The organism is Paenibacillus sp. NPDC058898, from assembly GCF_049316025.1.
Classification (GTDB): Bacteria; Bacillota; Bacilli; order Paenibacillales; family Paenibacillaceae; genus Paenibacillus_AQ.
Window position 1 is genome coordinate 1 of the sequence record NZ_JBMOSM010000025.1, and the last position, 56,174, is coordinate 56,174.

The following is a 56,174-nucleotide window of genomic DNA, read 5'->3' on the forward strand; positions in this document are numbered from 1 at the left end:
ACGCCGCCAGCGTTCGTCCTGAGCCAGGATCAAACTCTCCAATAAAGTGTTTGACTTGCTCATTTCTTAACTGACGAGAATTTGTTCAATTCTCTTTATGCTCCATCATCCAACAAACCAGGGCTTGCACATGATGATTTCGCAATGGATTTCACTAGTGAAATCCTTACTCACTCGTTGTTCAGTTTTCAAAGATCAATCATTTTTTTGTTTGTCATCCGCATCTCAGCGGCGACTTTTATAATATATCATACTAACTTGCTGTTGGTCAAGAAGTTTTTTTGATTATTTTTTCAACCAATTGTCTACCTGGCCGGTGAATCTCTATCACCCAGAATCAAACGGGCGAACATTAATGTATCATAGAATATAAGGCTGCGTCAACTACCTAATATCGTTATTTTTAATCCAACAAGAAGGGCCACGCCCGGCATGCCCAGAACCATGACGGTTCCTATGGTCATCGGGTTCAGTGGAATATACGTTTCGGCCGCCAATCCCGAGAAATTCACAACATAGATAGCCACTGCCGAGAGAGCAAGATGGGCACCGAATACGGTTAACCATCCCAGCCCGAGCTTATTTCTAAACACAACATAGATAAGCAGTAAGAGCGATATGCAAAGCGTGCCCAGAACAATCAATTTCATAGTTACCCTCCTTTAAGTCATTATGGATTCTCTCATCTTTCGGTTAGCCATTCTCTCTTTTTTGCTCGATATATTGCATCCTCGCTCCATCCAGATTGAGCTGCTTGGCCTGTTTGAGATTCATCTGGTATTTGCGCTCCGCTGCCTCCAGCATATAAATCGCATAATCAATCTGATCCTGCCCCGTAGCCTCTTGAAACAGCAAGTGCGCCCGCTCCCACTCCATCTGGGACCTCTGGACATCCAGGAATACGTGCCACATCCGTTCCTGATCCTCTGCCGTGATATACGTTTCCTCCTCTTGCTTCTTCGACTGCTTCCACCATATCTTCATCACGTTCACTCCCTATGAATATGAATGATTAACACTGCCCTTAATAAGACCGTCTGTAACATTCATATCGAGAGAGGGACAAACTTAGAACCAAAAGAACTCTTCCACCCTCTACTTTTGCACAATGTAATAAATAAAAAAACGAGCCATCAGAATCTCTTCCGATGCTCGTTCGCGTATATATGCTTTCAAATCTCAAATAGATGTTGCAGAAATCACAAAAAATCAGTTCAGTTCTCTTCGGCCCTCGAGTGCCTTGGATAAAGTCACTTCATCTGCATACTCCAAGTCACCCCCAACAGGCAGTCCATGGGCAATTCGGGTCACCTTAATGTCAAAAGGACGGACCAGACGCGATATGTACATCGCCGTTGCCTCTCCTTCGATATTGGCATTCGTGGCCAGAATCAGCTCTTTCACTCTCTCATCGCTAAGACGTGTCAGCAGCTCCTTCAGACGGATTTCATCCGGTCCGATCCCTTCCATCGGAGATATGGCTCCGTGGAGGACATGATAGTAACCATCGAATTCCTTCGTACGCTCCATCGCCACAAGATCCTTGGCATCCTGTACAACACAGATGGTCGAAGCATCCCGGGTCTTGTCCTGACATACCCGGCATGGATCCGTATCGGTGATGTTGCAGCAGACGGAGCAGTAGTGCAGATTCCTTTTGACACTGACTAGCGCTTTGGCAAAATCAATAACGTCATCTTCCTTCATGTTCAGAACATGAAAAGCCAGGCGGGCGGCCGTCTTCGGCCCCACACCCGGCAGTCGCGTAAAGGCGTCGATGAGCTTCGCGATCGGTTCAGGATAGTACAAATGTAACTACTCCTTCTAGGTTAGATTAGAACAAGCCCGGAATCTTCATGCCGCCTGTGAATTTGCCCATATCAGCATTTGCGATTTCTTCAGCCTTGGCAAGTGCATCGTTAACCGCAGTCAGTACCAGATCCTGCAGCATTTCCACATCATCCGGGTCAACTGCCTCAGGCTTGATGTTGATGGACAAAATTTGTTTATGTCCATTCGCTTCCACGGTAACCACGCCACCGCCGGAAGTTCCTTCAACGGTTTTCGTAGCGAGCTCTTCCTGAGCCTTCAGCATTTGCTCCTGCATCTTTTTCACTTGCTTCATCATTTGGTTCATATTATTCATGATTCATCTCTCCTTATAATAGGGTGCACGTAGGGACGTGCTAGTCTTTTATGACAACGAGGTCTTCTCCAAACAACTGGATCGCCTCATCAATCCATGGTTTCTCCCCACCGGCCTCCGCTTCTTCATGCTCAAGCTTAAGCTCCTCTGCCTGAGGCTTGCCCACTCCTTCTACCGCGTCACTCCAATCACGAAGCATCATGGTAACCAGATGATACGGCTTGCCAAGCGTGGACTCAAGAACCCCTTCAATCACCTGTTTGTTGGCAGGTTTCTCCGTGGTTTCGCGGTGGATGTTGTTTTTAAAAGCGACAAGGACCTTGTCTTCCCATACGGACACAGGTTCTCCATCCATCAGCCAAGCGTGGACCGTCACCTTCTCCTCTTTCACATTCTGCAGAATTTGGGCCCACTGTCGATGAACAGAAGTATAATCCTCCCCCGTTCGGCAAGATATATACTGATCCATATGCTGCGGGATCTTGGCTGATGAAGCTGCTTTCGGTGCCGGTGTACGGGTGGACTTGGCCGGTTCACGTTGACCAGATGCAGGAACACCGTTTTGTATCAGTCGCTCCAGCTTTTTCTCAAGTGAGGCTACATGCTGCTTCAGCTGAGCGAGCTCCCCCGCATCGGCTGTATTCTGAGCTCTGACCCCACCCGCTGATTGAGTTATACCGGAAAGCTTGAGCAATGCCACCTCAAACAGAGTCTGCGGCTGCGAAGCGTATTTCATCTCACTCTGATACCGGTTCAGCGTATCGATCATTTGAAATAGTTCGTCTCGGCTGAAGGCATTCGCCATCTCCTGAAACTCTGCCAGATTCAAAACCCGGTCGGTCAGCTTATCGGCGCTAGGAACCATCTTGATCATCAGCAAATCGCGGAAATAATACAGGAGATTCTCCATGCATTTATCTGCACTTTTTCCCTCCTGCATGAATTGCTCCACGATCTGCAGCACAAGTCCGGCATCCCCCTGTTTCACAGCACTGGCCAGACGGCCAAACTGCTCCGAGGCAATCCCGCCCGTCATGTCCATGACCTGCTGGTAAGATACCGTGCCTCCTGTGAAGGAGGCAATCTGATCCAGAATGCTCAGTGCATCCCGCATACCGCCATCCGATAGACGTGCGATATACTGCAGTGCTTCAGGCTCTGCCGTAATGCCTTCTTCTCCGCAAATCTGCTCCAGACGCCCGGTCTGTTCGTCCAAGGAAACCCTTCGGAAGTCAAACCGTTGACAGCGTGAGATGATCGTTGCCGGAAGCCTGTGGGGCTCTGTTGTCGCTAGTATAAACATCACGTGTGCCGGCGGTTCCTCCAGCGTTTTCAATAAGGCATTGAACGCTTCCGTCGTCAGCATGTGTACTTCATCGATAATATAAACCTTACGCCGCACCTCGGTCGGTGCGTATTTGACTTTCTCCCGCAAATCACGGATTTCTTCGACACCGCGGTTGGATGCAGCATCGATCTCCTGAACATCCATGACGGCTCCGGACGTTATACGCCGGCAGGCCTCGCATTCATTGCAGGGTTCCTCAGCCGGACCATGCTCGCAGTTCACGGCTTTGGCCAAAATTTTAGCGGCACTGGTCTTGCCCGTACCCCGTGGACCGCTGAACAGGTAGGCATGGGAAACCCGCTGCTCGCGAATGGCATTCTGCAGGGTCTGGATAATATGCTGCTGGCCCACCATGTCGCCGAACGACTGTGGTCGCCAAGCACGATATAACGCGATATGTTCCACTGTGCTTTACCCTCTTTCAACTTCCACTTCACGAGATCGAGAAAACCTTAAGTTTATACTAAACCCGATCCTCGCGTGCTTTACTGTTGCATTCATGGTCATTCCCAGCCAAAAAGGCGTGAGTTTAACGGTTATATTATACTACATTCTATACTACTTTCCCCTGCCTTAGCAAAACGTTTACTTGGAAAACTTTATCCAAAGTGCACATGAAGGATCAGCTTGAATGGATAGCCGTTTCGACAAAAAACACCCTTGCCAATATGGCAAAGGTGTTATGTGCAGATATGTATACCGTGCACCTGTTATTGATAATTGCGATCCGAGCGGCAATCCTGAGCAACAACTCGGGCTAGGCACCCCTCCGGCACAAAAGCGATCTTGCTTATGGCTGCTTCCTTCCGGACCTGACCAGGTTCACAAGTGCTCATTGCGGAGGACCCAACCGTCAACGTTGAGCGCAGGGACCAGCCTCACATCGACAATACCTCTAACAGGAATTCAACCTCGCTACAGCGGATTGCGAGTTACAGGGCACCGCTACCTCCCCGTCTAGCACGGCGAACTTTAGTATATCGCATGGCTATCAAAAAAGCAACCGACGGAAGAAGTTGCATACTCCACCAGCCCTGTAAACAGACAAAAACCCTTCGACCACAAGGGCGAAGGGTTTGTTTTATTAGATACCGTATTTCTTCTTGAATCTATCAACACGACCGCCAGCATCCAGGAATTTCTGTTTACCTGTGAAGAACGGATGACAGTTCGAGCAAATCTCTACACGAAGATCTGGTTTTACAGAACCTGTTTCAAACGTATTACCGCAAGCACAAGTAACTGTAGTAACGTGATATTTCGGTTGAATATCTTGTTTCATTGTAGCTTTCACCTCTTTCCGCCCTGAGCCTCATGCGGACCCAGAGTTATATGGACACATAAATGGAGTATATCACGTGCAAAATGAATGCGCAATAGCTCATACACAAATCATCAGACAAGTCCACAATTGGAATTTCAACCTGTTTTTAACACATCCGATGTTCAGTCCGGTTCTGTTAAATAATCGATGGTCTCTTCTTCGGTCTTGCCTGTCCTGCAGGCGGCACATGCGTATAGGAGCCAATCACCACATCTGGCAGCTCCTCCTGCATAATCTCAATCGCCTGCTTCATCCCCAGAATCTCGCCTTGTGCAGGCGGAATAAGCTCGAGATAGCTCTCAGGGTCAATGTTGAGATTGCGGAGCTGAATCAATTTGAGACCCGTGCGGCGGGCAAACTCAATCATGGCTTCCAGCTCTTCCTCGCGATCAGTTACGCCCGGGAAGATCAGATAGTTAATGGAAGTATATACACCTTGATCGGTTGCATAACGAAGAGATTTCTCCACATTGGCCAGCGTATAGCCCCTTGGCTTGTAGTATGCGTTATAATGATCATCCAATGCACTGATCGTGCTGACCCTCATCAGATCAAGACCCGCATCCACGATACCACGGATAAAATCAGTTAGTCCCGCATTGGTATTAATATTGATGTATCCCATATCCGTCTGTGCCCGAACTTCTCTCATGGCTTCTATAATGATCTTCGCCTGCGTGGAGGGTTCTCCCTCACAACCTTGGCCAAAGCTGATGATCGACTCCGGTGTCTTCAGATGCTCCAGCATGACCTGCACCAACTCATCCACTCTCGGACGGAAATTCATACGGGTCTGTGGCGAGACAAAGCCGCTGTCATCCGGCTGTTCCGAAATACAACCGAAGCAACCGGCATTGCAAGAGTACGATACAGGAACAGCGCCTTCCCAGCGATTCAGGAACGTATTGGAAGCCGTCAGACATTCATAACCTAATGCACAGTTAGACAGATGCTCATAGAGCCGATTCTCCGGATATTTCTCCTTCAGCGTCTTAACCCCAAGCTCAAGATCGTTCAGATCGCAGTTCACCGGGTTCCACTTCTCCGGGTCATCGGATAAACGCGCTGTTGTATAGAAAGCGCCATCCTTCCATACCACCGCCGAGTAACCAAATAGCGGCAGCTTATATTCCTTGTCCGACTTCACGTATCCTGGCAAGCACAACCGGGTATAGCCTTGCGGCAACAGCGCTCCGACAGCAGTGTACCCGTCCTCAAGCGGCATCATATCACCAGTCTCTGGATCCATTCCGATCGCTCGGGTGCTCGGTAGTCCGACCAATGTAGCCCCCTCTGGCAAAGGGATTAATTCATCATCCAATATCTCAACGATCATATCTCCGCTGCGGGCAAGCCCAAACAGATCAGAATGATCATATACATTCCCTTGCTCATCTGCATAAACCAAATACATGTTGATCTCCTATTCTCCGGTTGATTCAGGACTTAGCTCTGAGGGGCCGTCGCAGCCGATGCGCGCGATGGGCGTCTAGCTGTCTGGCTCTGAGTCCCGGTTCCGCTCCCGTTATTGGCATTCACATCAAATGATGCCAAGAACTCCGCGTTATTCTTGCTGTCACGCATTTTTTTGAGGAATCCTTCCACAAAGTCAGCAGAGTCGTTCATATTTTTACGGATCGCCCAAATGGTATCCAATTCATCCTTGTTCAGCAGCACCTCTTCACGCCGGGTACCGGAGCGACGAATGTCGATCGCCGGAAAAATACGGCGTTCCGCAAAGCGGCGGTCCAGATGCAGCTCCATGTTGCCTGTACCTTTAAATTCCTCATAAATAATATCATCCATCCGCGATCCGGTTTCAACCAAGGCTGTAGCCAGAATCGTCAAACTTCCGCCTTCCTCCACGTTACGCGCCGAACCGAAGAAACGTTTCGGACGATGGAATGCCGCAGGATCAATACCGCCGCTCAGCGTTCTGCCGGACGGAGGAATGACCAGGTTGTACGCACGGGCAAGACGGGTGATGCTGTCCAGCAATATAACAACGTCCTTCTTATGCTCCACCAACCGCAAGGCACGGGACAATACCAGTTCCGCCACTTTAATATGGTTCTCCGGAAGCTCGTCAAAAGTAGAAGCAACCACCTCGCCCTTAACGGAACGCTGCATATCCGTCACTTCTTCAGGCCGTTCATCGATGAGTAAAACAAACAGTTCAATCTCTGGATTGTTGGTTGAGATGCTGTTGGCGATTTCTTTTAAGAGGAGCGTTTTCCCTGCTTTTGGCGGTGCTACGATTAAACCGCGTTGTCCTAAACCTACAGGTGCAAGCAGATCCATAATTCGGGTTGACAACTGATTAGGGGATGTTTCAAGAACAAGCTTTTCTTGCGGATATAGAGGAGTCAAAGCTGGGAAGTGCAATCGTTCCGCTGCGACGGCAGGATTCTCACCATTCACGGCGTTGACCTGCAGCAGCCCGAAGTAACGTTCGTTCTCTTTAGGTGTCCGGCATTTGCCCGAAACCAAATCTCCGGTCCTTAAATCAAATTTACGAATCTGGGAGGCCGAAATGTAGATGTCCTCCGTGCTCGGCAAATAGTTGATCGGTCTAAGAAAACCGTAACCTTCCGGCAAAATCTCAAGTACGCCCTCCATGAACATCAAGCCGCTCTGTTCGGCCTGCGCCCGGAGAATGGCAAATATCAATTCTTTTTTCTTCAACTGGCCATAATAAGGGATCTGATACTTTTTGGCCAGCTTATACAGATCCGTCAGCTTCATGCCTTCCAAATCGGCTATTTGTAAATCCATTCAATAACCACCTATTCAATTATTTGTTTCTGTCACAGCAAGTCCTGCTGCATGTAGTCTATTATTCTATGAGAGCTTTACTAGGAGCATTACCCAAATCAGAGGGAGATATGCAGTTTTAACCACACATTCCCCTCGTTTTGGTAAAAAAATCATTCTTCCTCAGTCTCACGCCATACGTCGGCACCCAGCATACGCAGATTGGATACCAGATGGTCATAGCCGCGGTCAATGAATTCTACACCACTTACCTCCGTTACCCCTTCGGGTACGGTTAGTCCAGCAATGACAAGAGCCGCGCCTGCGCGCAGGTCGGTCGCCTTGACTTTGGCTGCGTTCAGCGGACCGCCTTCTATAATAGCAGAGCGTCCCTCCACGCGGATCTTGGCGCCCATGCGAACTAACTCCGGAACATGTTTAAATCGGTTACTATATACAAAATCACTAAGGACACTGACGCCTTCCGCTTGCGTAAGCAGGCTGGTCATCGGTGATTGCAAATCCGTTGCAAATCCAGGATATATAAGCGCTTTAACGTCCACATGCTGGTATCGATCCTTACCGATCACGCGAATGCTTTCGTCCAGCTCCTCAATACCAACACCCATCTCGATCAGCTTGGCCGTAAGGGCTTCAAGATGTTTCGGGATGACATTGTCAATCAGAACATCGCCGCGTGTAGCTGCGGCAGCAATCATATATGTACCGGCCTGAATCCGGTCTGGAATAATGGAATGTCGGCAGCCATGCATCTCGGTTACGCCTTCAATCCGTATCGTTTCCGTTCCGGCGCCCTTAATGACAGCTCCCATGGAATTCAAAAGTGTTGCAACATCTATAATTTCAGGCTCTTTCGCCGCATTTTCAATAATTGTGGAGCCTTTGGCCTTAGCAGCCGCCAGCATAATATTAATCGTTGCACCAACACTGCTCACATCCAGATAGATCTTCGCGCCCCGCAGCTCTTTGGCATGCAGATGAATCGAACCGTGTTCATTGGTGACGGTTGCGCCAAGCGCTTCAAAACCCTTGATGTGCTGATCGATGGGACGAGGTTCAAAATTACAGCCGCCCGGCAGGCCGATCACGGCTTCTTTAAATCTTCCAAGCATGGCGCCCATCATATAGTAGGACGCGCGCAGTTTCTTAACGGGTCCGTTAGGCATCGGAATAGATTTGATATCAGAAGGGTCAATTCTCATCTGATTGCCTTCCCATGAAACTTGCCCGCCCAATTCTTCCAAAATCTCAGCATATACAGCCACATCGCTGAGAAGCGGCAAATTATCAAGTACGACTTCCGATTCCGCCAGGATTGCGGCGGGAATTAACGCAATAGCACTGTTTTTGGCACCACTGATTGTTACAGTACCTCGCAGTGGGCGTCCACCGCTGATCATCAATTTTTCCATAAGCTTTCGGGTCCCCCTACATCACTTCGCAGCCGGAAATGGTTCTGATGGCCGTCATACAAGAAAAACATCTTATCGACGTTCCTAAAGGATGACAGACCGCATTTTGCGTTCTTTTTGTTCTCGATTATCCGGTTGTGAAGCTCACAACCCGCTGATACTTAATAAATGAAATGGAAAAACACCGGCTATGCGGTGTGCTCTCCATTTCATTGTATACTACAGCATAAGACAGCCTAAATATCTTAGGTGCTTCCAATCATCATGTTGTGGCCACTAGGACTACAAGCGACTTTATTAGGCTTGATTGTTGGAACCAAACTCACGGATTTTGCCAACCACAGTTTCCTTGATTGCCTCACGGCCTGGTTTCAGGAATGTGCGTGGATCGTAAGCTTCTGGTTTAGCAGCAAGCACTTCACGAACAACTTTAGAGAACGAAATTTGGTTCTCGGTGTTCACGTTGATTTTGGAAGTACCCAAGGAGATAGCTTTCTTGATGTCATGCGTCGGGATGCCTGTACCACCATGAAGCACCAACGGAAGTTTCACAGCATTGCGAATCTCTTCCATCTCTTTGAAACCAAGGTTTGGTTCGCCTTTGTAAGGACCATGAACAGAACCAAGCGCAGGTGCCAAAGTGTCGATGCCTGTTTCGTTCACGATGCGAACGCAATCGTCAAGCTTCGCGTACATTACATCACCGATGACGTCATCTTCTTGTCCACCGACCATGCCGACTTCAGCTTCAACGGAAACGCCTTTGGCATGAGCATACTCAACGACTTGTTTCGTTGTTGCAATATTCGTCTCAATCGGGCTGTGGGAATCATCGATCATAACCGAAGTGAATCCTGCATCGATTGCTTCTTTACATTTCTCAACACTTGAACCGTGGTCAAGGTGAATGGCAACAGGAACTGTCACTTTCAGGTCCTCCATCAAACCTTTTACCATGTGTACGACGGTGCTGAATCCACCCATATAACGAGCTGCGCCTTCGGAAACACCAAGAATTACTGGTGATTTCTCTTGCTCAGCCGCTTCAAGAATCGCATATGTCCACTCCAGGTTATTGATGTTGTATTGACCAACAGCATATTTACCTTCAAGTGCTTTGTTCAGCATGTCTGTCATTGATACTAATGGCATGGTTTCATCCTCCTATAGATGCTTAGTTTGTCTATGGTTTTTAGCCGATATAACACACGGACTTATTATACCACATCGCGTCATAAATACTAAACAAGCATTTCCTAAAATGCTGCGAAGGACCTCACATTCTGACAAAAAAAAGAATTCCGCCCTTTGAGCAGAATTCATCATTCAACCGATATTATTGGCGGTCCCTTTCAGCTGCATATTGACGGCTTGCCGCATCTCATCAATATCAAAGGGTTTGGTAAAATGCATCAACGCACCAAGATCGGTTGCTTCCTTGATCATGTCAAGCTCTCCATAGGCAGTCATCATGATCACCTTAATGTCCGGATTCATCTGTTTAATATGCTTCAAAATCTCAAGCCCGTCCATTCCAGGAATTTTCATATCCAGCAGCACCAAATCCGGGGCATGCATCTTCACAATTTCAAGTGCAGCCTTGCCATTCGCCGCTTGAAACGTCTCATATCCTTCACTGCTGAACACTTCTACAAGCAAGATGCGGATACCATTCTGGTCATCCACAATCAGCACTTTGTGTTTGCTTTCTTTGCTCATCCCTTCAACCTCCCCGATACTTAAATCGTACAATGAGTATATGCAAACTCGAAAGTTCCTAACTTTCCCATAAACCGACCATTATTTGTATTCGCTTGTAGATGTCGAATTCCTTCCTGTCCTAAAAAAACTAAGAAAAAAAGATGTATGAATTTGTTGTATCCAAAAGCGACAGCTCTGGACATCCGATCTGAACGTCAGCTTACCCTGTCCACAGTTATGACAACGGCTTTATACGCAAAAAAGAGCCTCTGCAAAAGAGGCTCTTCCCATTATGCCTGATGCTGGATCGAGGCTTTTACAAATTCACGGAACAGCGGCTGCGGACGGTTCGGACGGGACGTGAATTCCGGATGGAATTGCACAGCAAGGAACCAAGGGTGTCCTGGCAGCTCTACAATTTCTACCAGACGTCCATCCGGAGAAGTACCGGATATACGCAGGCCTGCTTTTTCAATATCTTCGCGGTATTGGTTGTTGAACTCATACCGGTGGCGATGTCTTTCATAAACCAGCTCGTCCTGGTAGCAGGACTCTGCAAGCGATCCTGGAACCAGCTTACATGGATACAGACCCAGGCGCATCGTTCCGCCAAGATCCTCAATATCCTTCTGCTCCGGCAGCAGGTCGATGACTGGATATTCGGTAGCCGGATCAATTTCCGAGCTGTTCGCGCCGTTCAGGCCGACAATCGAACGGGCATATTCAATAACGGACACTTGCATCCCAAGACAAATGCCGAAGAATGGAATATTGCGTTCGCGAGCATAACGAATCGCGCTGATCTTGCCTTCGATACCCCGATCTCCAAATCCACCCGGTACAAGAATACCGCCAATGCCACTCAACGCCTCTTCCACGTTGTCTGCCGTAATTTCTTCGGCATTCACCCAGCGGATCTTCACGTCGGCATTAGCATCAAAGCCTGCATGAGACAGGGATTCAACAACACTGAGGTAGGCATCGTGCAGTGCGACATACTTACCGACAATCGCAATCTCAACGGTCTTCTCCAGCTTGGATACACGCTCCACCAGATCCTCCCACTCGCTCATATCCGGCGCAGGGGTGGTCAATTTCAAATGATTGACAACAATTTCATCAAGGCCTTCTTCACGCAGATTCAGCGGTACCTCATACAGTGAGGAGGCATCGCGACATTCTACAACCGCGTTAGGGTCGATGTCGCAGAAGAGCGCGATTTTTGCTTTCATCTCGGTTGAAAGCTCATGCTCCGTACGGCACACGATAACATTCGGCTGAATGCCGATACTGCGGAGTTCTTTTACACTGTGCTGGGTCGGCTTCGTTTTCACTTCACCGGCTGCCTTAATATATGGAATGAGGGTTACATGAATATACATCACATTCTCACGGCCAACGTCACTCTTAATCTGACGAATAGCCTCAAGGAAAGGAAGGCTTTCGATATCGCCAACCGTACCGCCGATTTCGGTAATAACCACATCCGAACCCGCTTCACGGCCTGCACGGAACACACGCTCCTTGATTTCGTTCGTAATATGAGGGATTACCTGCACGGTACCGCCCAAATATTCTCCCCGACGTTCCTTGCTTATAACAGAAGAGTATACTTTCCCTGTTGTCACATTGCTGTTCTTCGACAGGTTAATATCGATGAAGCGCTCATAGTGTCCCAGGTCCAGGTCGGTTTCCGCGCCGTCGTCCGTAACGAATACTTCGCCATGCTGGTAAGGACTCATGGTGCCTGGATCTATATTAATGTACGGATCGAATTTCTGAATCGTTACCTTGAGCCCTCTGTTCTTAAGCAATCTACCGAGCGAAGCGGCGGTAATTCCCTTACCAAGAGATGACACGACCCCGCCTGTTACAAAAATATACTTTGTCACTGTTAAAAACCCTCCTATATAATCTCCATAACTTCAGGCGACATATGATGTTTATCCTAACCCGTTTTCCCCTGATTCATCAGAGGGACCAACAAAAAGCATCGCTCGCTTCCAAAAATGGTGAGCGAGCTGACCTCCGACCTATTACAAACCGCATATATTGACGCTTAAATGATCCTCATATCGAGCCGCTTAACCCGGCATACGTTATGAGGCTTCAAGACGAGCGGTTTCCATACCTCATCTTAAACAACTTGGAATATTCACTGCAAGAAACCATGAAAGTCCAGTCCACACAGGAAGGATGCTTCCACAGCCCAAAGAAAAAATGTCTATCGACAAACTTCCAGAAGACAGACCGCTTTTGATAAGGTAGTTCTCTAGCGTTATTAGGTCCAGAAGCTAGCGTCATTTACACTTTCTGAGCCTTAAAAACAAAAAAAGTGACCCCGAAAAAATAACGGGGCACTTTTATATTAAACATATTTAATCCACAATCATAAGCCCAAGCAATAGTTTACTCTGTGCCTTGTCTGCTTGTCAAGAGAAGAAGCAACCTCAAAATTGCCCAATTGGCTGACACTGTAAAACACAGTCATTATCAGCGCAGACAAGTCCTAAAGACCCTGCTGTATGACGGATTAATCCTTATCGTCTTCCTCAAAGGCTTCCTCTTCCAGATCATCTTCCTCTTCGGATTCCGAATCCTCGTCATCCAATTCGTCATCATCCAGAACAACCTCTTCGTCTACATCGTCCTCGGCATCGTCATCATCCGGGAAGAGATCATCGTGATCATCATCTTCGTCATCGATGCTGTCGAAATCCTCCTCGGCATCGTCACCGCTGTAAGTCTCCTCTTCATCGGTGAAGTCATCGTCATCATCATCTTCATCATTGATGATCCGCGGACGCTTGGCGTTCGCAATCGGATCTTCGGACTTCTCCAGCGGATACCAGCGCTTTAGTCCCCACAGATTCGTTCCTACACAAGCGAAACGTCCGTCTATATTGATCTCGGTATATAACTGGGCAATCGTTTCGTTAATTTCCTTTTCCGTAAAGCCACGAAGCTTGGCCACCTCATTCATAAGGTCACGGTAATAATACGGCGTATTCGCCGCCTTCAGAACCATAAAAGCCAGGTCAACCATTGGGATTTCCTGAATCTTCTCCGGATCGATCTTTAAATTGAGCGGATTACTCACTAACGCACACTTCCTCTCACACAATCTTCACGTTATACCCTCAACATATCCATTATCAAAACTAAGTAAAACCTATTTGGAAATAAAAATCAAGTTTTTATGCACCATTACCCATCAGATACCAAAAAGGAAAAAGACGGAGACAATTGTCCCCGTCTTCTGACTGTACCCGCCCCAAGGATCGACTCCTTACGGGATTAGATAAGAGAACCTTGATGTTCCCCTCATGTATCTTATGTTAGCCCTGCTGCTTTGACACGGTAAACAGGGCCTATTTCCCGGAAAAAGGGCAACATCCCATTCGGGCACTCTCCCCGGTTCATACAATACTGAAGCAACGGTTCATCGAGAAGGGAGATTGCCACATATGGATTACACCCGGATCATGCAATCACTACTTACAGAGACGAACCCTATGCGGAACGTCCGGGAAATGAACCGGCGGCTCCTTACGTTTCATGACCCTCAGCTGTACCAAGAATGTATCCGAGAATGGAATCGACTTGTCGGGAAAAGGCGTTTTCCGAGTTCAGTCAGCTGTTCGCCGGTTACCCAAACCATCATCGCTCCAGCTCCCCAAACCGCGAAGTTTGAAGCGGAGTTTCAGAATGAACTGATGGTTGAAGAGGATGACCGGGTTCATATCCAAGCCACACAAGGGACAATTGGAACGCTAACCGGAATCCCATGGGGTATCAAGCAAATTAAAGCCCCTCAAGCCTGGTCTATCTCGACAGGACACCGCGTGAAGATTGCCGTTATCGACACGGGGGTGGATTTCGCTCACCCCGATCTGAAGTATTCGCTGACTCGAGGGGTTAACCTCGTCCACCGAAACATACCGCCATATGATGACAATGGGCACGGAACACATATTTCGGGTACCATCGCTGCTGCGAACAGCACACAGGGAATGATTGGCGTTGCTCCAAGATCTGTAGTGTATCCAGTCAAAGCCTTTGATTATAACGGATCCGCCTTTGTGTCGGATATCATTCTGGCCATCGACTGGTGTGTACGAGCCGAGATCGATATCATTAATATGAGTTTCGGTATGCAGACCCGAAGCCGTACGTTGCTGGATATTGTAGGCAAGGCCAACCAAGCAGGCGTCATTATTGTTGCCTCCTCCGGCAATGACGGTAAACGCCGTACCGCGGACTATCCTGCCCGTTATCCTCAAACCATATCTGTCGGAGCTACCGACCGCAACCGGAAAATCCCTTCCTTTAGCAATCGTGGACAATTTGTCGATATTTATGCACCTGGAGATAAAATCGTGTCCGCGTGGCTGCAAGGAAAATACCACGAGATGAGTGGCACCTCCATGGCGACTTCACACGTCAGCGGAGCGATTGCCCTACTGCTTGCGCAAAAGCCTGACCTGAAAAAAACGGCTACCCTTAAGGCCCTGCTGCGACGCACCTCCTCTCCCCTAAAGCTCAAAAAAGGACACAGCGCCTCTGATGGAGAGGTAAATGCCTTGAAATTTTTGCGTGAGGGCATGAAATTATAAACTGATTCTTCAACAACTATAAAAGAATGTCCGTTTATAAATTAAAAACAGCCGTCTTTCCTCGGAAAGACGGCTGTTTTCACATATTAAAGCAAAAATCCATTACATCCGTTCCGGCGCCGATACGCCCATCAAGCGAAGCACGTTAGCGATGACCCTACGAACAGCTCGAAGCAAAGCCAGGCGAGCCTGCGTTTGATCCGCATCCTCCGTAATCACGCGCTCGGCTCGATAGTAGCTGTGGAACAAGGAAGCCAGCTCATACACATACCGAATGAGTCGGTGCGGAGCATAGTTCTCAGCAGCAAGCGACACTTCCTGCGGGAGCTCTCCTATTTTGCGCAAAATGTCGTACTCATGCTCGGTTGTAAGAACGCTCAGGTTCACTTCGGATAGCGGCAGGAGATTAACGCCTTGCTCCTCCGCTTGGCGGAATACGCTGCAAATACGTGCGTGGGCATACTGAACATAGAAGACCGGATTCTCATTGGACGTAGACACCGCCAGATCCATATCGAAATCCAGGTGCGAGTCCATGCTGCGCATGGTGAAGAAATAGCGGATTGCGTCCACGCCGACTTCATCCATCAGATCTTCCATCGTGACCGCTTTACCGGTACGCTTGGACATCTTCACTTTCTCGCCATCCTGGAACAGACTGACCATCTGGGCGATCAATACAATCAGTTTGTCTGGATCATTGCCGAGTGCCTCCATAGCAGCCCTCATCCGTGGAATATAACCATGGTGATCGGCTCCCCAAATATTAAGAATCTTGTCATAGCCGCGCTCGTATTTATTGCGGTGGTATGCAATATCCGGCGTCAGGTAAGTATAGGTTCCGTCATTCTTCACGAGGACGCGGTCTTTGTCGTCCCCATAGTCAGTTGTACGAAGCCAGGTTGCCCCATCCTTCTCATACGCTTCGCCCTTTGATTTCAGCTCTTCCAGGGATTTCTCCACAAGTCCATTCTCGTACAGGGATGTCTCACTAAACCATTCGTCAAAATGAACGCGGAATCGATTCAAATCGCGTTTGATTTTATCCAGTTCCTTCTCAAGTCCGAACTGACGAAGGAATGCCGTTCTCTCGCCTGGATCCATGGACAGCAAAGATTCGCCCTTCTCAGCTACAAGCTCTTTGGCAAACCCTTTGATATCTTCGCCGTGGTATCCATCTTCCGGCATTTCGGCATCCTGGCCGAGCTCCTGCAAATAACGGGCTTCGAGGGATTTAATCAGGTTCACCACTTGGTTGCCAGCATCATTGATATAGTATTCGCGTGTAACCTCGTATCCTGCAAAATCAAGCACATTGCATAGGGCATCGCCTACCGCTGCTCCGCGGGCATGTCCCAGGTGCAGACTTCCGGTGGGATTGGCGCTGACAAACTCCATCTGAACCTTTTGCCCCTCGCCCGTAGCAATCCGTCCGTAGTTGTCACCCTGTTCTTCTACCAATGCAACGATCGGATAGAGGTATCCCTTGTCCAAGGTAAAGTTAATGAATCCAGGTCCGGCTATTTCCGCTTTTTCAATCGAAGCTTTCTCCATGTCCAAATGTTCCAAGATAGCCTCCGCAATTTGCCGCGGGTTCTTCTTGGCGATTCGTGTCAACTGCATCGCTACGTTCGTAGCCAAGTCGCCATGCGACTTATCCTTGGGAACTTCCAGCGTTATGCCCGGCAATTCCTCACGGGAAACCAGTCCTGCAGCAACGGCAGCGTCAGCCACCGCTTCTGCAACCAGCCCGTTAATGTGATCTAATGGATTCATTGTCATGATTCATGTGCCTCCTGAATAGTCAAACTAATAGAAAAGTGTCCCGATAACTCGCCCGACACATATAAATCGTACGCCCAAGCCGCTTGTCCGGACACGCCTTCAAGCGCTAGCTCCAGACGCTGCGTGTACGTAGAGAGATTAAATGAAGTGAACGGGGAGCGGTAATACCCCGGCAATCGCTGGCCTAACCGAAACGACTGCTCGGACTCCACCTCGCCGTGACGAATCAATTTCAGCTCGTCCTCCGTCAGCTTAAGCATCGCCCGGGTCTCCCCTTGATGCGGTCCAAGCACTGGTTCTGTATAGCGAACATACAGGACATTCCCTTTAATAAACGCCTCCGCCGGAAGCTCCTGTATCGTATTCTCCCCTTCGTGAAGGCTTTGAAGACGGATGCTCACTTGTTTTCGGTCGTTCATGTACGTTCCTCTTTTCCTTACCTATTGTATTACTATATCCAGTATAGCCTTGCAATTCAAATGAGGATTTTAGCAAATGTGAAGAAAAAGTCTATCCACGTGCTTACACGGAAGACCGACCTCATCTTCAATCCCCGTATTTCTCGGCCCATTGCTTGTGCCATTCACTATAACTTACTTCTGTGATTACCTTGCCAAAATAAGCTGATGGATCATGGCTCTGCACACTCCATGTTTGAATATAAGGGTCATTCTACGATCAGAATATCAAAATATCACATGCTGTGGGCGTAACCCGACAAGAATATGCCTGATTCGTAACGAATCAGGCATGCGCTATCGTATAAGTTACAGCGGGAGCAGGGATACCTTCTCCTGCGTTTCCAGCTTGGCCACCATGTCGTTCCAGGCCTGTGGTTTCTCAGGCAGCACCGAATAGTAACGTTTCAGGAAGTTCACGATCAGCTCTGCAGGCAATTCATTGACAGTATCATCACCCGGCATGAAGCAGAAGTCGAGCCCGCTCACCGCTTCGCCATCATTATTCCAGGATGGGTGAACGTAGGCGATATCCGTGCGTTTGTAGCCAAGATGCGACAGCACCTCGCGGCGAACGAACGGATCCATCGGTTTTACCCCGCCGAATGCATAGTCCTGTACCCGATATGGATCGTAGATCTCGGCAAACATGCCGAACAACGCTTTGCCGTTTGCGGCCGCCAGCTCATTCAGATCCTTCAAGCGATGCTGTGCCAGGAATCGGCCAATACCAAGCCCTTCGCGCCCGATAATGGTAAAATCGGTCATCGCTACATTCCAATCCTCGTAATAGCGGTATTCCGTCGTACCCACCACTTCGTCCTCATGCAGGGCAACAAACACCCGAATACCCGGATCCTCCAGCGGTTCTTTCCATAGGCTGAATTCCAGCACCTCTTCCGGAGGGAACACGTCCTTCATCAGATTGTGCATTTTGCGGAACAAAGGATCGTCGATGCTTGTAATACGGATATATTCCATCAAATAAAAGCCTCCTTATATATGTAATAAAAAAATCCATCTTTATATATGAAGTCCATTCATTATCGTTCAAGCGAAACTTCTTCATCCTCTAAACGGATTCTTCCATTCCATCAGAGCCCCATAATTGCAGGATTCCTCATCCTCCAAATACTCCGCTGCCACCCCGACGGGCGTCCGGCCGCAACGCAGCAGGAAGGTAATCACCGGATCCTTGAGATCTCCTCGGACAACAGCGTCCAGATACTCCACAGCCGACATTTCATGGGCATGCCGATGATAGCCGGGCATCCGTCCGCCGCCAAGCAGTCGGTCCAGTCCCCGATTCACCGTCACATGATACAGCGACTGAATCAGCCATTTGCCGAGTCCAAGCTTACGGAAGCGCGGCCTGACACAAATGTCGGCAATGTATAGCGTATTCCCGTCCGGCTTATGGGTCCGGATATACCCGTTATCCGTGGTCTCCGCCCAGGAGTGCGCAGGCTCCCATGGATCGTAATCCACAATGAGCGAGGTAATCGACCCAGCGAGCATCCCGCCCACTTCAACGCACAGAGCGCCCTCAGGGAATAAGGTGACGTGCTGATTCAGCTGCTCCTTGTTCCACCACTGCTCCGGCGGATATGGGGGCGGGAACGTCTCGGATTGAATGAAGATCAGCTCGTCAAAATCCGCTTCCGTGTAGCTTCGAATGACAACCGGCACCGGCCGAGCGTCGTCAAATACATAAAACTGTTGATGAAACCCGGCCATTTCCTCTGCACCGCCTTTGTCCTATTTTCCTCACGTGCTGATAAACGGGCTTATTCCCAATCCGGATACAAATCCGTGCGGCGATCGCGCCATGTCGTGACGGATCCCTTCTCGCGCACTTGATACAATAAATCCAGATCAAGATCGGCGGTAATGATCATGTCGTTGTTCAGCTCTCCCTCGGCCAGCAGGCCCTGCGGAGGAAACGGGATATCGTTCGGGGTAATGATGGCCGCCTGTCCGAAGTTGGCACGCATCAGATCCACGGTTGGTAGCGAGCCAACGGTACCGGTCAGCACCACATAGATTTGATTCTCAATGGCGCGTGCATGGCTGGTGTAACGCACGCGGTGGAATCCGTGACGATCATCCGTACAGGACGGACAGAAAATGACGTCAGCCCCTCTAGCCTTGGCCATGCGCACAATCTCAGGGAATTCGATGTCATAGCAGGTCAGCATCGCAATGGTGCCTTTTTCCGTCTCGAACACTTCGAGTCCTTCACCCGCTCCCATATTCCATCCGCTAATCTCCGAAGGCGTGATATGGATCTTGGCTTGCTCCGCAATGCGGCCGTCCGGATAGAACAGATGCGCTACATTGTACAGCTTCCCTTCCCGGCGAATGACGTGCGTCCCGCCAATGATATGCATGTTATATAGCTTCGCAAAGCCTTGAAACAGCTCGCGGTAACGGTCTGTGAAATCCGGAAGATCATTGATCGTCAATGCCTTGCCCTGATCATCCCCGATGGACATCAGTTGGGTTGTGAAAAATTCCGGAAACAGCACAAAATCGACTTCAAATTCCTCCGCCGTCCGGATATAATGCTCCGACTGACGGGCAAAATCGTCAAAGGATTGAATGGTGTGCAGATGATATTGCACGGCAGAAACGCGAAATTTCATGCTTCTCCTCCTTAGGCATGGTTAGATGCTTTCATTATATCGGATTCCGGGCTTCGAGAACATGGGGACATGAAGTCATCATCCCTGGGAAACCATAATCTTGTGAAGCGTGCTTACAACACACACGGCTATCATCAAACCCACCTGCGACAAAGAAAGTTCAATTTATGAAAAAATACATGTCATTCATACCCACGCTTAACAATTCTCCTGTATACTGTCGTATGTAAGCCTCTTGTCTACACTATGAATCTCGGCCCTTACAAGCATATATTGCAGCCTATTTAACTTTGGGCTGACTGCTTACAAAATTATAATGTGAGGTGTTCTGTTCACAATGATTACTCGTTCGATGGATTGGCTTCAGCAACATGACCACCTTATCTTCCGCTGGTTAAACCGCAAGATCAGCAACAAAACGGTGGATTCGATGCTCGCGCTGGTCACCCATATGGGGGGTGCTATCTTTACCATTGTGCTGACACTTTCGATAGCGTTTTTTGCACCTGAGCCATGGAATACGATGGGGTGGCAGAGTTTTATTGCACTTTCCCTCAGCTTCCTGATTACGGCCCTCATCAAAAGGAAGATGCGGCGCATCCGACCCTATCTGGCACTTGAAAAGGTACGGTTCGAAAAAAAACCGATGAAGGACCATTCGTTTCCTTCCGGACACTCGACGGCCATCTTTTCCATTATCACGCCTTTTCTGTTTATAACACCCTGGCTGTCATTGCTCTTGATCCTGCTGGCCCTTACGGTTAGCCTGTCACGCATTTATCTTGGCTTCCATTACCCTTCGGATTGTTTGGCAGGCTGTTTCGTCGGAACCACCTCGGCACTGCTTATCGTGCTCAGTTAAAAAACAGGTATCCCCACATGGCTTTACGGCTTTGGATGGGATGCCTGTTTTTTTGTTCCTCCCCGCACTTGTAAATTTTCCGAAAAAAGATTGAACCATTCGGGCTGGTAAATCGTACTAACTAAGTACATTCATAATAAGGAGGTATTTATTCATTGAAGAAAAGACTATCACGGATGCTCGTAACCCTTCTCGCAGTCACACTGGTTCTTCCTGCTGGGGTAATGGCAGCAGATAACAGCCAAGTTGCCGCTGGAGGAGGCCTTCAGAAAACCGCCGCAGAGAAAGCCAAGCTGCTCACCGAGACTTATGGTACGACAAGTGTTCAATATGCCCTTATCGACAACGGAGTGATTACCGTGTCCGGTCAAGCGGGCGTCAATGATATCCAAGGAAAGAAACCGCTGACCAAGGATACGATGTATGGCATCGGCTCCACGAGTAAAGTGTTCACCGCCGCTGCGGTCATGAAATTGGTGGATGAGGGGAAAATCAACCTGGATACGCCTCTGGTTCAGTACATACCCGAATTCACGATGAAAGACGAACGCTACAAAAAAATTACGCCGCGCATGCTGATCAACCATTCCTCCGGACTGCAGGGTTCCAGCCTGAACAATGCATTTTTGTTCGAAGATAATGACCCTCATGCACATGACACGCTGCTCAAGCAGCTGTCTACCCAAAACCTAAAAGCGGACCCGGGTGCGTTCTCCGTTTATTGTAATGATGGATTCACGCTGGCCGAGATACTGGTAGAGAAAGTGAGCGGCAAGGAGTTTACCGCATTCATTCATCAATCTTTTACCGAGCCGTTAGATTTGGACCACACGAAGACATCCCAAGATACGTTGGAGTTAAGCCAAATGGCAGGTCTGTATTATCCTACTCACCAAGGACAGCTTCCTAACGAGACGGTCAATGTGATCGGAACCGGCGGCATCTATTCTACGGCTGAAGACTTGGTGCAGTTTGCGCAGATCTTCACCGGGGAAGCCGAAGGCATTCTTTCCGACAAATCCGTCAAAGCCATGGAGCAGGAAGAATATAAAAAGGGTCTGTGGCCCGAAGATGCTGATAACTCGTTCGATTACGGGCTTGGCTGGGACAGCGTAAGACTATTCCCGTTCAATCAATATGACATGAAGGCCGTAACCAAAGGTGGAGACACCATCCTGTATCACGCTTCGCTCGTTGTTCTTCCGGAGCAGAATATGGCTGCCGCTGTATTATCTTCCGGTGGTTCCAGCTCAACCAACCAATTGTTGGCTAATGAGATTTTGCTGAATGCTCTTAAGGAGAAAGGCACGATCAAGGAACTCAAGCCGGAAAAATCCTTCGGCAAACCGGTAAAGGCTGATATGCCAAGCGACATCACCAAATATGCCGGTTATTATGGCGTGACGAATCAGCAAATGAAAGTCGACCTCAAGGACGGCGAACTGTCCATTACCGTTCCCATGATTCCGGATTATCCTGCGGAGAAATATGTGTACACCGCGGATGGAACATTTGTCAGCGCGGATGGCAGCACGAAGGTCAGCTTTGTCAAAGAAAAGAATGACCGCATCTACCTATGGGTAAGACAATATGTTTCGATCCCTGGACTTGGACAAATGGCCTTATCGCATTATTCCGCCGAGAAACTGGAAGCAAACCCCTTGTCCAAGGAGACCGCTGCCGCTTGGGCCAAGCGCGAAGGTGAAACGTTCTATCCGTTGAACGAGAAATTCACATCGCTGATGTACTTCATCACGAAACCGACGGTAGAGATTAACAGCAAGAGCGGTCTGGAAGGCTATATGATCGACAAAAAGATCATCGACTCGGACACCGCGGTAAGCCAGCATCAGATTCCGGCTATGGGTGGCCGGGATACGTCCGAATTCCGCTTCTATAAGGAAAAAGGCGTAGAATATCTCGAAGGGGCAGGAGCCCTGTTTGTGAGTGGTAAGGACGTTAAGCCGCTTTATAAAGGAAAAAAATCAACCGTCACCCTGCAAGCCGATGGTTATGCCAAATGGTACACCGTCCCTAAACAAGCTGCAGGCAAAACCATGACCGTCACCCTGCCAGCACAAGGCGCATTCGCCGTGTATGACGAAAAAGGCGCCGTTGTGAACTACAGCATCGTCAGCGGCAGTAATGAAGTGAAGCTCCCAGCCAATGGAGCTGTCGTATTTGCCGGTGCCCCAAGCTCCGCATTCGGTATCACCCTGAAATAACACGAAAGCAAGCAACCCGATTAGCCGCTAGGCTTACGTAGGGTTGCTTGCTTTTTTTACTGCCAAGGGACGTTGTGAGGCGCGGCAGCCTGTCCGCTATCATTCAGTAAAGACCGCGAGATTCTCAAGCGTAGAATTCAAGCCCTCTTCGTGATCTTCCTGACGTATGCCCTCAGGAACGTCCTCGCAAACAATCGTCACATCCGTGCCTTCCGCAAGTGCTGTCAACGTCCATGTCATGGTCATCAGGCCCCCGTAAGCGGGGTCTTCCGACTCGAATTCAAAGCACTGCACGATTTTCTTGTTTGGCACCAACGCCAGGAATTTACCTTGGACGATATCCGTACCTTCCGATGATTTACCGAGGTTGACTTGGTCCGTTCCATTATAGGTGAGTACCATTCGATAAGTCCCGCCTTCACAGGCATCAAAGGTGTCGATCTGACCTGACATCCCCTCTGGCGGAAGCCACGATACCCAGGCCTTGGGGTCAGTAAATGCCTGATATATGGTTTGTGGCGATGCCTTAATCATTCTCGAGGCAGAGTCAATCCTCTTCTTATTGGACCAATCTCCCATTTATGTTAACCTCCTTATTGGCGTCATCAAAATCCGGGTCAAGCTTTCTTAAGCTTATAACATATGACCACCCATAATTTCTTCTCAATTGCTCAGTTGAAAAAGCAAGCCGACCCCGATAGCCGTAGGCTTAGATAGGGAAGGCTTGCTTTTTCTTCATCAGCCGAGGGGCAAAGCCTCGGCTGCTCATGCACGCAATGCAGGCCCTCGAGCGACCCGCCAGGGAAGCCGTCGAGGGAGCCGCGACCACGCGAAAAAGCAAGCCGACCCCGATAGCCGTAGGCTTAGATAGGGAAGGCTTGCTTTTTCTTCATCAGCCGAGGAGCGAAGCCTCGGCTGAAATATGGACGCTATAGAGGCCACGAGGACGTCCCCGCCAGGGGAGACCGAGCGGTGGCCGGGCACAAGCACAAGCCCCACTCAGATCCTCGTACCAACTCCGAACACCAAAGTTCCGGGTGTCCAGAGGGCAGCGCCCTTGGGGCCCTCCCTGGCAGGGAGGGTTTGGGCGGGTGGACTACTTAACGAATCCCAACAACATCTCACGAATCAACTTCGCAGCTACGATCTGGGTCTGCTCCGAAGGATCATAGATCGGCGCCACTTCCACGAGATCGCAGCCGACCACGTTCACGTCGGAGCCCGCAATGAGGTGCACGGCTTCCAGCAGTTCCTTCGATGTGATGCCGCCTGCTTCTGCAGTACCGGTGCCCGGTGCGGCAGATGGATCAAGCACATCGATATCGATAGTCACGTAGACCGGACGGTTGCCCATGGAAGGCAAGGCTTCCTTAAGAGGGGCCGCCACTTCGAACGGATAAAAGTTAATGTTCTCCCGTCCATATTGGAACTCCTCGCGGGAGCCGGAACGGATACCGAACTGATAAATATTCTTGCCGCCCATAATACCCGCCGCCTTGCGGACCGGTGTGGAGTGGGACAACGGCTCTCCCTCATAATGCTCGCGCAGGTCAGCATGGGCATCGATATGGATCAGAATAAGATCCGGATACTTCTCATACACCTTCTGAATGATCGGCCAGGATACGAGGTGCTCGCCGCCAAGTCCGATCGGGAATTTCCCGTCATCCAGCAGTTTGTATACATAATCGCCAATCACTTCGAGACTGCGGCCCGCATTGCCGAAAGGCAGCATGAGGTCGCCTGCATCGAAATACGTTATGTCTTCAATGCTTTTGTCTAAGTATGGGCTGTACTCCTCCAAGCCTACGGAAGCCTGGCGAATACGAGCTGGGCCAAAACGGGAGCCGGGACGGTAGCTAACCGTGAAATCCATCGGCATACCGTAAATGACAGCTTTGGACCCCTCATAATCCTCAGAACTCAAAATAAATACGTTGCCGGAGTAACCTTGATCCAGTTTCATCAGTTTATCGCTCCTCCTTATTTCACCAGGTCTTCAACAAATTTAGGCAGCACGAATGCGGCTTTGTGCAGGCGAGGCGAATAGTATTTCGTATCCATCTCATCAATCGTGGACTCGTCCACTTCAAGCGGATCATACGTTTTGCTGCCCATGGTGAAGGTCCACAGACCGCTTGGGTAGGTTGGAATGTTCGCTCCATACACTCGGACGATCGGGAAGATTTCCTTCACGTCTTTGTTGACCTGCTGAATCAGGTCCGCTTTAAACCACGGGTTGTCCGTTTGCGCCACGAAAATACCGTCTTCCTTCAGCGCTTCGTAGATCCCTTGGTAGAATCCGCGCTCAAACAATGGAGCGGCCGGGCCCACAGGCTCGGTGGAGTCTACCATAATGACGTCGTATTCGTTCTTATTCTCTATGATGTGCATATATCCATCGTTAACCAGTACTTCGACCTTCGGATCATCCAGCTTGCCGGCGATCTCAGGCAAATACTGCTTCGAATATTCAATAACTTTTCCATCAATTTCAACGAGTACTGCTTTCTCTACGCCCGGATGCTTGATCACTTCGCGAATGACGCCACCGTCTCCTCCGCCGACAACAAGAACCTTCTTCGGATTTGGATGCGTGTTCAGCGCGGGGTGAGCGACCATCTCATGATAGACGAATTCATCCTTAATTGTAGTCATAACCATACCGTCCAGAACGAGCATGCGCCCGAATTCCTCAGTATCGATCATGTCCAGTTGTTGAAACTCCGTCTTCTCATGTACAAAAGTCTCCCGGATTTTAGCCGTGATGCCAAAAGTCGGGGTTTGCTTCTCTGTGTACCATAATTCCATCGTCGTCACTACCTTCTTTCCGCTAGAATAATGTTCAGCCGTCCAGATCCAAGCCGCAAAACTTTATTCGGGGCAGATGCCTTTAGCTTACAGTTTCACACTTTTCCTATTGTACCAAACAAATTAGATTATATTAAATCAAGCCCAAATTGCAACCAAAACTTCCGGCACAAACGAATGGAAGCAGAAACATCATCGCTTTCGATGAATATCCTGCCCTCAGCAGCCCCATACTATATAGAAAAAGAAGGAAACCAAGGGGATTTGAGCATATCTCCATATTTGGCAGCGCAAAAGCCTCGACTCTACAAAAAGGACTGGAAGGAGAACCACTGATGCCGGGACAAAAAAAATCACCCAAGCGCAAACGTCGTTTCGTCCGGCTTGCTACATTTCTGTTCGTACTCCTTGGCATTTCGATCATCGCCGGCGGCATTCTGCTCGCCTATTTATTTATAACGCCACTGCCCGTCGCGGAAACATCCCGCTACTCCCGTCTGCTTGACAGCCAAGGAGATTTAATCGCCACTTTCTCGACCACGGGGCATACATCCGAGCAAGTGAGCTTGAACGATATATCTCCTCATCTGATCCAGGCTACCTTGGCGGTGGAGGACCGGAAATTTTATGATCATCCAGGGTTTGATATGAAGGGCATGGCCCGAGCCGTATTGGTCAACCTGCAGCATATGGATCGCAAACAGGGCGCCAGCACATTAACCCAGCAGCTTGCACGAAACTTATACCTGTCTCATGAAAAAACATGGACTCGCAAACTCAAGGAGGCCAAATTCACCGCCCAGCTTGAGATGAAATATACGAAAGATCAAATACTTGAAATGTACCTCAACGAAATTTATTACGGCCACGGGGCTTACGGTATCGAATCGGCGTCCCTGCTCTACTTCGGCAAACCGGCAAAAAAACTGACTTTGGCCGAAAGCGCGATGCTGGCCGGCATTCCAAAGGGTCCGACGTATTACTCGCCCTACAATCATATGGACAACGCGCTCAAAAGACAGCAGATTGTCCTCAATGCCATGGCGGAGACTGGATTCATTACCGAGACCGAGGCCGATAAAGCCGCCTCGGCCAAGCTCGCCCTGCTTCCTCAGGACCGTCAGGAGAATAAAGTGATTGCCTCCTATTTCCGGGATTATGTCCGGAGCCTCGTCACCAAACAGCTGAACATTACGGATCAGCAGCTCGAACAGGGCGGCCTCAACATCTATACGACCCTGGACCCGCGGGCCCAAAAGGCAGCAGAAGAGGCTGTATCCGAAGGTATGGACAACAAGAGCGAGCTGGAAACGGCGCTCGTGTCCGTCGACCCGCGTAACGGGCACATCAAAGCCATGGTTGGCGGTAAGAACTACCGGGAGAATCAGTACAACCACGCGTTGGCCAAAACAAGGCAGCCCGGGTCGTCATTTAAGCCGATTATGTACTTAACAGCCATTGCATCCAAGGAAATGACGAGCACCAGCGTGTTCAACAGCCAGCCCACTCTGTTTCATTACGATAACAACCGCAAAACGTATCAGCCCAGCAACTTCGGCGATAAATATTTAGGGGAAATTCCCATGCGGGAAGCCATCGCCGCTTCGGATAATATTTATGCCGTGAATACCATCATGAAGATAGGCCCGGATAAAGTAGCCGACATGGCGAAAAAGATGGGCATCACAAGTCCGCTTGCGCCTGTCCCCTCGCTGGCCCTGGGAACCTCACCCGTCAGCCCGCTGGAGATGGCCTCCGCTTATGCTGTTATGGCTAACAACGGCAAACGGGTATCACCTGTCGCCGTACTGAACATCACCGATGCCGCTGGCCGCAGCTTGTATACAGCGCCGGAAGAGTCGGGTGAACAAGTGGTTGAACCTGCTGCAGCTTACGTGATGACTCGCATGATGGAGGGGGTATTCGAGACAGGTGGCACGGGCAACCGCGTCTCTACCCTAATGAAACGGCCGGTTGCCGGGAAGACAGGCACCACCGACTCCGACGCTTGGCTTGTGGGCTATACACCGGAGCTGGCAACGGCGGTTTGGGTTGGATATGATAAAGGGCGGGAAATCAGCAAAGTCGACGGACGGCGGGCAGCGCCGATTTTCGCTCAGTATACGGAGAAAGCGCTGGAGAATGTACCGCCCAAGATTTTTCCGATCCCGGATGAAGTCATCAGCGCTTATGTGGATCCCAAGACCGGGAAGCTCGCAGGCACCGACTGTCCTGGCAAAATTCTGGAGGTCTTCGTTAAGGGTACGGAGCCTACCGAATATTGTGATGAACACGGAAACGGAGAGCCTGCGAAGAAGGCGGACCCTGCAGATGCGGCCGAGAAACAGGAAGAACGTTCCTGGTGGAAAGATTTCAAACGATGGTGGGTTGAGTAACTCGGATCGCGAACCGTCACATCAAAAAAACAGCAAGCTCCTATTACGGGACTTCCCCGCAAGAGGACCTGCTGTTTTTCTCTTTTTCACGATAGGTTATGTAGATGGCTTCATTATAAAACGGTTATATATTCGATCATGGAACTACCCAGAATCACGATCACGAGCATCAGTGCAACATAAACCAGCAGGATCGCATACAACGGATCCAAGCCACCGCCAACCATTCTTCTCTTGTAGCTGGTCATGACGAATAACGGCACGGTCATCACGGTGCTGATGAACGAGAGAAGGATGATAACCTTGGATATATCACCATTCAGGAACAGGAACAGAAAACTAACCACATACAATACGAGGAATATGGGCAGCAAAGCTCCGAATCTTGCCATCACTTCTTTTAGCTTAGCAGTCGGGTTGAAGGACAGCTTGACCGCAGCGAAGGTAAAGGCGTTCAACAAGAATAAGAAAATCGCAGTCCAAATGATAGGCTTTAGGACAAGATCTGCAAATGCCCCCTCAGGCAGCCCTTGCAGTTCATGATGAAGCGCTGCATACAGCGCAAGTGGAAAAAGAACAACATAGAGCACCATGGACACGATCGCATTGAAGAACTGACCGCTCTCCGTTCCGGCAGCTGCGCCAAAGGGATGTCTGAGTCCCTTCAGAAAATAATCCCCGTAGAGCTGCCCGTACAATTTTAAGCTGGTCCAATAAGGATTAGGTTCCTCTTCTTCTTCGGCATGCTGCCGGCCTGCCGCTCGGAACGGAATATCCGGCGGGGTATACACCGGCAGAGCAGATTCGATCTGGCGTGCATGAGGTATCTCCCCTTTACTGCTGGCACTTCGTCTATTCACACTATAGACCTCCGACGTTGCTGCTTGCTCTTTCATGGCGGCAAATACGGGTGAATCCTCGATAATCAGCCTTGCCCCGCATTTCTTGCAATACTTCCCATCTCCCGTTTCATATCGACATATTGGACAAGTCATACTCTGGCCTCCCCTATTATACACATCCGCAAATCGAAGGATAGGTATTAGATAATGTACACATTCGAATCGAAACGTTTGGCCCGTGCAAAGATGTTATGCAGCGCATGAGGTGTCCTGAACCCAGGTATGCTTCTTATGCGAATTTACATCTTTTTGCTAATAGTATAAGTTGGCGTGATATGAAATGGAAGGATTTTCTGAGAAGCGACGTTGCACCTAACCGTTGGTATTGGTTAATACTATAGGACTTGTCGATTCATTCTTGGACTGTGAAATACTTGTGAACAATCAAATATCCGTTTGAATATTGTGTGTAAATCGGGTATATTATGACTAACAATCAAATCAACGTTTGAATATAAAGAATAAAGAGCACTTATTGCTCCTAATCCAAGGAGGTTGTTCCTATGAATGCCCGGACGATGAACGAAGAAGTCTCCCTTGAGCTGTGTGAAACGGAATGTCCTTCAACCGAAAGGGTTGCTTTGTTAAAAGAAACGATCTCCGATGATGATATGATCGGCATGGCAGAAATCTTCAAGGCTTTGGCCGATCCGACGCGGGTCAAGGTAGCCTATATGCTGGACCGTGGCGGCGAGCTATGTGTTTGTGATGTAGCCGAAGTACTCGGAAGTTCAACGGCAACAGCCTCCCATCATCTGCGTACGCTGAAGAACAAAGATATCGCCAAATCGCGGAAAGCCGGAAAGAATGTATACTATTCGCTCAAAGATGACCATATCCGGACACTGCTTCACATGACGCTGGAGCACCAGAAGGAGAAGATGTAGATGAGCACAGACAACCATCAACGTTCCAAATCATCTCCGGAGGCAAGCGGAGAACTTATTGAATACCGGGTACAGGGCCTCTCATGCCCTAACTGTACACGCGAAATGCAGGAAGAGATCCAGAAGCTGGATCATGGAAACAATGCCCGACTTAGTTACAACAGCGGGAAATTGACCCTCTCTCCCCATGTGAATCTAAGCCGGGTAGAGACCATTCTGAAAAGTGACGGTGCGCGCATCGTTCATGCTCCGCAGACAGCCTTATCGGCCGCCGGCGGCGCTGAAGCACAGCCTGCCCATTCATCGCATTCTCACGGATCGGCACAAGGTCATGATCACGAACATAGCCATGGTCATGCTCATGAACACAGTCATGGCGGCGAAGGGAACATGAAATGGCTGCTGTCGATCTCCGCTGTTTTCTATCTCTTAACCTTTCTATTAGAAGGAAAAGTCCCTGAACCGATTGTGATCGCATTATATGCAGGGGCTATGATTTTGAGCGGATATACGACATTTTTGCGCGGACTGCGCAATCTGACCCGCTTCAAATTCAATATGGATACTCTGATGACCGTTGCGCTCGTGGGCGCCGTCATCATCGGGGAATGGCGGGAAGCCACGCTGGTTGCCATTCTATTTGGTCTTAACGAGCTGCTGGAAGGTTACGGCATGAATCGGGCCCGACAATCGATGGAAGCCCTGCTGGCTGCTGCACCGAAAGAAGCCGATCTATGGAAAGATGGTCAAACCCAGCGCGTACCGATCGAGAGTCTCTCTCCCGGAGACGTTGTCCGGGTAAGACCCGGGGAGAAGATTCCTTCGGATGGGGCCATAACCCAAGGAACCGGGGCAGTGAACGAAGCCGCCATTACCGGGGAATCGGTACCTGTTACGAAACGGGAGGGCGATGCTGTATTTGGCGGCAGTGTAAGTACCGATGGCGTTCTCTATATCGCCATATCGAAGGCCTATGAGGATTCCTCCCTGGCCAAGATCATGCATCTTGTACAGGAAGCACAGGACAGTAAGACGCCGACAGAGCTCTTCATCGATAAGTTTGCTAAATACTATACTCCGGCGATTATGATCATCGCGCTGGCGGTTACGCTAATTCCTCCACTGCTGCTGAATCAGCCCTGGATGACCTGGATCTATCAGGGGCTGTCCATCCTCATTGTCGGGTGCCCTTGCTCGCTCGTGCTTTCTTCTCCGATTGCACTGGTCAGCGGGATGACCCGCGCGGCACGCAACGGGATTCTGATCAAAGGCGGGGTCCATCTGGAGCAGCTTGGCCGGCTGGAAGCCATCGCTTTTGACAAGACGGGAACCTTGACCAAAGGCGAGCCTGCCGTGTATGCGGAGACGGTATATGATGAAACCAAATTTTATGCCGTTGTAGGCGCACTTGAGCAATCTTCTCTTCATCCGTTGGCTAAAGCCGTCATGAAGCATCTGGAGATCAAGAATCCGCAGTGCATGTTTAATGAACCTCAACAGATAACGGTATTGCCAGGTGAAGGCATTCGAGCTGAAATTGGTGGGAAACTGTTCTGGGTCGGAAGCGAGGAAGTGTTGAAGCATGTGAATGGCCCACAAGATCATATCAGCGCCGTAGAGGAAGACATTCGGCGTATGAAGGCCCAAGGCTATACGATCGTTGCCGCCGTAAGCGAGGATCGCGTATTAGGTCAGTTCGGCCTTGCCGACGAGATCAGACCGGAGACCGAAGCCGTTGTCCACAAGCTCCATGAGGCCGGTATCACGGATACGGTCATGCTGACAGGCGACCACGAGCAGTCCGCACAGGCGATTGCGAAGCAATCCGGTGTATCTCGGGTATTCGCAAGCCTCCTGCCGGAACAGAAGGTTGCCAAGATTAAGGAGCTCTCTTCACGCAAAAAAACCGGCATGGTTGGTGATGGTATTAACGATGCCCCTGCATTGGCCGCTGCCGATCTGGGTATCGCGATGGGGAAAGGGACTGACAGTGCCATCGAAACGGCCGACGTCGTATTAATGCAGGATCACCTTGGCAAGCTGCCGGGGGCCATCCAAACCGCAAGACGGGTCAATCAGATTATTAAGTGGAATATCGGGCTCTCCTTGTCGCTGAAGGCCATTGCTTTACTGCTTACGATCCCGGGATGGCTGACCCTGTGGATCGCCATCATTTCGGACATGGGGGCAACCATTATCGTTACCTTGTTGGGTCTCACCATTCTGCTTGGCAAGGATCAGGAGCTGAAATCAGGATATTGATATCACCGGAGCTTCGCCCCTTCAGGGCAGCTCCGTTTTTTTAGTTCGCCCTTTGGCGTGCCAGCTCTAATCCTTCGCCATCGCGTATATCCTTTTTTACATGATTTTGTGATGGGGTGAAACATTTTCCATTATTTAGCCGTTTATATAGACGGGAGTGTGAAAACCAGAAGGAGGAAATGATATGAAATCCGTGCAAATCATCAAATTAGCAGGTACCGCATCCATAGCCATGTCTTTATTGCTTACGTCCTCATCGCTCACAACGATTCCTGCCCATGCGGCAGCAGCCTCCACATCACAGAGCAAGGTAACATGGAGCACGCTGGATGTGAAACATAAACCTTATACGAATAAAGGCGTTGTATTCATTCCATTGAAGGAAGTTTCCGAACAGCTGCAGCTACATTTGACTACCCCGGGAAAAAACGAGCTGTACATTAACAGCCCGACACAGTCTGTTCGCATTACCATCGGACAGTCGCGCGCAGTCAATGCCAAAGGGACCGCTCTGAAGCTCGAGGCCGCTCCGGTTGTGAAGAAAGGCGTGACTTATGTTCCAGCCAGTCTGATTACCAAGGCCTTCGGCATCCCTCTGAAGTATGACAGCAAATCCGGACTTAGAACGACCTTTGATGCTTGGTCAAAATACGCCTATGCTTCCAAGGCCAATATGCTGTTCTGGGTAAATCGCGAGAATGGGATGCTGTCCATGGGTAAAGTTGGATCCATGCCAGCCCAAGTTGGCATGATCCCCGTTGAGGAGATCGATCAAGTCAGCTTAAGCGCACATCGTATCAACAGCAATACCTATGTCGTCGACTTGTCCAATTATTACGGCGAACCTCATATTCATGAGGGAAGATATCGGGTGCTCATTCAGGACAACAAAATCCTGAAGCTATCCAAAACCAATCATTCCAATTTTGCCGGAATAAACTACAAACCGGACCAACTCAGTTACAAAGGCAATATTGCCATGATGAACGGCAGTACGCTTGCGCTGGTTCATCCGATGGGTAAAACGGTCAAATCTTATGACCTGGCCGCGCTCACGGGAGTAAAGGATAGTTTTATCGTAGAAGCAATCGAACAGGACTTCCTGCTCGTCCGACCCTACACGAAGGCGACCCTATATATCGTTCATCCGACAGGCAAGACAGCGAAGCTTATCTATCCTGAACTTCTAGATGAGGAAACCATCAAGGTCATTGAGGAAATGCCGCCGAACGAGGTAGGCTTCATTGGTGACGGTTTAACGTATATCGGATATGCCGGTGGCAAGCTGACGTTCCAATACAATAATCCGTTTCTCGGTCAAAAAGAAAAACGGACCTACACCCTTCCATTCTAACCATATGCAATGACAAAAAGACCGGCGGGATTCGTTCACGAATTTGGGCCGGTCTTTCCACTTTAGCATCTAGAATAATCACTTTTATTTATGGTATCATGCCTCGGTTCGAAGGGCTTCCTTGAATTCCTCTGGTGATGCATTCCACCATTCCTCGTTACGTGAAATCAGCAGCTCACGCAGTGCTTTCTTCTCGACGTCGCCAAGGCCATCCAGAATGATCTTGCGCTTCATCGCCGCATCCATTTTATTCACATGATCGGCGAGGATCTTCCAACCACGACGGGCCTCCTGGTCGATCCACATTTCACAGGCGGTCATGCCTGCATAATGCTGTCCTTCGGCGGTACGGTCTACAGCCACCCACACGATCCATACCTGGCGTCCATTCGGCACTTCATCCCGGTTCATGCTGAAACGGATACCCTTCTCCACCTTACTCTTCGCATGCATGGCTCCAATATCCACTCGGGCCTCGCCATTGTCGATAATGACAGGCGACAGACTGTTCAGATCGATGGAGCCTGATCCAAACCCTTTATGCTTACTCTTACTATTAATAATATTCAAAGCAATCGGTTTCTTCGCACCCTGCTTCTGTTCTTCATTCTCCACTGCTGCCGACCTCCTATATCAGAGCCGATTCTTACGTATCAGCTGCTAAATTGATAACCTTTGTCCCAATAATTTTATTTTAACTAATAATCCCCCAAAAGCAAACATATACATGCACTAGATGCTTGTCAACGGGAGGTTGTTCGATATGGTCCCACCACGTGCTAAAGTCTTTCTATCATCCCTGCTTGCCATAGGTTTGCTTGCAGGATCGATGCCGATATTTCTGAATCCAGGGTCCTCAGCGTCTGCTCTTGCCCCAAATGCGGGCAAGCCCTCCGTCTCTGTTGTGGAGAAGGCCCCTCTCTCACCGCCTAAGGTGCAGCCTAATATTCCTGCTCCGGCCTTAAGCGACCGACTAGTGGAATATCATATGGATGTTCGGTACGAGCCTGAGGAGAACAAGTTTAAGGGCAAACAGACGCTCACTTGGACTCATCCAGGCAAAAAAAGCGTAAACGAGCTGTACTTTCATCTGTACCCCAATGCATTTGCTTCCAATGATACGACTTTTATGAAGGAATCGGGTGGCCGGCTTCGTTCCGATCCCATGCCAGACGACGGATTCGGCTCCATGACGATTACCAGCGTGAAAACAACCGAAGGTCTGGCCCTGACCCATCGCCTTCAATTTGTCCAACCTGACGACGGTAACATCAAGGATCACAGCCTTGTCAAGCTCCGATTGCCTAAACCCATCAAGAGCGGCGAGAGTGTCACCATTCACTTGGAGTTTGAGGTCGAGCTCCCCAAAATATTTGCTCGCATGGGTACCACCGAGAATTTTATTATGGCGGGGCAATGGTTTCCTAAAATTTCGGTCTATGAACCGGCTGGTCTTCGCGGAAGAACAGAGGAAGGCTGGAATCTTCATCAATACCATGGCAACTCCGAATTCTATTCTAACTTCGGCATTTATAGCGTTCGCATCAGAGTACCCGAAAATTACATTGTTGCTGCGACTGGATTCCCTACCAAGCCTGCCCAAAAAATTAACGGGGAAAAAATTTATCAGTTCTATGCGGATGATGTGCATGATTTTGCCTGGTCGGCATCGCCGAACTTTGTCACGGCAGAAGAAGCATTCTCCGCACCAGGCGTACCGGGCGTCCGCATCAAGCTGTATCTCGATCCAGCCCATAAAGACTTAAAGGAGCGTTACTTTGATGCTGCCAAGTCGGCACTCGCTTCGTTTGGAAAATGGTACGGAACCTATCCGTATTCCACGTTGTCCATCGTCGTTCCGCCGGAATCGGGCAACGGTGCAGGCGGCATGGAATACCCGACGCTGGTCACGGCCTTCGGGGCCAAAAACGATTCGCCGGGATATGAGCTGGAGCGGACCGTCATTCATGAAATTGCCCATCAATATTTTTACGGAATGATCGCAAGTAACGAATTTGAGGAAGCGTGGCTGGACGAGGCCTTTGCAACCTATGCAGAAGAACGAGTGATGGAAAAAGAATACGGGATTACCTCCAATACGGCGGCTCAGGGAGCATCCATCACTTCCCCTGCACCGCTGAAGATGGAATCCTGGAAATACAGCTCGCACGAAAACTACGCACTGAATGTTTACACGAGGGGCAAGCTGGTGCTGCAAGGCATCGAACGACAGGTCGGTCCGCGGATGATGGAGAAGATTCTTCATACGTACGCCCAGAAATACCGCTTTAAGCACCCGACCACGTCCGACTTCCAGAAAGTTGTAGAGCAAGTAAGCAAAACGTCCTGGCAGCCGTATTTTGACCAATATGTATATGGAAGCCAGATGGCGGACGTTGCCATCGACGTGATCAAAACCAAAAATAAAGGCACGGCGGAACATCCTCGGTATGAATCTACGGTCAAGATAACGAGCAAGGCCGGGGATATAACCGATGTGCCAATCGTGTTCGCCTTTGAGGACGGCAAAACGGTGGAGCGAACCTGGAGCGGCAAGGACCGAAAAGTTACTTACACCCTGGAGTACAGCACTCCGCTCGCCTGGGCCATGGTTGATCCGAAATATTCCATCGTCCTAGAGAATAAACACATCAATAACTATATGAAGGCAGGAATGGATCCGAAGGTGGTTACACGCTGGAATCTCAGTATTACCAAGCTTGTGGAGACGCTGTTCGGCAGCCTGTCATGGTGAGGGGGGAGCACATGAAAAGTTACGCAGGCCAAGGGTGGATCAGTGTTAAAGACCAGCTATACGTCTCGATTCTGCTCTTCTTATACCGTTTGCTGTGGGGATACTGCCTGTACCGACTCGTAAAATCGGCAGTCGTTCCCCTTCTTATGCGATATCCGGATTCTGCCCCTAACGAGCTCAGCCGTCTTTTATTCTTCTACGAGGGCGAGATGAGCCTATCCCTGAGCAGCACGGTCCATACCTACGCATGGCTTCTGGCCGGTTTGCTCTTGATCAGGATGATCTTCACCCCGCTCATTCGGGCCGGCATCTTCTACAACCTTCACCAGGAAGCTAAGGGCGAGCGCGGTTTATTCTTCTTCATTGGCATGCGGAAACTGTGGAAACCCGTAACGCTATTCTATCTGATAGAGCTCATTCTCACCTTTGCGCCCGGTTACTGGATTCTGCCCAAAATCCTTCCGATTCTGCTGAATGGGATTCAAGAGCCTGTTCTGCTGCTTCATGCACTGCCCTATGCAGCTGGGTGGTTCTTGTACGCCTATCTGATCCGCCTGTTATTGCTCTATATGCAATTCGGGCGCACTGGGGGGTTCGGTATGATCAGCTCTATTCTGGCACTCTTCCGTCGCTTGGGCACGGCAGTGCTGTTGTCCATCACCATCGGCGGATCAGCCTGTGTCATTCTGTTGCTCCTGAGCTCGGCTTCGCTCTTCTGGGCCGGGTTGATCGGCTTAATTATACAGCAGGCCTCTTATTTCCTGAATGGACTATTCCAAATTTGGGTAATTTCCACCCAATATCATTTGTGGGGAGATTCCTCCTCACAGCATTCCTAATCGTTACAATTCGTTACCCTGAAATGGTGAATCATGCTCGCGAATAAGCTGTAATCCGAAGTGACACGTTTTTATCTCGAGCTTGGTTTTACAAAGAATAAGCATTCATTTATCCTCTATATTACAAATTTCTGAGCGCCAAATTACAAAAAAACCTGTTTCCCCAAGATGGGGACAGGTTTTTTTGTTTAAAAATGATCTTTCCTCGTTTGCCAAATTGTTAATACTCTGCTAAAATAACGAATATGTTAGTAACAACTTTGTCATCTTTACTGTAACTTTTTTGTTGGAACGATGTAAATTCGTTAACAATGTTGGAACGTCAGACGTCAATGAATGGGTTCATCAACATTTTAAGGAGCCGAATTCCCATAACGATATGGGAAGCGGGGGATCCGTTTTGGGTGAATTGATCTCGCAAGAGAGGGATCATAGGGGACCTTTCAACCGAACCCTTAAGCTAACCTCGCAGGCAATGGAAGGAGCTTTTTGTTTTGAAAAAGAAGTTAACGGCTGTTTCTCTCGGCCTCGCACTCGCACTCACATTAGGGACCGGAAGCGCTTTCGCCGATTCCAAATTAAATACAGCAATCAAACCAGCCATTGGTGTCTCTTATAAAACGGGTGGAACCACAACGAATGGTTTTGACTGCTCCGGATTCACGAGCTATGTTTACAAGAAGCTTGGCCTTAGCCTGCCGCGAACGTCTGCAGCTCAATACAAAGTAGGAACGGCAGTATCCAAGAGCAACCTGAAAGCTGGCGATCTCGTGTTCTTCAACACATCCGGTAGAGGTATCTCTCATGTGGGTATTTATGTTGGGAGCGGCAAATTTGCTCATTCCTCATCTTCGCGTGGTGTCATGATCAGTCCGCTAAGCCAGAGCTATTACGCCAACCGATATGTAGGCGCTAAGAGAATTATGAGTCAGAATACGTACAAATCTGTAGCTGTGAACTACAATTAATGTTGGAACTTTATTGATTTACTCTTATTAAGAAGCCCTGGGTTTATGAGATTGTGCCGATCTCATCCAGCGGCTTTTTTCTTTTGTTGATTGTGTGTATACCTTTATAACGTTTAAGACAACGAAAAAGTTTCCACTTTTCAAAAAAAAATGAATGAAGATATTGAAATGACTTCGTTTGGTTATTCCATCCCCAATACCCTCTTATTCTTTATATACCCTTCTCTCTCTTCATTAAACACCGTTTTGGAAAAATATTGATTTTATCTGACGCTTCGACAGCTAATGCGATTGAAAAATAGCAAAATCCATCAAGAAATAATTGCCAATCCCGCTTGCTGTCTGATAGAATGGACGCAGTAACAACTTTGTCATTAATGTAAGTGCTTTAATACATAGATTGCTATGCCTCGCGGCAGCGAAAAGGAGCTTTCCATGCTGAAGAAAACATTATCAACAGCAGCCCTTAGTATCACACTGCTACTCACTTTGGGCGTTGGCAGCGTGTTTGCTGATAGTGCGCTGGATCAGGAAATCGATAAGGTGCTAGGTACACGATACAGCTACGGCGGTACGACCACGAGCGGATTTGACTGTTCCGGCTTCACCATGTATGTATATGCCAAACTCGGTTTGAAGCTCCCGCATCAATCCGGCTCTCAATTCGACATGGGGACAAGCGTGTCCCGTAAGGATCTACGCGCTGGCGATTTGGTGTTCTTCAACACATCGGGCCAGGGCATCTCCCACGTCGGCATTTATGTCGGCGATGACAAATTTGCCCATGCCTCGACCAACCGCGGCGTGGTTATCAACCGCCTTGCAGAGGAGTACTATGATCAGCGATACGTGGGTGCAAAGCGTATCATGAGCGATGATACGTATGAAGAGTCGGCTGGTGAATCATCCTAAGCTTTAGAGGCTAATCATCCCTATACACACTGCTTGCCCGTTAAAGGAGCCCTTACCTCTCTTTGACGGGCTTTTTGATGCGACTTGGATGTTCGGAAAAGGGTTATCATTCATATATACGATAGGAGGACTTCACCAATGGATGCAACACCGATTTCATTTCACACCGTAGTCATGCGTGAAGAGCACGCAAAGGAAATATGCGCCTGGACCTATCCTCCTCCCTATAATATCTATGGCTTTCTTCCCTGGGAGCAGATGAAAGGGCTTGAGGTCGAGTTTGGCGATCCCGACATTCGCCAGAGGCAGTACATCTCAATTCTGGATGAACGGGAGGCCCTGTGGGGATTTGCCCAGCTGTTTCCGATGCACAAGGTGACACGAATCGGACTTGGCATGCGGCCTGATTGGTGCGGGCGCGGAATGGGTAAACGGTTTATGGAGGCGATTGTTCGGGAAGCCAGGCGGAGGCGGCCTGTCGACGAAATCGACCTTGAGGTGTTGACCTGGAATGAGCGAGCGATCCGCACGTATCAAAAGGCAGGCTTTCATATCACAGATACGTATGAGCGACTTACGCCAACGGGAAATGCCCTTTTCCACTGTATGGTGTATGAGCCGCCGGCTAATGAGGAATAGTAATCTTTGTCTATATGAAAAAGCACAATTTTGTGTACTTTTTATGAAGCCACGCCGGATAGTTGCTTTTTTTGTCACAACTGGCTATGCTGTCTATGAATGTTGGTTTATAATGGAGACAAGTGCAAGAGTGCAGTATACATAGAAGGGACGATATGACGATGCAAAAATGGATCATGAGCGGATTGTTCTTCGTCGCATGTGCGTTGGCTATCGCGCTGATGTTTACGCTCCCAGGTAAGGAACAGGTGGCTCAGGAAGAGAAGCCGACCATGCCGGAAGTGACTCTCGATGCTGCCGCAGCGGAAGCCACAATGAAAGCAAGCTGTATTAGCTGTCACGGCGACCAACTTCAAGGCGGCGCTGGGCCGGCTTTGAATCAAGTAGGCGGACACATGGATGCGGACGCAATCTTCAACGTTGTAACCAAAGGTCGTAAGGGAATGCCTTCCTTTAAAGATCAACTTAAGCCTGAAGAAATCGCAAACATCGCGCTATACCTTGCTGAGAAAAAATAAATCAGCTTATACTCAAAACACGCTTGCACCTGGAGCTCTTCCCGGCGCAAGCGTGTTTTTACATATTCGGGACCTCTGAGGGGACTAACCGTCCCCCCTCCTATTGTGCCGCCTTGCCATCCTTCGAACGACTCTTCTCATAGGCTTCGTTAAACTGCTGCGCTTCCTTAATATCCACAGCCGTAATGCCACCGTCGTCCCAAGAGGTGAGACGAAGTGTAACGACTTTATAATCTATGGTGATGTAGGGGTGATGTCCGAAAGCTTCTGAAATAGCTGCCACTTCATCAACAAAAGCGATTCCCTTCATGAAGGAGGAGAAGGTATACTTCCGTACAATCCATCTCCCTTGTTCAAATTCCCAACCCTCAAGCTTTTCCAGATGAGCCTCTACTTCTTGCTGCGTATAAAGCATCTTTTATCTTCCTCCCCGAAAAAAACCTATCTTAAAGCCGACTTACACGTAATATGGTCTTTCTGTCATCTATTCTATTCTGCCCTGTATCTGTTGATAACTGGAGTGATTACACAAGAGCCACAAAGGCCAACTCTTCTTCACCAATCAAAATATGTATTCGATGGTTCGTTTGATCATGCATGACCACGCCGCTGCCAACATTAATCACCGGCTCTGTGCCTAGCGCATAGAACAAATCCTCAGCCAGCGCTTCATGAACCTCATTTCTCTCGGCTTCACCCAGATTGCCCCAATCCTCAGCTTCCATTTCAAAGAAGACATAGCTGTCGGTAATTCGTCCGACTGCCTCGGTCAGTTCTGCCAGAATTTCGCCGTAATCTCTTCCGTGTTTAACGCCCATCTCCATCACTCCTTTCCTTGCCGTACTTAGCTTCGTTTCCCTTCCTTCCATTATACCGGAAATTACAACTAAAAAAAAAAGCCCGACCTGACGATAAATAGGATAACGCCCCACAAAAGGGGTCCGGTTCTCCATGAGAACCGTTCTGACGAATGGATTCGTTATTTTATTTCTCACGGATGAGGTGTGGTATGGAAATTTCAACAATTATAGGCTTAATAATCGGTATCGTCGCGGTACTGGTGGGCATGGTTCTGAAAGGTGCCTCCCTTCTCGCTTTGTATAATCCGGCAGCCTATCTAATCATTCTTGGCGGTACGGCAGCAACTTTATTCATCGGGTTTCCGCTAGTCGAGCTGAAAAAGATTCCGAAGCTGGTCAAGATGACCTTTGTGAAACAGAATCTGATGGACAAAACGGAAATGATCAAGCTGTTTATGGAATGGGCTTCGATCACACGCCGTGAAGGTCTGCTGGCTCTTGAAACCAAAGTCGATGAGATCGATGACACCTTCCTGCGTAACGGGATGCGCATGATCATCGATGGCAACGATCAGGAATTCGTACGTGATGTATTAATGGAAGATATTAATGCCACTGAAGAGCGCCATCGTTCCGGCTCATTGATCTTCTCCCAAGCCGGTATGTATGCACCTTCCCTCGGGGTACTTGGAGCCGTTATCGGTTTGATCGCCGCATTATCCCATATGGAAGATATGGGCGAACTCGCCCATGCCATCGGGGCTGCGTTTATTGCAACCCTGCTCGGTATTTTCACCGGTTATGTCCTCTGTCACCCGATTGCGAATAAACTCAAGCGTCTATCCAAACGTGAGGTTGAAATCCGCCTGATGATGGTAGAAGGCCTGCTGTCCATTCAGTCCGGTGTATCCACCATTGCAATCAATCAGAAGCTCTCCGTGTTCCTGACACCGTCCGAACGGGCTGAGCTCAGCGAGAGGGAGGCTGGTGCTAGTGAGCAAAAAGACTAGACACGAGCCGCATGAGGAGCATGCCGACGAATCCTGGCTTCTTCCTTACGCAGACCTACTGACCTTGCTTCTGGCCTTGTTCCTGGTGCTATACGCCATGAGTGCGACGGATGCACGCAAATTTCAAGAAATGAGCGAAGCCTTCAGTGTTGCTCTCACCGGCGGAACCGGTGTACTGGATTACAGCAAAACGGAATCCAGCGATGATCCGCCCAATATTAAGGATCATAAAGCGACATCTCCTTCCGTTCCCGCGACAACACCTGACCAACGGCGTGCAGAGCTGATGCGTCAGGAACAACAGGATCTGGAGAAGCTGAAGAAGCAGCTCGATAATTATATTAAAAATAACGGTTTAACCTCGGAGCTCAGCACCAAGTTGAACCACTCCCAGCTTGTCATTACGATACGGGACAACGCCTTATTCCCTTCCGGCGAAGCCGTTGTGAAGCCGGAAGCCCGTAAACTGGCTAAGGCCATCTCGCAAATGCTTCACAAGTTCCCGGACTATGAAATCATTGTATCCGGCCATACGGATAATGTGCCAATCTCTAACAGCCGCTATCCGTCGAACTGGGATTTAAGCTCGGATCGAGCCCTGCAGTTCATGAAGATTCTGCTTGCCAACTCGGAGCTGGATCCTAAACGGTTCATGCCGATCGGTTATGGTGAATACCATCCGATTGCTGATAACAACACCGATGCTGGGCGAGCGAAGAACCGCAGAGTCGAGGTATCCATTATACGTAAATACCAGGATAGCGCCACCTTTACAAGCGTGAATGAATAACCCAAATGGGAACGGGTCCCTACAGACTATAACACACAATAAACAACCGATGCATCTGGTATTACAGATCCCATCGGTTGTTTTTGTTTAAGATTATAGAAGTATTTTAGCCAGCTACTCGAGCCTGTAGTTCAGCAGCTGACCAAGCTCTTCCTTCTCCTTCTCGCTAAGATCACGCCATGAACCGATGCGTTGACTGCCAAGACGGATATTCATAATCCGGATTCGCTGCAGCTTCCGGACCTCATAACCAAAAGCGCTGCACATTCTGCGGATTTGGCGATTTTTACCTTCGGTCAGAATGATTCGGAATACGCGCTCGGACATTCGAGTGACCTCACAAGGTAGCGTTATCTCACCCAAAATCTTTACGCCGCTGGACATCCCGCTAAGGAAGGATTCCGTTACCGGGCGATCCACAGTCACAATGTATTCTTTCTCATGTTTCCCCTCAGAGCGAAGGATCTTATTGACGATATCTCCATCATTCGTCAGCAAAATCAGTCCCTCAGAGTCCTTATCCAATCGTCCGATAGGAAAAATACGCTCGTTGTGGCCTACAAAGTCTACAATATTGCCCTTAATATGCGATTCGGTGGTGCTTGTAATCCCGACCGGCTTATTAAGAGCAATATATACATGCTTCTTCTTATCCTGAAGCGGCTTTCCCTGGATCCGGACATCGTCGCCTTCCTCTGCCTGGCTTCCCAGGACAGCAACCACGCCATTAATGGTGACCTTCCCGCTCTCCACCAGCTTATCTGCTTCACGACGGGAACAATATCCCGTTTCACTGATAAATTTATTAATTCTCAAGATGCCATCCCCTTATCTGTAACTACTTCTTGCTTAATTCTCAATAGCATTCGGCTGGACTACAGGCAGAACTATGCTCACCTTCGTGCCCACACCTACTTCACTCTCGATTTCCATCATACCCCGGTGACCCTGAATAATACGCTGGCTTACCATCAATCCTAGCCCTGTGCCCGTCTCCTTATTCGTAATAAACGGTTCGCCAAGATGCGGCATCAGATCCTCCGGTATGCCCTGCCCTTCATCCCGAATATCGATTTGTACCCATTCGCCCTTCGGCCTTGAAAGCTCAATCCAGATACTGCCGCCACCCGGCATCGCTTCAATCGCATTCTTGAGCAAATTGATAAACACCTGCTTGAGCTGATTCTCTTCACAGTGTACGTTGGTAAGTTCATCAGTAAATTTCAATTTGAACTCGATGCCGTACAAATGGGCTTGGCTGTCGAGGAATGAAATGACATCTCCCATGATGAGTCGTACATCCCTCTCTTGGAAATGAATCGCCTGCGGCTTCGCTAATATCAGAAATTCACTGACAATGAGGTTAATTCGATCCAGCTCCGACAGCATTAGATCAATATGGTCCGGATTAACCTTGTGGGTCTGCTGCTGAAGCTGCAGAAATCCACGGAGGGTCGTAAGCGGATTCCGGATCTCATGAGCAACGCCAGCAGCCAGCTGGCCAACGGTATTGAGTTTCTCCGAACGACGCAGCAGCTCCTCGATCCGATTGCGTTCCGTCACATCCCGAGACACGCTAATCATGGAGGTGACCTCACCGTTCTCATCATGCACCAGCGAGGTGCTAATACTGACCTCGATCGTGCTTCCATCTTTGTGAAGACGGATCGTCTCCACCGGAGGAAGCCGTTCCCCGGCTCGCAGGCGACGGATGCGCTCCTTTTCTTCTTCCTCCTTGGCCGGAGGTACAAGTGCAGGCTTCCGTCCAACCACTTCGTGCGCTTTCCAACCATACAATTGCTCAAACGCTTTATTCACACTAATAACCCGTTCATAGGTATCGGTTGTATGAATGGCATCTGCTGTCTGATTAATGACCGACTCCAGATATTCCTTAACGGACTGATTCTCATCGACCATTTGCTTCAACTGGCTCGTATAGTTGCCCAGATTACGTGTCATCGCATTGATTCGACCCGCAAGCTGCCCCAGCTCGTCCCGGCTGCTTACCTCCAACCTTCGATCAAAGTGACCATCCGACACATCGTTTACGGTCCCCAGGATGGCCTGAATCGGCTTGGTAAAATACCCTGCAACAATATAACTGCCGAATATCACGATTTCCAATAAAACCAATGAGATGGCCACAAGACTGATCATCTGCTCCCTCATCACGGAGGAGATGGCTTCATAATCCATGACGACACTGATAACACTGGTCGGTTTATTTTCGGTTACGATGGGGATGAAGCTTTTTAGCACCTTCTTGTTATTGATAGTACTGACAAACACCACATTATCGCCGGTAGAAACGGCCCTCTGCACAGCTTCCGCATCTTGGTCCAGGCTCCCATAGTCGTAGGTGCCGAATGTAATCGGTCGATTGCGAAGCTTGCGGTGAACATCATCCGTTCCATCTTCTCTCATATATTCATTGCCAAACGTTTCAGGGTTGATGCCTGTTACTTCCAATATTCGCGGATTTGACTTCAAGGTCTCCTTCACAACCGTATCCGGACTTGTAATCTTCACAAAGTCCTTGATATTCGAATTCCTTATGTAGGGATCAATAATATAATTGCGCTTGCTATCGTAATAATATCCCCATTTATCAATGAATTCCGGATTGGATGTGGAAAACTCAAACGGTCCTGACCAAAAATGATCGGCGCGCTGACCCTCGGTAACGGAGACAACTTTACCATACTGGAACAATTCCAGAAAAGCCGTATGCCAGTACCCCCAGTTCTTTGTTGAAAGGCCGATTTCATCTGGAGTGGAGGATCGGGCAACAACGACATCATCATTCGTCCGGACCAATAGTGATATGTGGGTGACGCCGATCTCTTTACTCAATTCCACCAATTGCTGATTGGTTATATTGTTAATATCCGGATCCAAAGCTTTTGCCGCATTGACCGCGGCTACCTTCAGCATATCACCGAATATATTATCCACATATGCAGAACTAAAGCCGGTTTGCTGGACCGTGATGGCGATCTGAGTAGCGGCCATCACCATTTTGGTTTCACTATCCTGCTGCAAATTTTCCTGGGTTGTGTAATAGTTCAGCGTAATGTTGAGCAGAAGAATAAATAATACCGATATGGACATGATCATCGATAATTTCGTCTTAATCGACAAGTGGCATCTTCACCTTTCTGCTGTCACATAGACGACTTGCGAATCTAATACCCTCATGATACCTTGATCACGAACGTTTGAAAAGACAAGCAGCTTTACGGCTATATGGTTTTTTTTCCACAATCGCATTGCTATTGAAATAGGGAATCCTTACAATATAAGAGGCCATTCCCGGTAAAAAAACAACGTATCCACAGATTGCGCACAAATACACAACTTATCTGTGGATAATGTGTATAACTTTGTGCATAACATCTCAGTTGTCCACAATTCTGTCCACAACATGTTAACAAACGAATAAATGTTCGTTGAACATTGGGTATAAATACAGGGTTTTAACGGGCTGTGAAAGGAGACTTTAGTTTGATATCAAATTCAATAGACCCACTGGCTGTGGATAACGATAATCATGAACGCTGGATGAGAGAAGCCATCGCGGAAGCACGGAAAGCCGAAGAGCTCGGCGAAGTTCCTATCGGCGCTGTCATCGTACGGGGTGATGAGGTTATTGGCCGTGGATACAATTTGCGTGAAACGACTTATGATGGGACGGCCCATGCCGAGATGGTGGCTATCCGTGAGGCAAGCAAACATCTTGGAGCATGGCGGCTGCTCGACTGCCGATTGTACGTGACGCTGGAGCCCTGTCCCATGTGTGCGGGTGCTATCGTCCAATCCCGGGTCCCACAGCTGATCTATGGCACTCGCGATCCCAAAGCCGGTTGTGCCGGCACACTGATGAATTTGCTTCAAGAACCGCGTTTTAATCACCGTACTAACGTGATTGAGGGCGTGCTGCAGGAAGAATGCGCATCACTACTCACTCAGTTCTTCCGACGTTTGCGCGGGAAAATATAATCCTTGTATAATAATATGTATAGATATGTATAGAAACGTAAAAACCCGGCCATGATGGCCGGGTTTTGTTGTCTACGATGAATGATATTAATAAGTGCCCATTTGGCTCATGGATTCCTCAAATTGCTCCATCGTGATGACATCAGCATCTTTTGGAATACCGATTTTGAACTCTTGTTTAGCGTTGATGTTGTTGTATTGGCTGCTACCCTTCACAGCCAACTTCACGTTCTCTTTCGTTTCTGGATCATTGAAATCAACGTTCAACACAATATCCTGATATGCAGGGAAATCCTTTTTATCGATAGCCGTGTTGATGTTGAATGTGTTGATCTTCAGATACTTCTGCATCTCTTCCAAGCCCGCTTTGAATTCGTCTTGGTTAACGTTGGAAACTTCAGCTTTAGCAGAGTCGATATCTTCTTGGGTCAGACCGAGCAATTCGCGGTACTCGTCTTTAGCTGCAATGTCAACAACCTTAGGTGCAACCTTGTTTACCATAATATCCAATGCTTCATTCAGGTTATCATTGGTTACAAAGAATTGAACCACTTGTTTGGCATCCACGCCTTCTGGAAGGCCAGCATCTTTAACATTGATCTCTTTGAAGTACTTCGCTTGGTCATATTCACTCAGCAAAGCTTCAAGGATTTCGTTTACGAATTTTTGGGATTTCTCGGTATCCAGGCTTTCCGGATTAAATGTTTCACCGGATTGCTCAGCAAGTTCCTTCATATCCATAACGAGAAACTTACCAACAACGTCCTCTGGGAATGGCAGCATTGGAATGCTTGGAATCTTAACGTAAATTTTCTCTTTCGTCATCACCATATCAATGTTGAAGGACATTGCCATGTCACCCTTCAGATTGATACCCATGTTCATCTCGGTTTGCATTGGATCCGCTTGGTAAATACCGTCCAGCGTAACCTCAGCATTCTTCAACATCGTCATCGCCTGTGTTACGCTTGGATCGCCTTCAACTGCAGGTATGTTAACTTGAAGGTCTTCAATGACAAATTTACTCTTCATTTCGTAGGATGTCATCTTCATCGCGTTCGTGGCAGCATTCGTCATCGCTGCCTTAGGCTCTTCTTTTTTGGCGCAGCCGGAAAGTACAACTGTCACTGTGAGCAGCAGTGTCAGCATGATAGCTGCAAACTTCTTGTTCATTAAAATTTCTCTCCCCTCTAACAGTCAAAAAAATAACAGACCTTCTAATCATAAACCATTTAACCAAAATGAGAAACACTTTCTGGAATATTTACTGAAATTTTATTTCCTTTCTTTTTCCATCCATCTTAAATTTAAACTTCTTAACATGCGAATAAGGTGGGGCCCCAAAATATTACACTTGAACACTAATACGGAAGTTGGACGCAAAAGGTTTCAAATCGAAAAAAAGAACTTCCTGTCGAAATACAGGAAGTTCCCTCGATTCTTGCTTTCTAGCCTCTCCGTATTTGGCTCCTGCAGGCTTCTAGCCCTCCGGATTGAAATGTCCATCCTGTTTACGGATCTTCGCTCTGTGCGAGCCTGACAGCGGCTCCTGGCCGCCACGGTCAGGGTCCTTGCGCTGCTGCTTCGGCTGCTCCTGTGCTTCCGGTACCGGAATCGCCTTTGGTTTGCTCATCTGATAGCCCTCCATTTCATGGATCACAACGATGTCCTACGCCTATCCTACCTTTGATGTCCATATCATGAAGGACAGTATGGAAACTGTCTCACTCATTCATGGAACTAGTGATGCGTGATTTGCTGCAGCGTTTGGGCACACTCATGAATATGGCGCGTATAATCGCCCACCATGCCCTGAATATTCTCATTACGCTCATCCGTCGTCGCACCCTCACGCTCTACATCGACCAGATCGACCTTCACTTCCCGCGAATCCACATACGTGCATTGAAAATCAAACGAATAATCCTGGCGACCTGCTGCATCAATGTGAATGCGGATGGCGTTCGGATCCCCTTCGTCTGCTGCCACTTCTGCGCGATCTCCCGGCTTTAATATGGTGGACAGCCTTTCCTGCCAGGCATTGACCAGCGTCGACTGATCTACATTCAGTTCTGAGTTCATGTTCACACCTCCCCTTCTCTATAAATTGCGATAACAGGGGATGTTTTATACAGCAGCCTCCATAAAGCAGAAACCTACTGCAGAACAGAACAATCAATACCTTCCTCTAGTAAAAAAGACAATAAAAAACCGATTCCTAAAAGGAAACGGCTTGCGTTTGATTATGTATGGCGGAGAGGATGGGATTCGAACCCATGTGGGCTTGCACCCTAACGGTTTTCAAGACCGCCCCGTTATGACCGCTTCGGTACCTCTCCACGTGGTATTGATTCATGCAAATGAATCACGTGCAAAAATCATTATACCACAAGACAAACTATTTTATCAACTCATTTTTTCTGTTCGATGATACTAACGTTCCCCATGTACGGGCGAAGTACTTCGGGAATAATTACGGATCCATCAGCCTGCTGATAATTCTCCAGAATCGCAGCGACGGTACGTCCTACCGCAAGCCCGGAACCATTCAAGGTGTGGACAAATTCCGGCTTGCTCTTCGGTTCCGGACGGAAGCGAATGTTGGCACGGCGAGCCTGGAAGTCCCCAATATTCGAACATGAGGAGATTTCACGGTATACGCCGCTCTCTGGAAGCCAAACTTCCAGATCGTATGTCTTCATGGATCCAAAGCCCATATCCCCGGTACAGAGAGCCATTACGCGATAAGGAAGATTCAATAGCTGAAGCACACGCTCCGCATCCGCCGTCATCTTCTCCAGCTCATCAAAAGATGTTTCCGGGTGTACAATCTTCACCATCTCAACCTTGTTGAACTGATGCTGACGAATGAGCCCTCGTGTGTCACGCCCTGCCGCGCCGGCTTCCGAACGGAAACAGGAGCTGTACGCCACGTAATATTTAGGCAGATCCTCACTATTTAAGATTTCCTCGCGATGATAGTTCGTCACAGGAACCTCAGCAGTTGGGATCAGATAGTAGTCGGTATCGCTAATTTTGAATAAATCCTCTTCGAATTTAGGCAGTTGTCCTGTTCCGTACAAGCTGTCCCGGTTGACGATATATGGAGGCAGCATTTCCTCATAGCCGTGTTTGTCGCTGTGCAGATCCATCATAAAACTGATCAAGGCCCGCTCAAGACGAGCACCCAAACCTTTGTAGAACGTAAATCGTGAACCCGTTACCTTCGCGCCTGCTTCAAAATCCAAAATACTCAAATTCTGAGCAAGCTCCCAGTGTGCCTTAGGCTCGAAATCGAAAGCTTTTGGCTCCGACCAGCGGCGGATTTCCACGTTCTCCTCCTCCGAAGCGCCAACCGGCACACTCTCATGAGGGATATTCGGAATCGCCAAAGTAAGCTCGGATATGCTGGCTTCCAGCTCACGAACTTCCTCATCCATCGCTTTAATCTGGTCTGACACTTGTCGCATTTCCAGAATCAGATCATCGGCATTCTCACGATTCTTCTTCAGCTTGGCTACTTCAGCCGACACGGTGTTGCGGCGATTCTTCAAACTTTCGCTTTCCTGCAGCAATTCCCGGCGCCGGGCGTCAAGCTTAGGAAAATCCGCAATCAGATCGAGCGATTTGCCTCGATTCTTCAGCGCTTCTTCTACACGACTGTACTCGCTGCGCAATATTTTTACGTCTAACACGGGAAACCCTCCTAAAGTAAAACATCCATCAAGTATATCGAAGCAGCTGCCCTATATGTTGATAAAAGCCTTGGGACAAGGCTGCATTGTACGTTATTACATACGATACATCTTATTGTATTTCAGCGAAAAAGACAACTCGACTCCCACATACTGCCAAAGAGTCAAGATGTCTTCTACTGTAACTATTACGTCTGTGGTGCCGTAGACCGGGATCGAACCATCTCCACAAAATATTGATGAAGTCGGTAATCGTCCGTCAGCTCCGGATGATAGGAAGCTGCGAGCAGATGTCCTTGTCTGGCTGTGACGATCTCATCGTTATAAGTGGACAGGACCTCAACGCCCGCACCCACTTCTAGAATGAGCGGCGCACGGATGAAGACAGCCCGTACCGGTTCCTCGATTCCTTTTACAGGCAAATCGGTCTCGAAGCTTTCACGCTGACGTCCAAATGCATTCCGCGCCACCGTAATGTCCATCAGCTTCAGATGAGCCTCTTCGTCGCCTTGAATTCGCTCAGCCAGCACGATCAGTCCGGCGCATGTTCCGAATATCGGTTTACCCTGGGCTGAGAACTGACGAATCGCATCCATAAAATTATACTTGCGCATCAGTTTGCCGATGGTGGTGCTCTCGCCGCCAGGGATGATCAAGCCATCAATGCAGTCTAGCTGCTCGACCTTCTTAATCGACACCCCCTCGGCACCAGCAAGCGTAATGCTCCGTATATGCTCTGCAACGGCACCCTGAAGTGCCAGTACTCCGACCTTCATGTTACCCCTTCTCTCTTACCAGCCGCGATCCTGCATGCGCTCAGCTGGACTAAGCTTGGATATCTCGATGCCTTTCATCGGAGTACCCAGGTTCTTGGATACTTCAGCAATCAATTTATAATCATCATAATGCGTAGTCGCTTCAACAATCGCACGAGCGAACTTCTCAGGGCTGTCCGATTTGAAAATACCGGATCCAACAAAGACGCCGTCAGCGCCTAAATGCATCATCAATGCGGCATCTGCAGGTGTTGCCACGCCGCCAGCTGCAAAGTTAACGACAGGCAGCTTGCCTGTCTCATGAATGCCCTTCAGGAGGTCAAAGGAAACACCGAGGTTTTTCGCTTCCGCATACAGCTCGTCCTTCGACATGTTACGAACTTTACGGATTTGACTGTTGATGAGGCGCATATGGCGAACGGCTTCCACGATATTACCTGTTCCCGGCTCGCCTTTCGTACGGAGCATGGATGCACCTTCACCAATACGACGAAGCGCTTCACCGAGGTCCTTCGCACCGCATACGAACGGTACCGTGAAATCCCATTTATCGATATGGAACACTTCATCCGCTGGTGTCAGCACTTCACTCTCGTCGAGATAATCCACGCCAAGAGATTCAAGCACTTTCGCCTCGACATAATGACCGATACGAGCTTTGGCCATAACTGGAATGGATACAACTTTCATTACTTCCTCAACGATGGTTGGGTCAGCCATCCGTGCTACTCCCCCAGCAGCGCGAATATCGGAAGGAACGCGCTCCAGCGCCATAACTGCCGTTGCACCGGCAGCTTCAGCGATCTTCGCTTGTTCCGCATTCATGACGTCCATAATGACGCCGCCTTTTTGCATTTCCGCCATACCTCTTTTTACAGTTGATGTTCCTGTTTCCATGTCCCCTAGCCTCCCGATTATATGTTGTATCTCATCGCCATTACAGCATTACCTGGCGACCTAGTCTGTACCTGTATAGGTGCATGCTTGCAATGAATCTAACTTGATATTTTACCGCATCAAAATCAAATACACAACCCATTTACTCGGAATTTATCGGCGGTTAGAAAAGATTTTTGATGGAATCAAATAAATCGGCGAAAAAGTCTCCAATCGCCCGCAAGAACAAACTGAACCAGCCTGCCTTCTCAACTTCCTCCGCGGTGATTAGATTTACCGTTTCGGTCTGGGTGTCCTTCATACCTTCTATTTTATATGTGTAGGTCACCGTACCAACCTTCGTATCCTTAGCAACAGGAGCTGTCAAGCTGGAGGAGTCCTGCTTGGCTTCAAAGGTAATGTTCTTGCCTGTTGAGCCTTTGGGTACAACAAAAGTGACTGCTTTATCGGTTACGAGTGCAGCTTCCTTGCCTTTACCCTTCTTCACTTCGACGTTTTCAAAGCCTTGCACGGTTGCACCGGCAGCTTGAACTTCCTTCACTTCGAAGTTGTCAAAGCCGTAATCAAGGACTTTTTTGGACTCTACAAAACGGGCTCCTTCGGATTTCGTACCCATGACCACACTAATCAGCCGCATGCCATCACGCTCAGCGGTGCCCGCGAAGCAATACTTAGCCGCATTGGTATGACCTGTTTTTAAACCATCCATTCCTTCATAAGCATATTTCTTGAAGTTGGTAATATCTTTATTGGCTTCAAGCATCCAGTTGTAGTTGATGATCGGATTCGTATCCCGATCCCGGAATTTGTGGGATTGTATAGCTGTGAATCTTGCAAAATCAGGGTGATCCTCGACGATGAATTTGGCAAGCAAAGCTGTATCCATTGCCGACATAACCGTTTCCTTATCCTCTTCAGGACGATATTTTTCAGGCATATCCGCACGGCTGAGGCCTGTAGAATTGATGAAAAAAGCTGTTTTCAAGCCCATCTTTTTCGCCGTATCGTTCATCATGGCAACAAACTCTTCTTCGGAACCAGCCACATGTTCAGCCAATGCTACCGTAGCATCGTTCGCTGAACCAACAGCCATGGCTATGTAGAGTTCTTCCACTGTATGTTGGTCACCCTCAGCCAAGAATATCCGTGAGCCTACCGTTTTTGCTGCGTTTTCTTTTACAGTGACCTCGTCATCCCAAGCTAATTCGCCTTGCTTTACTTTCTCTGCAACGATGTATTCCGTCATCATCTTCGTCATGCTCGCCGGTGGTAATGCCTCATCAGCATTAACGGATAGTAGGACTTGTCCTGTTGATGGCTCTATCAATACGGCAGAGCTTACATCCAGTCCAAGCTGATCAATCGATGGCACTTTATCCGGCTTCGCATTATTTGTTGTCGCCTTCTCGGTAGTCGCTTTGTCCTCTGTGGCGTTCGTTGTATCCGCTGCTGCCAGCATACTAGGTGCCGCGAGTGAAACCGCAGGTGCAGCAGAGAAACAAAGTATATTAAACAGCATCAAGGATGCCAACGTTCTTTGAATGCGTTGTCGCTTATTCTTCTTTACAGACATGTCTATCAATGGAACTACTCCCCTCTAATTCTCAATAAGTCATTAACTTGTTCTATTCTATCATAGGGGGGGTATCAAAAAAAGACAAGCTAGATGAATTTCATCCAGCCTGTCCAGGAAATAAATGACACATATTGTTTATCCTTGTTCTTTCGAGTGAATTACAAGGAATAGTTAGGTGCTTCTTTGGTAATTTGGATATCATGAGGATGGCTCTCACGAAGTCCTGCGCCAGAGATACGGATAAACTGGGTGTCCGTCCGTAGTTCCTCCAGGTTTTGCGTACCACAATAGCCCATGCCGGAGCGCAATCCACCGATCAACTGATGGATAGTATCTGCCAAAGGCCCTTTGTAAGCAACACGACCCTCGATACCTTCCGGAACCAATTTCTTGTCGTCATCTTGGAAATAACGATCTTTACTGCCTTGTTTCATGGCAGCAAGGGAACCCATGCCGCGGTAAGCCTTGAAACGGCGTCCTTGATAGATCTCAGCTTCGCCTGGGCTCTCCTCCGTACCGGCAAACATGCTGCCCAGCATAACGGCATTTGCACCGGCTGCGATCGCCTTCGTAATTTCGCCTGAGTATTTGATACCGCCATCTGCGATAATTGGCACTCCATACTCCTTAGCAACCGTTGCACAGTCATAAATTGCTGTGATTTGCGGTACGCCAATCCCGGCAATGACACGGGTCGTACAGATCGATCCAGGCCCAATTCCGACTTTTACGACGGATGCACCGGCTTCGATAAGCTCTCTTGTGCCCTCGCCTGTAGCCACGTTACCAGCGATAATCGTCAAATCCGGATACACTTCGCGCAGTTTGCGAACGGAGTCAATGATATTGATGTGATGACCGTGGGCAGAGTCAACGGTAATGACGTCTACGCCAGCTTTCACAAGCGCCTCTGCTCTTTCGAAGGTATCCTTGGAGATTCCGATCGCTGCACCTACAAGCAGGCGACCCTGAGCGTCCTTAGCCGCTCTAGGGAACTGAATCGCTTTCTCAATGTCTTTAATGGTGATAAGTCCTTTAAGAACATTATCATCGTCTACCAAAGGCAGCTTTTCAATCTTATGCTTCTGTAGGATCATTTCGGCATCTTGAAGAGTCGTTCCGACCGGAGCTGTCACCAGATTCTCGCTGGTCATCACTTCACTGATTACCGTATTGTAGTCATGAACAAAACGAAGATCACGATTCGTCAAAATCCCGATCAGCTTATTGTTCTCATCTACGATCGGTACACCGGAAATCCGGAACTTGCCCATGAGCTCCTCTGCATCGGATACAAGATGATTAGCATGGAGGGAAAAAGGATTCGTAATAACACCACTTTCCGAACGTTTAACCCGATCAACCTCTTCTGCCTGTTGCTCAACGGTCATATTTTTATGAATAATGCCGATTCCGCCTTCTCTAGCAATGGCAATTGCCAGAGGAGCTTCCGTTACGGTGTCCATCCCAGCACTGATGAGCGGGATGTTTAATTTCACATGCTCGCTCAATTTGGTGCTTACATCCACTTCTTTTGGAAGTACCTCGGATTTTCTAGGAACCAACAATACATCGTCAAAAGTGAAGCCTTCCTTGCTAAACTTATCTTCCCACACCTGGGTTATTCCTCCTTTTTGTCGTCTTCCTGCGGACTACAACTACTGTCAGAGCTGGACCGGACGGCATTTTCAAGTATTTTCAGAAATATATTATTGCCATCTTAGCAAAGGGCCCATAGGCTGTCAAGGATTGAAATTCGCCCTTTGCCCGAAGTTCGCAAGTATCCATCCAGCGCGTTATCCTGTCCCTTAGGAATGGACAAATGGCGGGTTTCTTCTATTAAATGGAGAATCACCCGCGTTTAAGCCTCGTCTGCCAATATGCCAATCCCTTAAGGCATTTCCTAGAGGTCCAATGAATAGCTGTCGTTTAGTATCACCCAACCTGGTACGAGATAGTCTCGATTTCATAAATACATGCTATTGAATATAGGAAAAGACCGCTATCGATTACTCGATAACGGTCTTTATGGTTGTTCGCTTGGCGACGTCCTACTCTCCCGGGACCCTTCGGTCCAAGTACCATCGG

The 56,174-nt window shown here is 48.7% G+C and carries 51 protein-coding genes, 1 tRNA gene, 1 other RNA gene and 1 riboswitch; of the genes, 16 read left to right on the forward strand and 37 right to left on the reverse strand.

The window, feature by feature from the left end; genetic code table 11:
• Positions 1 to 380 precede the first annotated feature (380 nt).
• From ACOZB4_RS32545 to rpoE, 14 genes are all read right to left on the reverse strand, one after another.
• A complete protein-coding gene (locus ACOZB4_RS32545; protein ID WP_379415942.1) occupies positions 381 to 650 on the reverse strand; it encodes a pro-sigmaK processing inhibitor BofA family protein in 270 nt (89 codons plus the stop codon).
• Between the two features lie 43 nt (positions 651 to 693).
• Entirely contained in the window at positions 694 to 984 is a 291-nt protein-coding gene (locus ACOZB4_RS32550) for a hypothetical protein (RefSeq protein WP_076326395.1), read from the reverse strand.
• A 225-nt stretch (positions 985 to 1,209) separates the two neighbouring features.
• The gene (gene recR, locus ACOZB4_RS32555; RefSeq protein WP_071222338.1) at positions 1,210 to 1,809 is read right to left on the reverse strand and encodes a recombination mediator RecR; all 600 of its coding nucleotides are present in this window, start codon (positions 1,807 to 1,809) and stop codon (positions 1,210 to 1,212) included.
• A 25-nt stretch (positions 1,810 to 1,834) separates the two neighbouring features.
• Complete coding sequence (locus tag ACOZB4_RS32560) at positions 1,835 to 2,146, reverse strand: YbaB/EbfC family nucleoid-associated protein (protein WP_009595540.1); 312 nt, start codon at positions 2,144 to 2,146, stop codon at positions 1,835 to 1,837.
• Positions 2,147 to 2,186: 40 nt separating this feature from the next.
• The gene (gene dnaX / locus ACOZB4_RS32565; protein WP_379415946.1) at positions 2,187 to 3,899 is read right to left on the reverse strand and encodes a DNA polymerase III subunit gamma/tau; all 1,713 of its coding nucleotides are present in this window, start codon (positions 3,897 to 3,899) and stop codon (positions 2,187 to 2,189) included.
• A gap of 294 nt (positions 3,900 to 4,193) precedes the next feature.
• Positions 4,194 to 4,460: signal recognition particle sRNA large type (ffs, locus tag ACOZB4_RS32570), an RNA gene on the reverse strand.
• A 118-nt stretch (positions 4,461 to 4,578) separates the two neighbouring features.
• Positions 4,579 to 4,776 (reverse strand): 50S ribosomal protein L31, encoded by a 198-nt coding sequence (gene rpmE, locus ACOZB4_RS32575; protein WP_006207505.1) that lies wholly within the window; start codon positions 4,774 to 4,776, stop codon positions 4,579 to 4,581.
• Between the two features lie 178 nt (positions 4,777 to 4,954).
• Positions 4,955 to 6,232: a radical SAM protein gene (locus ACOZB4_RS32580; protein ID WP_379415949.1), complete on the reverse strand. Its 1,278-nt coding sequence runs from the start codon at positions 6,230 to 6,232 to the stop codon at positions 4,955 to 4,957.
• Between the two features lie 32 nt (positions 6,233 to 6,264).
• Entirely contained in the window at positions 6,265 to 7,593 is a 1,329-nt protein-coding gene (rho, locus tag ACOZB4_RS32585) for a transcription termination factor Rho (RefSeq protein WP_071222335.1), read from the reverse strand.
• Positions 7,594 to 7,745: 152 nt separating this feature from the next.
• Positions 7,746 to 9,005, reverse strand: a complete 1,260-nt coding sequence (locus tag ACOZB4_RS32590; protein WP_071222334.1) for a UDP-N-acetylglucosamine 1-carboxyvinyltransferase — start codon at positions 9,003 to 9,005, stop codon at positions 7,746 to 7,748.
• 297 nt (positions 9,006 to 9,302) lie between these two features.
• Positions 9,303 to 10,157: a class II fructose-1,6-bisphosphate aldolase gene (fba, locus tag ACOZB4_RS32595; protein WP_076326392.1), complete on the reverse strand. Its 855-nt coding sequence runs from the start codon at positions 10,155 to 10,157 to the stop codon at positions 9,303 to 9,305.
• A 174-nt stretch (positions 10,158 to 10,331) separates the two neighbouring features.
• Positions 10,332 to 10,724 carry a response regulator gene (locus ACOZB4_RS32600; RefSeq protein ID WP_098741279.1) on the reverse strand — a complete coding sequence of 131 codons (393 nt, stop codon included), beginning with the start codon at positions 10,722 to 10,724 and terminating at the stop codon, positions 10,332 to 10,334.
• A 272-nt stretch (positions 10,725 to 10,996) separates the two neighbouring features.
• Positions 10,997 to 12,598 (reverse strand): CTP synthase, encoded by a 1,602-nt coding sequence (locus ACOZB4_RS32605; RefSeq protein WP_071221150.1) that lies wholly within the window; start codon positions 12,596 to 12,598, stop codon positions 10,997 to 10,999.
• A gap of 641 nt (positions 12,599 to 13,239) precedes the next feature.
• The gene (gene rpoE, locus ACOZB4_RS32610) at positions 13,240 to 13,806 is read right to left on the reverse strand and encodes a DNA-directed RNA polymerase subunit delta (RefSeq protein WP_076326390.1); all 567 of its coding nucleotides are present in this window, start codon (positions 13,804 to 13,806) and stop codon (positions 13,240 to 13,242) included.
• Between the two features lie 367 nt (positions 13,807 to 14,173).
• On the opposite strand from rpoE, the gene ACOZB4_RS32615 reads away from it, so the two are divergent.
• Positions 14,174 to 15,322, forward strand: coding sequence for a S8 family peptidase (locus tag ACOZB4_RS32615; RefSeq protein ID WP_076326389.1), 1,149 nt, complete (start codon positions 14,174 to 14,176; stop codon positions 15,320 to 15,322).
• A gap of 102 nt (positions 15,323 to 15,424) precedes the next feature.
• On the opposite strand, the gene argS is transcribed toward ACOZB4_RS32615, so the two are convergent.
• From argS to ACOZB4_RS32640, 5 genes are all read right to left on the reverse strand, one after another.
• Positions 15,425 to 17,104 carry an arginine--tRNA ligase gene (gene argS / locus ACOZB4_RS32620; protein ID WP_379415957.1) on the reverse strand — a complete coding sequence of 560 codons (1,680 nt, stop codon included), beginning with the start codon at positions 17,102 to 17,104 and terminating at the stop codon, positions 15,425 to 15,427.
• Positions 17,101 to 17,526: a DUF1934 domain-containing protein gene (locus tag ACOZB4_RS32625; RefSeq protein ID WP_379415960.1), complete on the reverse strand. Its 426-nt coding sequence runs from the start codon at positions 17,524 to 17,526 to the stop codon at positions 17,101 to 17,103. The genes argS and ACOZB4_RS32625 overlap by 4 nt, the downstream gene beginning before the upstream one ends.
• A gap of 348 nt (positions 17,527 to 17,874) precedes the next feature.
• Positions 17,875 to 18,546 carry a GNAT family N-acetyltransferase gene (locus ACOZB4_RS32630; protein ID WP_339269283.1) on the reverse strand — a complete coding sequence of 224 codons (672 nt, stop codon included), beginning with the start codon at positions 18,544 to 18,546 and terminating at the stop codon, positions 17,875 to 17,877.
• Positions 18,547 to 18,630: 84 nt separating this feature from the next.
• Positions 18,631 to 19,302: a GNAT family N-acetyltransferase gene (locus ACOZB4_RS32635; protein WP_379415963.1), complete on the reverse strand. Its 672-nt coding sequence runs from the start codon at positions 19,300 to 19,302 to the stop codon at positions 18,631 to 18,633.
• A 50-nt stretch (positions 19,303 to 19,352) separates the two neighbouring features.
• Positions 19,353 to 20,210: a carbon-nitrogen hydrolase family protein gene (locus ACOZB4_RS32640; RefSeq protein ID WP_379415964.1), complete on the reverse strand. Its 858-nt coding sequence runs from the start codon at positions 20,208 to 20,210 to the stop codon at positions 19,353 to 19,355.
• 337 nt (positions 20,211 to 20,547) lie between these two features.
• Here ACOZB4_RS32640 and ACOZB4_RS32645 point away from each other — a divergent pair, with 337 nt between their 5' ends.
• Together ACOZB4_RS32645 and ACOZB4_RS32650 are read left to right on the forward strand one after the other, a co-directional pair.
• Positions 20,548 to 21,072 (forward strand): phosphatase PAP2 family protein, encoded by a 525-nt coding sequence (locus tag ACOZB4_RS32645; protein ID WP_071221142.1) that lies wholly within the window; start codon positions 20,548 to 20,550, stop codon positions 21,070 to 21,072.
• A gap of 155 nt (positions 21,073 to 21,227) precedes the next feature.
• Positions 21,228 to 23,297: a serine hydrolase domain-containing protein gene (locus tag ACOZB4_RS32650; RefSeq protein ID WP_379415968.1), complete on the forward strand. Its 2,070-nt coding sequence runs from the start codon at positions 21,228 to 21,230 to the stop codon at positions 23,295 to 23,297.
• Positions 23,298 to 23,396: 99 nt separating this feature from the next.
• Here ACOZB4_RS32650 and ACOZB4_RS32655 read toward each other — a convergent pair whose 3' ends face one another.
• The 3 genes from ACOZB4_RS32655 to speE all read right to left on the reverse strand — a co-directional run bounded on the left by ACOZB4_RS32655 (position 23,397) and on the right by speE (position 26,108).
• Complete coding sequence (locus ACOZB4_RS32655; protein ID WP_379415970.1) at positions 23,397 to 23,876, reverse strand: SRPBCC family protein; 480 nt, start codon at positions 23,874 to 23,876, stop codon at positions 23,397 to 23,399.
• A 517-nt stretch (positions 23,877 to 24,393) separates the two neighbouring features.
• Positions 24,394 to 25,263: an agmatinase gene (gene speB, locus ACOZB4_RS32660; protein WP_379415973.1), complete on the reverse strand. Its 870-nt coding sequence runs from the start codon at positions 25,261 to 25,263 to the stop codon at positions 24,394 to 24,396.
• Between the two features lie 17 nt (positions 25,264 to 25,280).
• Complete coding sequence (gene speE, locus ACOZB4_RS32665) at positions 25,281 to 26,108, reverse strand: polyamine aminopropyltransferase (RefSeq protein ID WP_076326380.1); 828 nt, start codon at positions 26,106 to 26,108, stop codon at positions 25,281 to 25,283.
• 335 nt (positions 26,109 to 26,443) lie between these two features.
• Here speE and ACOZB4_RS32670 point away from each other — a divergent pair, with 335 nt between their 5' ends.
• Positions 26,444 to 28,504 (forward strand): transglycosylase domain-containing protein, encoded by a 2,061-nt coding sequence (locus ACOZB4_RS32670; RefSeq protein WP_422759728.1) that lies wholly within the window; start codon positions 26,444 to 26,446, stop codon positions 28,502 to 28,504.
• A gap of 113 nt (positions 28,505 to 28,617) precedes the next feature.
• On the opposite strand, the gene ACOZB4_RS32675 is transcribed toward ACOZB4_RS32670, so the two are convergent.
• Positions 28,618 to 29,499 carry a hypothetical protein gene (locus tag ACOZB4_RS32675; RefSeq protein ID WP_076326379.1) on the reverse strand — a complete coding sequence of 294 codons (882 nt, stop codon included), beginning with the start codon at positions 29,497 to 29,499 and terminating at the stop codon, positions 28,618 to 28,620.
• 410 nt (positions 29,500 to 29,909) lie between these two features.
• Here ACOZB4_RS32675 and ACOZB4_RS32680 point away from each other — a divergent pair, with 410 nt between their 5' ends.
• From ACOZB4_RS32680 to ACOZB4_RS32690, 3 genes are all read left to right on the forward strand, one after another.
• Complete coding sequence (locus ACOZB4_RS32680) at positions 29,910 to 30,293, forward strand: ArsR/SmtB family transcription factor (RefSeq protein ID WP_076326378.1); 384 nt, start codon at positions 29,910 to 29,912, stop codon at positions 30,291 to 30,293.
• Positions 30,294 to 32,555: a heavy metal translocating P-type ATPase gene (locus ACOZB4_RS32685; protein ID WP_379415979.1), complete on the forward strand. Its 2,262-nt coding sequence runs from the start codon at positions 30,294 to 30,296 to the stop codon at positions 32,553 to 32,555.
• A gap of 184 nt (positions 32,556 to 32,739) precedes the next feature.
• Positions 32,740 to 33,909: a copper amine oxidase N-terminal domain-containing protein gene (locus ACOZB4_RS32690; RefSeq protein WP_379415981.1), complete on the forward strand. Its 1,170-nt coding sequence runs from the start codon at positions 32,740 to 32,742 to the stop codon at positions 33,907 to 33,909.
• Positions 33,910 to 34,005: 96 nt separating this feature from the next.
• Here ACOZB4_RS32690 and ACOZB4_RS32695 read toward each other — a convergent pair whose 3' ends face one another.
• Positions 34,006 to 34,524, reverse strand: coding sequence for a YwhD family protein (locus ACOZB4_RS32695; protein WP_076326375.1), 519 nt, complete (start codon positions 34,522 to 34,524; stop codon positions 34,006 to 34,008).
• 148 nt (positions 34,525 to 34,672) lie between these two features.
• On the opposite strand from ACOZB4_RS32695, the gene ACOZB4_RS32700 reads away from it, so the two are divergent.
• From ACOZB4_RS32700 to ACOZB4_RS32725, 6 genes are all read left to right on the forward strand, one after another.
• Positions 34,673 to 36,664: a M1 family metallopeptidase gene (locus ACOZB4_RS32700; protein WP_379415984.1), complete on the forward strand. Its 1,992-nt coding sequence runs from the start codon at positions 34,673 to 34,675 to the stop codon at positions 36,662 to 36,664.
• A gap of 11 nt (positions 36,665 to 36,675) precedes the next feature.
• Positions 36,676 to 37,503 (forward strand): hypothetical protein, encoded by an 828-nt coding sequence (locus ACOZB4_RS32705; RefSeq protein WP_379415986.1) that lies wholly within the window; start codon positions 36,676 to 36,678, stop codon positions 37,501 to 37,503.
• 349 nt (positions 37,504 to 37,852) lie between these two features.
• Positions 37,853 to 37,993, forward strand: a riboswitch (cyclic di-AMP (ydaO/yuaA leader).
• Between the two features lie 4 nt (positions 37,994 to 37,997).
• Positions 37,998 to 38,471, forward strand: coding sequence for a C40 family peptidase (locus tag ACOZB4_RS32710; RefSeq protein WP_076326372.1), 474 nt, complete (start codon positions 37,998 to 38,000; stop codon positions 38,469 to 38,471).
• A gap of 438 nt (positions 38,472 to 38,909) precedes the next feature.
• The gene (locus ACOZB4_RS32715) at positions 38,910 to 39,383 is read left to right on the forward strand and encodes a C40 family peptidase (protein WP_379416017.1); all 474 of its coding nucleotides are present in this window, start codon (positions 38,910 to 38,912) and stop codon (positions 39,381 to 39,383) included.
• Positions 39,384 to 39,521: 138 nt separating this feature from the next.
• Entirely contained in the window at positions 39,522 to 40,022 is a 501-nt protein-coding gene (locus tag ACOZB4_RS32720; RefSeq protein WP_379415990.1) for a GNAT family N-acetyltransferase, read from the forward strand.
• Positions 40,023 to 40,183: 161 nt separating this feature from the next.
• Positions 40,184 to 40,540, forward strand: a complete 357-nt coding sequence (locus ACOZB4_RS32725; RefSeq protein WP_076326397.1) for a c-type cytochrome — start codon at positions 40,184 to 40,186, stop codon at positions 40,538 to 40,540.
• Between the two features lie 100 nt (positions 40,541 to 40,640).
• Here the strand turns inward: ACOZB4_RS32725 and ACOZB4_RS32730 are convergent, their stop codons facing one another.
• Entirely contained in the window at positions 40,641 to 40,955 is a 315-nt protein-coding gene (locus ACOZB4_RS32730) for a 4a-hydroxytetrahydrobiopterin dehydratase (protein ID WP_098741259.1), read from the reverse strand.
• 109 nt (positions 40,956 to 41,064) lie between these two features.
• Positions 41,065 to 41,358, reverse strand: a complete 294-nt coding sequence (locus tag ACOZB4_RS32735; protein WP_076326369.1) for a hypothetical protein — start codon at positions 41,356 to 41,358, stop codon at positions 41,065 to 41,067.
• Positions 41,359 to 41,549: 191 nt separating this feature from the next.
• On the opposite strand from ACOZB4_RS32735, the gene motA reads away from it, so the two are divergent.
• Together motA and motB are read left to right on the forward strand one after the other, a co-directional pair.
• On the forward strand, positions 41,550 to 42,350 hold the full coding sequence (gene motA, locus ACOZB4_RS32740) for a flagellar motor stator protein MotA (RefSeq protein WP_339269259.1): 801 nt from the start codon (positions 41,550 to 41,552) through the stop codon (positions 42,348 to 42,350).
• Positions 42,334 to 43,140, forward strand: coding sequence for a flagellar motor protein MotB (motB, locus tag ACOZB4_RS32745; protein ID WP_379415995.1), 807 nt, complete (start codon positions 42,334 to 42,336; stop codon positions 43,138 to 43,140). The genes motA and motB overlap by 17 nt, the downstream gene beginning before the upstream one ends.
• Before the next feature lie 114 nt (positions 43,141 to 43,254).
• Here the strand turns inward: motB and rluF are convergent, their stop codons facing one another.
• Both rluF and ACOZB4_RS32755 read right to left on the reverse strand, forming a co-directional pair.
• The gene (rluF, locus tag ACOZB4_RS32750; RefSeq protein WP_076326366.1) at positions 43,255 to 43,956 is read right to left on the reverse strand and encodes a 23S rRNA pseudouridine(2604) synthase RluF; all 702 of its coding nucleotides are present in this window, start codon (positions 43,954 to 43,956) and stop codon (positions 43,255 to 43,257) included.
• A gap of 33 nt (positions 43,957 to 43,989) precedes the next feature.
• On the reverse strand, positions 43,990 to 46,284 hold the full coding sequence (locus ACOZB4_RS32755; protein ID WP_379415999.1) for an ATP-binding protein: 2,295 nt from the start codon (positions 46,282 to 46,284) through the stop codon (positions 43,990 to 43,992).
• Positions 46,285 to 46,647: 363 nt separating this feature from the next.
• Between ACOZB4_RS32755 and tadA the strand changes: the two genes are divergently transcribed.
• A complete protein-coding gene (gene tadA / locus ACOZB4_RS32760; RefSeq protein ID WP_076326364.1) occupies positions 46,648 to 47,142 on the forward strand; it encodes a tRNA adenosine(34) deaminase TadA in 495 nt (164 codons plus the stop codon).
• A gap of 87 nt (positions 47,143 to 47,229) precedes the next feature.
• Here tadA and ACOZB4_RS32765 read toward each other — a convergent pair whose 3' ends face one another.
• From ACOZB4_RS32765 to guaB, 9 genes are all read right to left on the reverse strand, one after another.
• Complete coding sequence (locus ACOZB4_RS32765) at positions 47,230 to 48,315, reverse strand: hypothetical protein (protein WP_379416002.1); 1,086 nt, start codon at positions 48,313 to 48,315, stop codon at positions 47,230 to 47,232.
• 307 nt (positions 48,316 to 48,622) lie between these two features.
• On the reverse strand, positions 48,623 to 48,775 hold the full coding sequence (locus ACOZB4_RS32770; protein ID WP_379416004.1) for a small acid-soluble spore protein P: 153 nt from the start codon (positions 48,773 to 48,775) through the stop codon (positions 48,623 to 48,625).
• A 107-nt stretch (positions 48,776 to 48,882) separates the two neighbouring features.
• A complete protein-coding gene (locus ACOZB4_RS32775; RefSeq protein ID WP_076326361.1) occupies positions 48,883 to 49,224 on the reverse strand; it encodes a hypothetical protein in 342 nt (113 codons plus the stop codon).
• Between the two features lie 168 nt (positions 49,225 to 49,392).
• Positions 49,393 to 49,481: transfer RNA gene (locus tag ACOZB4_RS32780), tRNA-Ser, on the reverse strand.
• Between the two features lie 72 nt (positions 49,482 to 49,553).
• Positions 49,554 to 50,837: a serine--tRNA ligase gene (gene serS / locus ACOZB4_RS32785; protein ID WP_379416007.1), complete on the reverse strand. Its 1,284-nt coding sequence runs from the start codon at positions 50,835 to 50,837 to the stop codon at positions 49,554 to 49,556.
• Between the two features lie 188 nt (positions 50,838 to 51,025).
• Positions 51,026 to 51,613, reverse strand: a complete 588-nt coding sequence (gene pdxT / locus ACOZB4_RS32790; RefSeq protein ID WP_379416010.1) for a pyridoxal 5'-phosphate synthase glutaminase subunit PdxT — start codon at positions 51,611 to 51,613, stop codon at positions 51,026 to 51,028.
• Between the two features lie 15 nt (positions 51,614 to 51,628).
• On the reverse strand, positions 51,629 to 52,510 hold the full coding sequence (gene pdxS / locus ACOZB4_RS32795) for a pyridoxal 5'-phosphate synthase lyase subunit PdxS (RefSeq protein ID WP_215163952.1): 882 nt from the start codon (positions 52,508 to 52,510) through the stop codon (positions 51,629 to 51,631).
• A 163-nt stretch (positions 52,511 to 52,673) separates the two neighbouring features.
• Positions 52,674 to 54,083 (reverse strand): D-alanyl-D-alanine carboxypeptidase family protein, encoded by a 1,410-nt coding sequence (locus ACOZB4_RS32800; RefSeq protein WP_379416013.1) that lies wholly within the window; start codon positions 54,081 to 54,083, stop codon positions 52,674 to 52,676.
• Between the two features lie 161 nt (positions 54,084 to 54,244).
• Entirely contained in the window at positions 54,245 to 55,702 is a 1,458-nt protein-coding gene (gene guaB / locus ACOZB4_RS32805; protein WP_076326357.1) for an IMP dehydrogenase, read from the reverse strand.
• Between the last annotated feature and the right edge of the window lie 472 nt (positions 55,703 to 56,174).

Coding starts and splice junctions, on each gene's coding strand:
- ACOZB4_RS32545 (WP_379415942.1), bottom strand. CDS start 650: ATGAAATTGATTGTTCTGGGCACGCTTTGCATATCGCTCTTACTGCTT.
- ACOZB4_RS32550 (WP_076326395.1), bottom strand. CDS start 984: ATGAAGATATGGTGGAAGCAGTCGAAGAAGCAAGAGGAGGAAACGTAT.
- ACOZB4_RS32560 (WP_009595540.1), bottom strand. CDS start 2,146: ATGAATAATATGAACCAAATGATGAAGCAAGTGAAAAAGATGCAGGAG.
- rpmE (WP_006207505.1), bottom strand. CDS start 4,776: ATGAAACAAGATATTCAACCGAAATATCACGTTACTACAGTTACTTGT.
- ACOZB4_RS32580 (WP_379415949.1), bottom strand. CDS start 6,232: ATGTATTTGGTTTATGCAGATGAGCAAGGGAATGTATATGATCATTCT.
- rho (WP_071222335.1), bottom strand. CDS start 7,593: ATGGATTTACAAATAGCCGATTTGGAAGGCATGAAGCTGACGGATCTG.
- ACOZB4_RS32590 (WP_071222334.1), bottom strand. CDS start 9,005: ATGGAAAAATTGATGATCAGCGGTGGACGCCCACTGCGAGGTACTGTA.
- fba (WP_076326392.1), bottom strand. CDS start 10,157: ATGCCATTAGTATCAATGACAGACATGCTGAACAAAGCACTTGAAGGT.
- ACOZB4_RS32600 (WP_098741279.1), bottom strand. CDS start 10,724: ATGAGCAAAGAAAGCAAACACAAAGTGCTGATTGTGGATGACCAGAAT.
- ACOZB4_RS32615 (WP_076326389.1), top strand. CDS start 14,174: ATGGATTACACCCGGATCATGCAATCACTACTTACAGAGACGAACCCT.
- argS (WP_379415957.1), bottom strand. CDS start 17,104: ATGACAATGAATCCATTAGATCACATTAACGGGCTGGTTGCAGAAGCG.
- ACOZB4_RS32625 (WP_379415960.1), bottom strand. CDS start 17,526: ATGAACGACCGAAAACAAGTGAGCATCCGTCTTCAAAGCCTTCACGAA.
- ACOZB4_RS32630 (WP_339269283.1), bottom strand. CDS start 18,546: ATGGAATATATCCGTATTACAAGCATCGACGATCCTTTGTTCCGCAAA.
- ACOZB4_RS32635 (WP_379415963.1), bottom strand. CDS start 19,302: ATGGCCGGGTTTCATCAACAGTTTTATGTATTTGACGACGCTCGGCCG.
- ACOZB4_RS32640 (WP_379415964.1), bottom strand. CDS start 20,210: ATGAAATTTCGCGTTTCTGCCGTGCAATATCATCTGCACACCATTCAA.
- ACOZB4_RS32645 (WP_071221142.1), top strand. CDS start 20,548: ATGATTACTCGTTCGATGGATTGGCTTCAGCAACATGACCACCTTATC.
- ACOZB4_RS32655 (WP_379415970.1), bottom strand. CDS start 23,876: ATGGGAGATTGGTCCAATAAGAAGAGGATTGACTCTGCCTCGAGAATG.
- speB (WP_379415973.1), bottom strand. CDS start 25,263: ATGAAACTGGATCAAGGTTACTCCGGCAACGTATTTATTTTGAGTTCT.
- speE (WP_076326380.1), bottom strand. CDS start 26,108: ATGGAATTATGGTACACAGAGAAGCAAACCCCGACTTTTGGCATCACG.
- ACOZB4_RS32670 (WP_422759728.1), top strand. CDS start 26,444: ATGCCGGGACAAAAAAAATCACCCAAGCGCAAACGTCGTTTCGTCCGG.
- ACOZB4_RS32675 (WP_076326379.1), bottom strand. CDS start 29,499: ATGACTTGTCCAATATGTCGATATGAAACGGGAGATGGGAAGTATTGC.
- ACOZB4_RS32680 (WP_076326378.1), top strand. CDS start 29,910: ATGAATGCCCGGACGATGAACGAAGAAGTCTCCCTTGAGCTGTGTGAA.
- ACOZB4_RS32685 (WP_379415979.1), top strand. CDS start 30,294: ATGAGCACAGACAACCATCAACGTTCCAAATCATCTCCGGAGGCAAGC.
- ACOZB4_RS32690 (WP_379415981.1), top strand. CDS start 32,740: ATGAAATCCGTGCAAATCATCAAATTAGCAGGTACCGCATCCATAGCC.
- ACOZB4_RS32700 (WP_379415984.1), top strand. CDS start 34,673: ATGGTCCCACCACGTGCTAAAGTCTTTCTATCATCCCTGCTTGCCATA.
- ACOZB4_RS32705 (WP_379415986.1), top strand. CDS start 36,676: ATGAAAAGTTACGCAGGCCAAGGGTGGATCAGTGTTAAAGACCAGCTA.
- ACOZB4_RS32720 (WP_379415990.1), top strand. CDS start 39,522: ATGGATGCAACACCGATTTCATTTCACACCGTAGTCATGCGTGAAGAG.
- ACOZB4_RS32725 (WP_076326397.1), top strand. CDS start 40,184: ATGCAAAAATGGATCATGAGCGGATTGTTCTTCGTCGCATGTGCGTTG.
- ACOZB4_RS32730 (WP_098741259.1), bottom strand. CDS start 40,955: ATGCTTTATACGCAGCAAGAAGTAGAGGCTCATCTGGAAAAGCTTGAG.
- ACOZB4_RS32735 (WP_076326369.1), bottom strand. CDS start 41,358: ATGGGCGTTAAACACGGAAGAGATTACGGCGAAATTCTGGCAGAACTG.
- motA (WP_339269259.1), top strand. CDS start 41,550: ATGGAAATTTCAACAATTATAGGCTTAATAATCGGTATCGTCGCGGTA.
- ACOZB4_RS32765 (WP_379416002.1), bottom strand. CDS start 48,315: ATGAACAAGAAGTTTGCAGCTATCATGCTGACACTGCTGCTCACAGTG.
- ACOZB4_RS32770 (WP_379416004.1), bottom strand. CDS start 48,775: ATGAGCAAACCAAAGGCGATTCCGGTACCGGAAGCACAGGAGCAGCCG.
- ACOZB4_RS32775 (WP_076326361.1), bottom strand. CDS start 49,224: ATGAACTCAGAACTGAATGTAGATCAGTCGACGCTGGTCAATGCCTGG.
- pdxT (WP_379416010.1), bottom strand. CDS start 51,613: ATGAAGGTCGGAGTACTGGCACTTCAGGGTGCCGTTGCAGAGCATATA.
- pdxS (WP_215163952.1), bottom strand. CDS start 52,510: ATGGAAACAGGAACATCAACTGTAAAAAGAGGTATGGCGGAAATGCAA.
- ACOZB4_RS32800 (WP_379416013.1), bottom strand. CDS start 54,083: ATGTCTGTAAAGAAGAATAAGCGACAACGCATTCAAAGAACGTTGGCA.